Source organism: Paenibacillus sp. 7523-1, assembly GCF_002276415.1.
GTDB classification, from domain to species: domain Bacteria; phylum Bacillota; class Bacilli; order Paenibacillales; family Paenibacillaceae; genus Paenibacillus; species Paenibacillus illinoisensis_A.
Map to the genome: position 1 here is coordinate 461,372 of NZ_NPBR01000005.1, position 57,671 is coordinate 519,042.

At 45.9% G+C, this 57,671-nt stretch carries 46 protein-coding genes and 1 pseudogene (1 of these 47 cut by a window edge); 9 read left to right on the forward strand and 38 right to left on the reverse strand.

Features of this window, described 5'->3' with window-relative positions; all coding sequences use genetic code 11:
* Nucleotides 1–91: 91 nt before the first annotated feature.
* The 11 genes from CHH60_RS05510 to CHH60_RS05560 all read right to left on the reverse strand — a co-directional run bounded on the left by CHH60_RS05510 (nucleotide 92) and on the right by CHH60_RS05560 (nucleotide 16,251).
* Nucleotides 92–484 carry a hypothetical protein gene (locus CHH60_RS05510; RefSeq protein WP_095358289.1) on the reverse strand — a complete coding sequence of 131 codons (393 nt, stop codon included), beginning with the start codon at nucleotides 482–484 and terminating at the stop codon, nucleotides 92–94.
* 188 nt (nucleotides 485–672) lie between these two features.
* Nucleotides 673–1,386 carry a glycosyltransferase gene (locus CHH60_RS05515; RefSeq protein ID WP_095358290.1) on the reverse strand — a complete coding sequence of 238 codons (714 nt, stop codon included), beginning with the start codon at nucleotides 1,384–1,386 and terminating at the stop codon, nucleotides 673–675.
* A 122-nt stretch (nucleotides 1,387–1,508) separates the two neighbouring features.
* A complete protein-coding gene (locus tag CHH60_RS05520; RefSeq protein WP_176475991.1) occupies nucleotides 1,509–2,732 on the reverse strand; it encodes a sialidase family protein in 1,224 nt (407 codons plus the stop codon).
* A 28-nt stretch (nucleotides 2,733–2,760) separates the two neighbouring features.
* Nucleotides 2,761–3,129, reverse strand: coding sequence for a hypothetical protein (locus CHH60_RS05525; RefSeq protein WP_095358292.1), 369 nt, complete (start codon nucleotides 3,127–3,129; stop codon nucleotides 2,761–2,763).
* A gap of 219 nt (nucleotides 3,130–3,348) precedes the next feature.
* Entirely contained in the window at nucleotides 3,349–4,575 is a 1,227-nt protein-coding gene (locus CHH60_RS05530) for a M20 metallopeptidase family protein (protein ID WP_095358293.1), read from the reverse strand.
* Nucleotides 4,575–5,321 (reverse strand): FadR/GntR family transcriptional regulator, encoded by a 747-nt coding sequence (locus CHH60_RS05535; protein ID WP_095358294.1) that lies wholly within the window; start codon nucleotides 5,319–5,321, stop codon nucleotides 4,575–4,577. The genes CHH60_RS05530 and CHH60_RS05535 overlap by 1 nt, the downstream gene beginning before the upstream one ends.
* A gap of 211 nt (nucleotides 5,322–5,532) precedes the next feature.
* Nucleotides 5,533–6,624: a Gfo/Idh/MocA family protein gene (locus CHH60_RS05540; protein WP_095358295.1), complete on the reverse strand. Its 1,092-nt coding sequence runs from the start codon at nucleotides 6,622–6,624 to the stop codon at nucleotides 5,533–5,535.
* Entirely contained in the window at nucleotides 6,617–7,561 is a 945-nt protein-coding gene (locus tag CHH60_RS05545) for an AraC family transcriptional regulator (RefSeq protein ID WP_246058059.1), read from the reverse strand. The genes CHH60_RS05540 and CHH60_RS05545 overlap by 8 nt, the downstream gene beginning before the upstream one ends.
* A gap of 22 nt (nucleotides 7,562–7,583) precedes the next feature.
* Nucleotides 7,584–8,588, reverse strand: coding sequence for a Gfo/Idh/MocA family protein (locus CHH60_RS05550; protein ID WP_095358296.1), 1,005 nt, complete (start codon nucleotides 8,586–8,588; stop codon nucleotides 7,584–7,586).
* A 303-nt stretch (nucleotides 8,589–8,891) separates the two neighbouring features.
* Complete coding sequence (locus CHH60_RS05555; protein ID WP_095358297.1) at nucleotides 8,892–14,126, reverse strand: S8 family peptidase; 5,235 nt, start codon at nucleotides 14,124–14,126, stop codon at nucleotides 8,892–8,894.
* A gap of 664 nt (nucleotides 14,127–14,790) precedes the next feature.
* Nucleotides 14,791–16,251 carry an alpha-L-fucosidase gene (locus tag CHH60_RS05560; RefSeq protein ID WP_255247831.1) on the reverse strand — a complete coding sequence of 487 codons (1,461 nt, stop codon included), beginning with the start codon at nucleotides 16,249–16,251 and terminating at the stop codon, nucleotides 14,791–14,793.
* Nucleotides 16,252–16,370: 119 nt separating this feature from the next.
* On the opposite strand from CHH60_RS05560, the gene CHH60_RS05565 reads away from it, so the two are divergent.
* Complete coding sequence (locus CHH60_RS05565; protein ID WP_095358298.1) at nucleotides 16,371–17,204, forward strand: helix-turn-helix domain-containing protein; 834 nt, start codon at nucleotides 16,371–16,373, stop codon at nucleotides 17,202–17,204.
* A gap of 86 nt (nucleotides 17,205–17,290) precedes the next feature.
* Here the strand turns inward: CHH60_RS05565 and CHH60_RS05570 are convergent, their stop codons facing one another.
* Together CHH60_RS05570 and CHH60_RS05575 are read right to left on the reverse strand one after the other, a co-directional pair.
* Nucleotides 17,291–18,346: a glycosyltransferase WbsX family protein gene (locus tag CHH60_RS05570; protein WP_095358299.1), complete on the reverse strand. Its 1,056-nt coding sequence runs from the start codon at nucleotides 18,344–18,346 to the stop codon at nucleotides 17,291–17,293.
* Between the two features lie 28 nt (nucleotides 18,347–18,374).
* Complete coding sequence (locus tag CHH60_RS05575) at nucleotides 18,375–19,388, reverse strand: glycosyltransferase family protein (protein WP_176475992.1); 1,014 nt, start codon at nucleotides 19,386–19,388, stop codon at nucleotides 18,375–18,377.
* A gap of 296 nt (nucleotides 19,389–19,684) precedes the next feature.
* On the opposite strand from CHH60_RS05575, the gene CHH60_RS05580 reads away from it, so the two are divergent.
* On the forward strand, nucleotides 19,685–20,083 hold the full coding sequence (locus CHH60_RS05580; RefSeq protein ID WP_095358301.1) for a hypothetical protein: 399 nt from the start codon (nucleotides 19,685–19,687) through the stop codon (nucleotides 20,081–20,083).
* A 62-nt stretch (nucleotides 20,084–20,145) separates the two neighbouring features.
* Here the strand turns inward: CHH60_RS05580 and CHH60_RS05585 are convergent, their stop codons facing one another.
* From CHH60_RS05585 to CHH60_RS05610, 6 genes are all read right to left on the reverse strand, one after another.
* On the reverse strand, nucleotides 20,146–21,498 hold the full coding sequence (locus CHH60_RS05585) for a glycoside hydrolase family 30 protein (RefSeq protein ID WP_095358302.1): 1,353 nt from the start codon (nucleotides 21,496–21,498) through the stop codon (nucleotides 20,146–20,148).
* Nucleotides 21,499–21,519: 21 nt separating this feature from the next.
* Nucleotides 21,520–23,163 (reverse strand): extracellular solute-binding protein, encoded by a 1,644-nt coding sequence (locus tag CHH60_RS05590; RefSeq protein WP_176475993.1) that lies wholly within the window; start codon nucleotides 23,161–23,163, stop codon nucleotides 21,520–21,522.
* A gap of 77 nt (nucleotides 23,164–23,240) precedes the next feature.
* Nucleotides 23,241–24,128, reverse strand: a complete 888-nt coding sequence (locus tag CHH60_RS05595; protein WP_095287395.1) for a carbohydrate ABC transporter permease — start codon at nucleotides 24,126–24,128, stop codon at nucleotides 23,241–23,243.
* A 15-nt stretch (nucleotides 24,129–24,143) separates the two neighbouring features.
* Nucleotides 24,144–25,139: an ABC transporter permease gene (locus CHH60_RS05600; RefSeq protein WP_255247832.1), complete on the reverse strand. Its 996-nt coding sequence runs from the start codon at nucleotides 25,137–25,139 to the stop codon at nucleotides 24,144–24,146.
* Between the two features lie 116 nt (nucleotides 25,140–25,255).
* A complete protein-coding gene (locus CHH60_RS05605) occupies nucleotides 25,256–26,278 on the reverse strand; it encodes a LacI family DNA-binding transcriptional regulator (RefSeq protein WP_095358303.1) in 1,023 nt (340 codons plus the stop codon).
* A 106-nt stretch (nucleotides 26,279–26,384) separates the two neighbouring features.
* Nucleotides 26,385–26,717 (reverse strand): thioredoxin family protein, encoded by a 333-nt coding sequence (locus CHH60_RS05610; protein WP_095358304.1) that lies wholly within the window; start codon nucleotides 26,715–26,717, stop codon nucleotides 26,385–26,387.
* 202 nt (nucleotides 26,718–26,919) lie between these two features.
* Here CHH60_RS05610 and CHH60_RS30195 point away from each other — a divergent pair, with 202 nt between their 5' ends.
* Nucleotides 26,920–27,051, forward strand: coding sequence for a hypothetical protein (locus tag CHH60_RS30195; protein WP_255247833.1), 132 nt, complete (start codon nucleotides 26,920–26,922; stop codon nucleotides 27,049–27,051).
* Between the two features lie 133 nt (nucleotides 27,052–27,184).
* Here CHH60_RS30195 and CHH60_RS05615 read toward each other — a convergent pair whose 3' ends face one another.
* The 5 genes from CHH60_RS05615 to CHH60_RS05635 all read right to left on the reverse strand — a co-directional run bounded on the left by CHH60_RS05615 (nucleotide 27,185) and on the right by CHH60_RS05635 (nucleotide 31,664).
* Nucleotides 27,185–27,790: a pentapeptide repeat-containing protein gene (locus CHH60_RS05615; protein ID WP_095287398.1), complete on the reverse strand. Its 606-nt coding sequence runs from the start codon at nucleotides 27,788–27,790 to the stop codon at nucleotides 27,185–27,187.
* Between the two features lie 200 nt (nucleotides 27,791–27,990).
* The gene (locus CHH60_RS05620) at nucleotides 27,991–28,284 is read right to left on the reverse strand and encodes a DUF3817 domain-containing protein (RefSeq protein WP_095358305.1); all 294 of its coding nucleotides are present in this window, start codon (nucleotides 28,282–28,284) and stop codon (nucleotides 27,991–27,993) included.
* 172 nt (nucleotides 28,285–28,456) lie between these two features.
* Nucleotides 28,457–29,461: an ROK family protein gene (locus CHH60_RS05625; RefSeq protein ID WP_095358306.1), complete on the reverse strand. Its 1,005-nt coding sequence runs from the start codon at nucleotides 29,459–29,461 to the stop codon at nucleotides 28,457–28,459.
* Between the two features lie 193 nt (nucleotides 29,462–29,654).
* Nucleotides 29,655–30,818, reverse strand: a complete 1,164-nt coding sequence (locus CHH60_RS05630) for an MFS transporter (RefSeq protein ID WP_095358307.1) — start codon at nucleotides 30,816–30,818, stop codon at nucleotides 29,655–29,657.
* A 93-nt stretch (nucleotides 30,819–30,911) separates the two neighbouring features.
* Entirely contained in the window at nucleotides 30,912–31,664 is a 753-nt protein-coding gene (locus CHH60_RS05635; protein ID WP_095358308.1) for a TrmB family transcriptional regulator, read from the reverse strand.
* Between the two features lie 152 nt (nucleotides 31,665–31,816).
* On the opposite strand from CHH60_RS05635, the gene CHH60_RS05640 reads away from it, so the two are divergent.
* Nucleotides 31,817–31,945 carry a DUF4023 family protein gene (locus CHH60_RS05640; protein WP_095358309.1) on the forward strand — a complete coding sequence of 43 codons (129 nt, stop codon included), beginning with the start codon at nucleotides 31,817–31,819 and terminating at the stop codon, nucleotides 31,943–31,945.
* 637 nt (nucleotides 31,946–32,582) lie between these two features.
* Here CHH60_RS05640 and CHH60_RS05650 read toward each other — a convergent pair.
* The 6 genes from CHH60_RS05650 to CHH60_RS05675 all read right to left on the reverse strand — a co-directional run bounded on the left by CHH60_RS05650 (nucleotide 32,583) and on the right by CHH60_RS05675 (nucleotide 43,599).
* Entirely contained in the window at nucleotides 32,583–34,226 is a 1,644-nt protein-coding gene (locus CHH60_RS05650; RefSeq protein WP_095358310.1) for an extracellular solute-binding protein, read from the reverse strand.
* Between the two features lie 122 nt (nucleotides 34,227–34,348).
* Nucleotides 34,349–36,007 carry a response regulator gene (locus CHH60_RS05655; protein ID WP_095358311.1) on the reverse strand — a complete coding sequence of 553 codons (1,659 nt, stop codon included), beginning with the start codon at nucleotides 36,005–36,007 and terminating at the stop codon, nucleotides 34,349–34,351.
* A complete protein-coding gene (locus tag CHH60_RS05660; RefSeq protein ID WP_095358312.1) occupies nucleotides 35,985–37,760 on the reverse strand; it encodes a sensor histidine kinase in 1,776 nt (591 codons plus the stop codon). Before CHH60_RS05660 ends, CHH60_RS05655 begins: the two co-directional genes overlap by 23 nt.
* 80 nt (nucleotides 37,761–37,840) lie before the next feature.
* Entirely contained in the window at nucleotides 37,841–38,731 is an 891-nt protein-coding gene (locus CHH60_RS05665) for a carbohydrate ABC transporter permease (RefSeq protein WP_095358313.1), read from the reverse strand.
* Nucleotides 38,732–38,746: 15 nt separating this feature from the next.
* On the reverse strand, nucleotides 38,747–39,652 hold the full coding sequence (locus tag CHH60_RS05670; protein ID WP_095358314.1) for an ABC transporter permease: 906 nt from the start codon (nucleotides 39,650–39,652) through the stop codon (nucleotides 38,747–38,749).
* Between the two features lie 176 nt (nucleotides 39,653–39,828).
* Nucleotides 39,829–43,599, reverse strand: coding sequence for an alpha-L-arabinofuranosidase C-terminal domain-containing protein (locus tag CHH60_RS05675; protein ID WP_095358315.1), 3,771 nt, complete (start codon nucleotides 43,597–43,599; stop codon nucleotides 39,829–39,831).
* Between the two features lie 346 nt (nucleotides 43,600–43,945).
* Between CHH60_RS05675 and CHH60_RS05680 the strand changes: the two genes are divergently transcribed.
* Nucleotides 43,946–46,348, forward strand: coding sequence for a LamG-like jellyroll fold domain-containing protein (locus CHH60_RS05680; RefSeq protein ID WP_095358316.1), 2,403 nt, complete (start codon nucleotides 43,946–43,948; stop codon nucleotides 46,346–46,348).
* 97 nt (nucleotides 46,349–46,445) lie between these two features.
* Here the strand turns inward: CHH60_RS05680 and CHH60_RS30595 are convergent.
* Nucleotides 46,446–46,613: pseudogene (locus CHH60_RS30595) on the reverse strand (IS3 family transposase); the annotation flags it as partial.
* Nucleotides 46,614–46,883: 270 nt separating this feature from the next.
* Here CHH60_RS30595 and CHH60_RS05685 point away from each other — a divergent pair.
* Together CHH60_RS05685 and CHH60_RS05690 are read left to right on the forward strand one after the other, a co-directional pair.
* Nucleotides 46,884–47,393, forward strand: a complete 510-nt coding sequence (locus tag CHH60_RS05685; RefSeq protein ID WP_095358317.1) for an RNA polymerase sigma factor — start codon at nucleotides 46,884–46,886, stop codon at nucleotides 47,391–47,393.
* A gap of 2 nt (nucleotides 47,394–47,395) precedes the next feature.
* Complete coding sequence (locus tag CHH60_RS05690; protein ID WP_095358318.1) at nucleotides 47,396–48,448, forward strand: anti sigma factor C-terminal domain-containing protein; 1,053 nt, start codon at nucleotides 47,396–47,398, stop codon at nucleotides 48,446–48,448.
* Between the two features lie 212 nt (nucleotides 48,449–48,660).
* Here CHH60_RS05690 and CHH60_RS05695 read toward each other — a convergent pair whose 3' ends face one another.
* Nucleotides 48,661–49,215, reverse strand: coding sequence for a helix-turn-helix domain-containing protein (locus CHH60_RS05695; protein ID WP_095358319.1), 555 nt, complete (start codon nucleotides 49,213–49,215; stop codon nucleotides 48,661–48,663).
* Between the two features lie 130 nt (nucleotides 49,216–49,345).
* Here CHH60_RS05695 and CHH60_RS05700 point away from each other — a divergent pair, with 130 nt between their 5' ends.
* Entirely contained in the window at nucleotides 49,346–49,924 is a 579-nt protein-coding gene (locus tag CHH60_RS05700; protein WP_255247834.1) for a LysE family transporter, read from the forward strand.
* 40 nt (nucleotides 49,925–49,964) lie between these two features.
* Here CHH60_RS05700 and CHH60_RS05705 read toward each other — a convergent pair whose 3' ends face one another.
* The 5 genes from CHH60_RS05705 to CHH60_RS05725 form a co-directional block, all read right to left on the reverse strand.
* Complete coding sequence (locus CHH60_RS05705) at nucleotides 49,965–50,939, reverse strand: MBL fold metallo-hydrolase (RefSeq protein ID WP_095358320.1); 975 nt, start codon at nucleotides 50,937–50,939, stop codon at nucleotides 49,965–49,967.
* 35 nt (nucleotides 50,940–50,974) lie between these two features.
* Entirely contained in the window at nucleotides 50,975–51,619 is a 645-nt protein-coding gene (locus CHH60_RS05710; RefSeq protein WP_095358321.1) for a hypothetical protein, read from the reverse strand.
* A 286-nt stretch (nucleotides 51,620–51,905) separates the two neighbouring features.
* On the reverse strand, nucleotides 51,906–53,387 hold the full coding sequence (locus tag CHH60_RS05715) for a DHA2 family efflux MFS transporter permease subunit (protein ID WP_095358667.1): 1,482 nt from the start codon (nucleotides 53,385–53,387) through the stop codon (nucleotides 51,906–51,908).
* 59 nt (nucleotides 53,388–53,446) lie between these two features.
* Entirely contained in the window at nucleotides 53,447–54,034 is a 588-nt protein-coding gene (locus CHH60_RS05720; protein WP_095287417.1) for a TetR/AcrR family transcriptional regulator, read from the reverse strand.
* Nucleotides 54,035–54,335: 301 nt separating this feature from the next.
* Nucleotides 54,336–55,253 (reverse strand): NAD(P)/FAD-dependent oxidoreductase, encoded by a 918-nt coding sequence (locus tag CHH60_RS05725; protein WP_095358668.1) that lies wholly within the window; start codon nucleotides 55,251–55,253, stop codon nucleotides 54,336–54,338.
* A 404-nt stretch (nucleotides 55,254–55,657) separates the two neighbouring features.
* Between CHH60_RS05725 and cyoE the strand changes: the two genes are divergently transcribed.
* A complete protein-coding gene (gene cyoE, locus CHH60_RS05730; RefSeq protein WP_095358322.1) occupies nucleotides 55,658–56,587 on the forward strand; it encodes a heme o synthase in 930 nt (309 codons plus the stop codon).
* Nucleotides 56,588–56,682: 95 nt separating this feature from the next.
* Here cyoE and CHH60_RS05735 read toward each other — a convergent pair whose 3' ends face one another.
* Nucleotides 56,683–57,671: the 3' portion of an ABC transporter ATP-binding protein gene (locus CHH60_RS05735; protein WP_095358323.1), read on the reverse strand. 781 nt of this gene lie beyond the right edge of the window; the window shows 989 of its 1,770 coding nt (coding positions 782–1,770); the start codon falls outside the window, past its right edge; it ends in the stop codon at nucleotides 56,683–56,685.

Genomic DNA, 57,671 nt, shown 5'->3' on the forward strand with positions numbered 1-57,671 from the left:
ATTTCGACATGAGGAATAATGACAGTACATAGACATAAGAAAAAACCGCATTGCTGCGGTTTTAATACGTTCATCTGTTTGAAATGAATTGTTACGGGATGTAAGCATCCACAACCTCTACCTTTTTCACTGCTCCATCCTCTATGTATTTCACATCTATTACGCTTCCTCTCTGAAATTTTGGGACATGTATGATTGGAATATATGTCTTCACAATGGTTTGAAAGGTCTGACCATCTTCCTGGGTAACTAACAGATCAAGACGTACGCCAGGCCGTCCATCCATGCTGGATGAAGTCTCAGCGATATCCTGGATGATTGCTTCTGCAGGCATTCCGAAGCTCAAAATCTCCTTTTTGTTTTGCATCTTCTCTTGACCCGTTCGCAGCCTTTTAGTGACATTTAAGACGAGAATCAATCCTGTGGTCAACCCGAACACAACAATTACTATACCAATGATTACGATCGTTAACGTTGTCGTCATTTCATCCTCCTTAAATGAGACTTCATACAGATTACTTCAAGATTAGATGCGATATTCCTGCAACTGTTTGAATCCGTGTGACTTGATCTGCTGTGTACACCAGGTTTGATTTCAGCCTTATCTTCAATCACTCGATAGTTTAAGGAGGCGCTCACAGGAGCGCCGTTTTACTTCATGGATGCCGCCTTTTAAATTTCCTTGTCTGCGAATGGGCGAAACTGATCTGTAACGGTGAGTAGTTTACTACCCTGCAGATAAAATGTATCATCCGCTTTCCACGTATGGCTTTTCTTGTTCTGCCTCCGGTGATAGACATAGTTATAGGGTGAGGTCGCATATGTTTTGAACCCTTTCCTCCTACATTGCCTCAGAAAAGTAACATCTTCCCCCACGGAACGGTCGGTGAATCGAACCTTCTTGAGTACTTCCTTTTTGAACAGGATCGTGCCCCCCTGCACAAATTCTGAGAATTTACTGGCTTCCTTAGGGGATCTGATCAGTAGTTTTTTCGAAGCGCCGAGATATACCAGACAGGAATGTTTGCCCACGATATCACTTCGGGTCCGTTTTAATGCCCCTACTTGTTCTTTCAGATAATAGGCAGAATAATAATCGTCATCATCAAACTTAGCAATTAACGAATACCGGGCACGTTCAATCCCTGCATTTAAACATTGTCCCAACGAAATTCTCTCAGGAACCTGATATACATGAATATTGGCGTGGCCTCGAACACGGTTTCGATATGATTCCAGATTCATGCCATCGTGATTCAGAATGATAATCAACTCTTTGCTCCGGTACCGCTGTCTCTTAAAATTCGTCAGAATGTTATCAAAAAACTGTGATCGGTTCGTACATACTATAATGGAAACCCCATGTCCACCCTCTGTCTTGTTCAAGGCTTAACCTCTCTTCTATGAATGATCTTTCATCATATGTAGAAGAATAGATCAGGTGTAGGCTAATAGAAAAGAATTATAGATTGAGCCCTGGCTGACCTGCCAAGGCTCCCCAAGCATGGTTACGTACCAAAATACACGTCCAGTTTTCCTGTTGGTGGCGTGGTCGCCATCCACACGGCAGCCAGATTATCAGGAGCGGCGGTGGCAGCCGTAATATAATCCCCAATGAGCGGTGTGGGAACCGGATTATTTCCATTCGGATTAAAAGAAGTCGTCGTGAGTCTACGATTACTGAACGTCACCCCGCCGTCAAAAGATTCAGCAACGAATACGTCCAGAAGGAATCCGTCGATCCGGTTGGTCATATAAATGACCCGAATTGTTCCGGCAAACGGGGACACGGTAATAAATGGGAAGAAGTTCTGTGTACCTGCAGGGGCACCCGTTATACTTACAGGAGCTGACCAGAGCAGTCCATCGGGAGATTGGCTGAGGAACACATCCGTATAACCATTTCGGGCATCGTTCCAGACCCCGTATACGGTTCCACTTTTCGGTCCAATGGATATGTCGGCCCCCAGACACAGGTTGGTTTGAACTCGAAAAGCATAATTGGGCACTGGTAATGGCGAAGGAGCTGGTACAACTGAGGAGATAAACGTAGCCTGACGTTCAATGGGAGGCTGATAAATGATTCCTCCATCATAAGATATCCTCAGTAATGCAGAAGGACTGGCAGGTCCTGTAATAATATACCCGGCATAGACCTCACCAGAAAAACCAACGGCTAACGCTGCACGGTCATGAATCCCACGCGGGTTGGACTGTCGGTCCGGTGGTTCCCAGGTCAAACCCTGATTCACCGATCTCTGCGTAAAAATGGCAGAAGATGTCGTTGCGAGGGGTGTATACCCCACGTAGGCATGCCCACGATACGGACTGCCCGGAGAACGATCTACGGCAATGAAAGGCTCATCATTATGGACAATTGTCCCATATCCTGCTTGCACAATAACGGGAGGCTGCCATGTTTCACCATCATCAAACGAAGTATAACTGACGATTGTCCCATCGTTGATTCCATTGAACACATGAACAGTCACTATAAAGGTACTTGGAAAAGTATAGTCAATGGTAGGTGCCTCTGCCCCCGAATATCCGGCAGGCTGTGGAAGCACTGTCGTCGACCATGTGTTTCCACCATCGATTGAACGATAAAAACCTGTTAGCGTGGGCCCTGTACTGGTATCCACAGCAACAACACACATGATATTCGGATTTAGTGTATTTACAGCAATGGAAGGTTCAAACTGGCTGCCTGCCAAGGCACCGGTAATATTCACTACTGGCAATATACTCACCTCTATTCCTTTAAGGGATATTTGTAAATCGGTCTATTAACGTCATTTCCGACTGGAGAATTCGCTGGATAATTTGACCTGTAGAGTTAACCGAATACACATGGATAATAGTGCTTGTAGCACTGAAATAATCACTTTGCACTTCAAAAAAAGCAGCGTTAATCAGTGGATAGATAAATGTTCTCGTAGCTTGGGGAGCCAATTGAAACAGCTCATGGCCAACTGTAAAGCGCGTAGTTTGGGTTGTGTCCCACCTGAATACTTCAATCTCAATATTGACGGGAGCATTAAGTGAGTCGTTGATGCAGGTTACAATGACCTGAGTGGATTGCGTCTCTCCAGTTACGGGATTATAGACAAGACCTGTACTATTGGGCAAAACAATTCACTCCCTTCTTAGCAGGAAAAGGTACACTTCTTCCGTTTAGACTATACTATGTTTCTGTCTATCAGCCGTCACGGCTAATATAAGTGCCTCAGCGAATGATCCTGTTCCTTTTTCATGCACCGTATAATCGTGCGCATCTTGCCCTTCGCTCAATAAAACAAAAAAAGCCCTGGTAAAACTCCCCAGGACCTTTCACTATACGATTGCAATTTATCTAGGTTGAATTATTGATATTTTAGTTCTATCCCCACGAGAGTTTCTTGCCAAAAACTCAAGTGCAATGGATGACAGCATGCCTACACCATAAGGCATTGCCGTTTCATCCAGATCAAACATCGGATGATGCAGCGGATATCTTGTCCGCTCTTCCTCATTGCCCGAACCAAGACGGAAGAAAACGCCAGGAATCTGTTCGCAATAGAAGGCAAAATCCTCACCGCCAGTAGAAGGTGGAATGTTGCTCCATCCTTTTGCCCAATCCAATCCATCAACAGTTTCGGTAAGCAGGTCAACCATCGCATGATCGTTCACCACGACCGGATATCCATCGCCATAAACAACTTCATGCCCTGCGCCGAAGGAAGCGCACACCCCGCTAACGACTTGTTCAATCAATGCAGGCATGCGTTCACGAAGGGTGGGTGACAGTGTGCGGACCGTACCGATCATCTCCACCTCTGGCGCAATGGCTGTGCCCATATACCCGCCAGTGATTTTGCCAATGGTAACCACAACAGGCTCCAGCGGATCCACCAAACGACTGGCGATATTCTGCAGCGCTGTGATGACCTGAGCAGATACAGCAATCGCATCGATGCCTTCATGCGGCCGTGCAGCATGTCCACCTTTGCCGTATACACGAATCACCAGACGGTCTGCTGAAGCAAAAGCAACCCCTTTACTAACACCAACGGTGCCCGTATCCTGGCCAGGTGTCACATGCAGACCTGCGATCGCATCTACCTTCGGATTCTCCAGTACACCGTCCTGAATCATGGCCCGTGCGCCGGCCAGTCCCTCTTCTGCTGGCTGGAACACAAACTTGATGTTGCCCGACTTCGGTCTGCCGAGACCGGTAAGCAGTTCAGCCGTTCCCATCAAAATGGTGGTGTGGGCATCATGACCGCACAAGTGAGCCTTGCCTTCAACCTGGGAACTGTACTCCGCCGATTTCTGATCCTGGATCGGAAGGGCATCCATATCTGCCCGGAGTGCAATGGTTGGACCATCCGTTTCCCCCCGGAGCAAACCGACAACCCCGGTCCTGCCAACATGACGGGTCACTTCAAGCCCAAGGCTCTCCAGATGCTCGGCCACGATGCCTGAAGTCCGCACCTCTTCGTATCCGATTTCCGGATGGCGATGGAGGTCTCTCCGCCAGTTCGTGAGCTTCGGCTGCAGCTGCTGTGCGAGTTCAAATAGTGTTGTTTGTTCCATTAGTGCTCATTCCCTTCCTGTGGTTCTGATGAGACCAACCGTGAATAGATGGCATCAGCGGAAAATGCAATGTGACGTTTCATCGTATCTCGAGATTTCACCGGATCACGTGATTTCAGTGCTTCAAGTATCTCGGTATGTACTCCTTGGTTAAGGACCCGAATGTTCTCATCGTATGGCATTAGATCCAGCGCAGGATTGATCTTGGTACGAATCTGTCTGACTGCCGTTTCCAGGTAAGGATTCCCTGACGCCTTGGCAATTGACAGATGAAACTTGACGTCCAGTGCCCTGAACCATTCCCGGGTACAATCTGGCTCGGTACTCTGTTTGATGTAACCTTCCAGCAGCTCCAGTTCGCCTGCGGTGATCCGCTCAGCAGCCAGAAAAGCACCTTCCGGCTCCACGATTGTCCGATATTCAAACACATGTAACATCTGATCCCAGTCACGCATAATTTCTTCCTTGGTTCTTTTGTGTGCATTAGCCGTGATGGGGAGTACGAATGTTCCTCCCTTGGCACCAACACGTTTTTCAATCAATCCCTTACTCTCAAGAGCAGATAAGGCTTCACGAACCGTAATTCTGCTTGCATTGAATATTTCGGCAAGTTCACGTTCCGAAGGGAGCTGATCTTCACTCATGATTTCTTTAAGGATAATAGCTTCCTCTAACTGTTCTCTGATAAACTCACTGACCTTTATTGCAGAAACTTTCTCAAACTGGAAAGTCGCTTGGTTGAACATATCAACACTCCGATCGATATAATGTCTAAACCTTATACCATTAAACTCTTATTCATAATATAATTCCGAGTAAACATATATGCAATGATTTTTTTCAAAATGTTACAAATATTTTTTTAATCCGACGAAATGCATAGTCTAATAACGAAAAAGACGCTGCCGAATATCAGCAGCGTCTTCCCATCGTTTAATTGGTGTGGCATCAAAAGAATTAGTTTTGCTCGTTCAAGTACACCGCTTTTCCTGTGCGGGCAGATTCATAGAGAGCTTCGAGAATTTGTGATACAACCAGAGCTTGTTTAGGTGTAACTACAGGCTCTTGATCTTTATCGATAGCTTCAATCCATTTTCTCATCTCAACATCCGGCGCACTTTCCGACTTCCCGTCGTAGAACGCTACGCCGTCTGCACTAAGGGAGATCTCATTCGTATAGAGACGGCTGAATTTCTCGCCGTTAATGCGCAGGCCATTCTTCATGTCGGCTCCGGCTTCCGTTCCACTAAGACTGCATTTTGCTTCATCCACATCCAGCGAATTCAGCGCCCAGCTGGATTCCAGCATGATGGTCGCACCATTTTCCATCACGATCATGCCGAAGGCCGAATCCTCAACCGAGAATTTCTTCGGATCCCACGGTCCCCATGCATTTGCTGCATTTTCTTTTTGGGAGAGCTCATGATAGGTCGTGCCCAGAACCACTTTAGGTTTGTAATTGTCCATCATCCAGAGTGTCAGGTCCAGTGCATGTGTACCGATATCGATCAGTGGTCCGCCGCCTTGTTTTTCTTCATCGAGGAAAACACCCCATGTCGGTACGGCTCTTCTGCGAATCGCATGTGCCTTGGCGTAATAGATCGATCCCAGCTCGCCTGCTTCGCACATCTGCTTCAGGTACAAGCTGTCTTCTCTGAAGCGGTTATTGTATCCAATGGTCAGCTTTTTGCCTGTGCGTTCAGCTGCTTCAAGCATGCTCTGTGCTTCGGCGGATGTCTTCGCCATCGGTTTTTCACACATGACGTGTTTGCCGGCTTCAAGCGCAGCAATGGAGATTTCGGCATGCGAAATATTAGGTGTGAGTACGTGAACGATGTCAATCGTTTCATCTTTCAGCAGCTCCTGATAGTCCGTGTATACTTCGGCTTCTGCACTGCCATATTTCTCTTTGGCTTCCTCAGCCCGTTCAGGAACAATATCACAGAATGCAACCAGTTCAACATTATCGAGCTTGCTCAAACTTGGCAGATGCTTGCCATTCGCAATCCCGCCACATCCAACAATTCCAATTCGATACACTTTACTCATATCCATTCACCCTCACTTTTGATTTGGTTTGTTTCATCTTCCGAAAAGCGGACGGGGTCATCCCCAGGCGCTTGCGGAAGACGGCATGCAAATAGTTGGCATTGGTAAAACCGGAGACAAGTGCAATCTGTTCAATCGATCCGTTGCTCTCCTCCAGATTGCGGCACACCGCGCCAAGACGAATATCTTCCAGCACACGGCTGAACGGCATGCCTGGCTGCACCTGATAAAATATCCGCTGCAGTTGTCTGGTGCTGATATGTAGCTTCTCTGCCACATGTTCCAGTGTGACAACATTGGAATAGTTGGCCTCCATATACTGCACAGCATATTCATACCTGTACATGGACATATCCCGCTCCGGTGCTTCAACCCGGATTTCGCCGTTATCATGGGCACGAACGGTTCTCAGCAGAATGCTGATCACAAGCTGTTTAATGGATGTATAATACCCGATCAGTTTACGATCACATGCTTCATACGCTTCCAAAAAACAGTTCATGGCCCGGTGATAATCATGCACCGGAACGAGGGGCAACGCCTTGAGCTTGGCGATCGTTTCCTCGGATTCTGCGGCTTCCCACGGATCTACATCCTCTCTGGGCTGCTCGACAATATCCACATGTAGACATAGTTCATCCATGTCTTCTTCGGCATCGGCCTCCTGATAGTGAACGACGCCAGGCCCGGTCAAATAAAGCATGCCTTCGGACAAGGAATGCATCTGGTCTCCCAGAATAACTTTCCCCTTGCCCCGCGGTATAAAATGAAATTCAAATTCCGCATGGTTATGAAAATCAACGATTCGACCTGCCGGAAATGACGTCAAGTGAAATCGTAAAACCCGTATTTCGTAATGTCCCCAAGCAATGGTAATGTCCAAACGCTCGAGGAGATCCTGTCGTTCAAGCATTTTTTCAAAAGGATATCGGTTCAATTATCGTACCTCCCCAACCAGCCTAACCTTGCAAATCACTGAGGGAGATCCTGCGTCCTTCCTTGGCAGAGGTGTTTGCAGCTTCCATCAGGCGTGTCAGCTCGGCAGCAATCTGCAGATTCTCAGCAGCCAAGGAATCATTCTGAATATGGGAAACCCACTGACTGAATGCGCTTTCTCTTTTCTCCAGCAACGGAAGCTCAGTCCACTCTTTAACCGCCTCTGTACCCGCATTGGTCCGGATCAGCAGCCTGTCGTCAGGAGTACCATACAACAAGGTCCCTTCCGTTCCATGAACTTCAATGGTAAATGGAGAGTAACTGTTCACGAAACCGGCCTCAACCACACCGATCGCTCCAGAATCCGTAAACAGGGTTGCAACTGCATTATCTTCTACCTTTTTGCCTGTGACATAGCCGAAATTGGCACTCACACCTGTCACTTCCTGACCCAAAAAGAGTCTGGTTAAATACATTGGATGGCACCCCAGGTCAATCATAGCACCTCCCTGACATTCCTCCAAGTTATAAAAATGCTGTGGCAGCCAGTCGGCAATCGCTCCGTTATGAGACAGGCGAACCCGGACATAAGTCACTTTCCCCAATAAACCTTGCTGGAGCACATCCTGAATGGTTAGCGTATATCCGTCATTTAATCGAGGTAAGGATACGGTCATCTTGACGCCCTGCTCACGGACTTCATCCAGGATGGCATTCACTTCTTTTACCGTTGAAGCAATGACTTTTTCCGTAAAAATATGTTTACCTGCTCTTGCAGCGGCGGTGATAACGTCCTGGTGGTCACGAGTAGGTGCATCCACGATCACGGCGTCAATGTCCTTCTGTGCCAGCATCTCTTCAAGAGATGAAAAGTAGGGTACATTCAGTCGTTCGGCAGCTTCCTGCCCGCGCTGAGCATTGTCATCCCATACGGCTGCAATTTCAGTATCCCCATGTTCCTGGACTTGCTTGATATAATCCCATGCATGCACATGCCACAAGCTTATTTTACCAATTCGAATGGTCACGATGTCTTACCTCCTAGTATATAATATCCTGACATTTAAATATAAGTTATCACAGACTTCGTTTAATTTTAATAGAAACAGACGACAACAAATATATAAAATTACGACACCCCATTCAGAATCGACATTCTGAGTTTCAACAAGCCAAGAAGCTGTCTCCTCCATGATTTTTCGGTTAGAAGGCTTCACATTGAGGTTTAAAGGCTCATGTTGAACATCCAAAACAAGACCAGGGCTCATGCAATTGCATGGCCCTGGTCTTATTTCATTGAATGGATTCTATTTCTTGGATCCTTTCGCGATTTAAGGGAGCAAATTCTCTTCTACAGGTGACTCTGGTTCTGGTTCCGGATCTGGTTCCGGTTCAGGGGTGCTCTCTTCCCCTGCAGTTACGTATAACCGGCCTGGTGCTTCGGTCTCGATTTTGTTGCCCGCTGCATCCTGAACGCGAATCACAATGACTCCACCCTCAAGGACTAACGAGGAAGGTGTAGTATATGTGCCCGTATAATGACCGGGTTCTGTCTCCACCAGTGGAATCTCCGATCCGCCTTCCGCATTCAAATTCAGCGGCAGCTGGATTCGGAATGAAGCCTGCAGACCTGGAGCACTGTCGAAGGAGACCGTTACGGTTTCTCCGGACGCAATTCGCACATCTTCGGCAGGTGCAATATTAGTCAACTCAGGCAGCGTTGTTTCCACGTAGACTTTACGAGTTACCGTTGTTTTATTGCCCGCGACGTCCGTCGCAATGACTGTAATCGTGTTTTCGCCTTCATTGACGAGAATACGATGACTGAAGCTTCGGTCTTTCTCCAACTTGACTGTCTCGCCGTTTACCGTAACCTTGTTGAGGAATTGATCCACGGCGCTGCCTGTAACATGCACCACTTCAGCGTTGGTTCTACTTCCTTCCTCAGGCGTAAGAAGCGTTAATTGCGGAGGCGTCAGATCCTGAATAATAACGACAGGAAGTGAGCGATCCGTTACTTTACCATCAATCATTGCCTCTGCAGTAAAGGCATTGACTCCGGAACGGAGTTTGGCGTCAAACTTGAACGTTCCGTTGGTTACCGTTGTAGTCCCTGCTACATCTTTGCCATTGTAAATTTTGATCTGAGCTCCATTCGCCGGAGAAGTACCTGATACGGTGAATGTCGTTTTATTGGTATAGGTATTGCTTGGTGCCGTAAGTACGGGTGCGTTTACCGGATATCTCACCACTGCCCGAATCATATAGTTACCTTCTTCTGCCGGTGCTGTGTCCCATACGCCGCTTACGCGCTGCCAGCTTCGTCCGGCATTGGTTCCGTTCTCATCGGTAGCCAGTCCCGGAGCACTTGTTCCTGCAACAGATTGTACATACACGATATAGAAATCTCCGCTCGTGATGACCGGTTCTGGGAATTCAACGCTGGTCCACTGATCATTGCGAAGTGCTGTTCCCTCAAACGGTCCTGCCAGCAAACGCCCCGGTGCTCCATTCGCCCCGGAAGCATCATAGACAGCATATTGGAATGCGGTTCCACCAGGCACAGGCCACTCTGAGTTCCAGAACCGGAACGATGCGCCTGTTACTTGAGCGGTTGCTTGCTCAGGTGTCATCCGGACCGCCCAGGCATTATCTGCGGCTACAAAGGCTCTTGCATTTTCCGCTGTACCGTCATCATATGCGATTTCTCCAGGGAAACCAATAAACGGCTTCAATGCCACACTTGCATCCGCAGCACCATTCCCTGGTACCGTCACATTAACGGTTTTACTGTAATAGTCTGCAGCTCTGACGGAGACGGTATAACTTCCTTCCAGCACATCAAGTACGAAACTGCCGTCCGACCCGGTGCGAACCTCACCTATCTGGGCATCTTCCAGTACCAGAACAGAAGCATCAGCCAGAGGTTCTCCTGTCCGTTCATCAGTAACGATACCTTCAATCGTACCATGAGGTATAGCTTCCAGATTGAAATTGGCTTTTGCACCACTACCATCGGTAATGGTTACTGCTTGTGTACGCGGATAATAACCATAAGCCTCCGCTTTCAATGTATAATCACCCGCCACATGAGTGAAGCTGTATTTCCCTGTGGATGGATCTGTTTTCACCGAACGTCCGGTTTCAATGACCGTAACCGTTGCACTTGCAGGCAGGCTTTGTGGATTAACAGTGCCTGTTTCCGGTTTCTCAGCCTCAGGCTGCTGCTGCTTGGATTGATTGAATTCTGCCTTATCGGTTCGTGTAACCTTGTACCAGGAGTTGTCATATTCCGGTTTTGGCTTGTCACTGCTGAGCACTACCGAACTATCCTGTGTAACCGTCTCTGGAGCAATGCTCAAGATACGGAAATCGTCAATATACCAACCGGTCTTGACCACACTGCTATCTGAGGTCAGGCGGAATCGGAATTGAACTTCGTTTCCAGTCAGCGAACTCAGGTCATAAAAGACCGGTGTCCATTGCTTGTCATTAGAATTATGAGAGAACTTGCCCAGCTCTGACCATGTGCTTCCACCATCAGATGAAGCTTCCACATAGCCAAAATCATATCCGCCCTCAATTTCATACCAGTGGTTGAATGTCAGGGTAGCATCATTGGTATCCGTCAAATCCACAACGGGTGAAACCAGTGAATAGTTTGAACCATTCTCATACGTACTGTCCAGATCCGTTGCCCAGACATTTGGCGGAGAAACGGCACTTGCTGGTCCATTAACTGGAACCCCGCGTTCCCATTCATCCTTCGTTCCCGAATGAGTCCAGCCATTATCGTCACTACCGTCAAATTGGTCGACGTAAATGTCTTCCGGCACCTCAACCGAGATGGATACCTCATTCGACTTTTCACTCTCATTGCCGCTATAATCCAGAGCCGCAACGGTGTAATAGTACGTTGTATCCGTTACTGTAGCTGTATCCGTAAATGTTGTCGCTCTTGTATTTCCGATCGCCTCGTATTCGGAACCCGAAGTTGTCGAACGATACACGACATAAGACTCCAAATCCTCATCGTCAGGTCCATTCCAGGATAACGCCACATTACCCAAAACGTCAGCTGTAGCGCTCAGCTCTACAGGTGCTCTGGGAGCGATATCATCTGGTGATGATACAGAGAAGTCATCAATATACCAGCCTGCCTTCTGTACAGTGTTGTCACTTGTCAGATTAAACTGGATGAATACCTGTTGTCCTGCATATTCACGCAGGTCCACATACTGGGTTTTCCAATCACCGCCTGTGCCCGTAAAGCTTAACAGTTCTTCAAATACATAGTCACTGTCTTCCGTGGCGATGTATACCTTACCGAAGTCAATATTGCTCTCCAGATCAAACCAGTGTTTGAACGAGAGTAATGCCCCTTCAGGACTTTCGGTTAGATCAATAGGTGGAGCGAGCAGATAGGCGTTGCTGTTTGCTGCATACGTACCTTCCAGGTTGGTGGCAATGACCTTCTCACCGGAGGCTGCACTGCCAGGTCCGCTGATTGGCGCACCCCAAACCCATGTGCTTCCTGTACCGCCAGTTGTGAAGCCCAACTGATCTTCTTCAAAATCCTGAACATATCCAGGTTGGACCCCATTGGATACAGCCACTTTGTACACCTGGCTGTCAAATCCGTTGTTGCCGTAATCGTTAACCCGGATATAATATTCCACGCCTGCAGGTTCGATCAAGAATGCCGGAATGGAAGCGGAATAGGTTCCATCCTTGCTGTCCCCTGCTATGCGATTCATCGGCAGATAGACATACTGGCTTGTTCCCGTTGTTTTGGCAAAAGCCTCTACGGAGACCACTCCCACATTATCCGTTACATGAGCCGTCAGCGGAATGTCGAGTCCGGTAAAAGCTGAATTCACAGGTGTATGCTGGAATACCGGTTCTTCCAGATCATCTCCTGCCGTTACCACTCGTCCTGATACGGTTCCTATCCCTTCTAGGACGGAACCCACAGCGTCCAAGGCATTAATAATGCCATGCCCGTAACCGTTGTTGGGCGAAGTCGGATATTGACTGTCCGTTCGCGGTGTTGCCGTATCCATAATGATCTGTTCCAGCTGATCTACGCTCAGGGAATGATTGGCCTGGAGCAGTAATGCAGCAAGTGCTGTCGTATGGGGACCAGCCATGGATGTTCCATCCCAGCCTCCCTCGTATACCCCGCCAGGAACAGCAGATCGGATATTGACTCCTGGTGCCGAGACTTCCGGCTTAATTTCATCATATGGAGATGGACCCAGAAGTGAGAATGAGGCCAGGTTACCGTTAATATCTGTTGCTCCTGTAGCGAAGCTTTCCGGATAATTCGCTGGATTCGCAACTGAACCTGGGCCACCTGGATTCGTTAATCTCACATTACCTGCCGAAAACTCAGGGAAAATCTGTGCATCCCGCCAGGCTTGTACCATTGGCCGGAACCACTCGTCCAGTCCTGCACCACCACCCCAGGAATTGTTGACAACATCCGGGGCGAGCTCAGGATGAAGGTTGCCTTCGGCATCCACTGGAGCGATCAGCCATTGCCCGCCGTCCAGGATAATGGCATCGGTGGTTTCCGGATTGAATATCCGCACACCGATCCATTTGGCACCTGGAGCCACACCGATCTGATTGCTTCCATCTTCCTCCGAACCCACCATCGTACCCATCGTATGTGTACCATGCCCGTCTTCATCCGCAGGCAGGGAAGCGTTACTATGTGGATCATACCAGCTAAGCTCTGGATCAACGATATTACCAGATGCATCGAATCCTCTCCATTTGCTGCGAAGAGCTGGATGATTGTAATCAACCCCACTATCCAAGTTGGCAACGACGATGCCTGTTCCATCGATTCCTCTCTCCCAAACTGCGGGTGCATTGATATAATCGATATTCCATTCAACATTTTCTGTTGCCAGGTTATCCTTTGTTGCAGCTGCCGAGTCTTTGGAAGTTGCTGCATCTTCTTTGACCGGTGTTTTTGCAGGATCTGCAGCCGGAGCCGCACTTGCCTTTTCTTTGTTCACCTCAGCTTTTTGCAAATAACGCGTTTCGTTAGGGAGAACTTTCTCCACTTCAGGCAGCAGAGCAATCTGTTCCATGACTTCCTTGGTACTCGTTACGGCGAGTGAATTGACGATAAAATAGCTTTTATATTCTTTGACCTTGCCTTCGTCAATTTGTTTCTCGAGATAGCTTTCGAGCGTGTACTGCGTCCGCGAAGCCGTTTCCCGGAGAGAGCTGACAACCGAATTGCGTACGGACAGCTTGGTCGCTGAAGCCGTCTGTTTCTCGATTGTCGCCTTTTCCATGGCCTGTTTCGAGACTGCTGACGTGTCCACCTGCTCCTTCATTTTCACGAGATAGGTGACATAGTCGCTATCCTCAAACTGTTTGGTCAATTTCGCGTTGACTTTGGATGTCGAAACCTTGGCCAGGCTTGATTTCATGTCGATTTTTTGTGATGTGGAGTTTTCAGCTGAAACCGGATGTACAATCGAAAATGCAAGGAGAAGCGATAGGCCCATGGAGATGGGCTTGCGTAACCGATTACTCTTAATCAAACTTTTCCACTCCTTTTACCCGGTTTTTGGATTATTCTGGTGCTTAAGCCCTTCTCAATTAAAATCAAAATGGAATTACGGCCTTTTGCGGACACCAATAGACGCCCGAATCATTACATAGAGCCTCACCTCCTTTAAAGGTCTGGTTACACAGGCGATATGAAACGGTAGCAGCAGATTGTAAGTCTTGAAAGTTTAGAAATGGAAGATTGATAGGCCCAAACATGAGAGTGAATGTTGATAAGCATTCATATAGGAGGGTAATCACGTGCGTTAGCAGAAAGCTTGCCAGGGAGTGAATGAAACGTTCATTTGCGATTTGTGCGAGTGATGTAGGAATCTCTTTAAAATCACATGTAATAACCAAATTGCAATTTAACTGGATTTTTATGGAATAGTATATCGTCACCATTTGATATATACAAGCACTTTTCTAGAAAAATATAGAAAATAAGACTATTTAATGCTTTTTTATGTCTGATGTCTCTCTTAACTTGAAATCATTTTTTCATAATTGCGCACCATTGGTATTGTGCTAGATTCAAATCATGTCTTTATGACTAAGACTTGCTGTGTAAGAGACAACAGAAATACATAGCACACCCTCGACACAACCATTGGAATAACAAAAAGAACCGACAATGCTGTCGGCTCCATCCTTTTCTTAGTCCATTTCAATCTTGAATACAACAGGCGATTCGCTCTTCACATTTGTTGTTGTGATCGTCAGCGCATCTGCTGTTCTTACCCATTGAGGGCGTTCATCAAATCCCAAAATCTCAATGCTTTCGATTATTCCATGGAAGTGATGTGAATTCTCTTTCATGGATCGAATACGAACCTCTCCGTTGTCCGGATAGACAAGAACCGTGGCGTAGAGAAAGCTGTCTTTTACTGTAAAACGAATATCTTCACTGGTAAACATCTTGGTATCTCCGTCCGTGAATTGGCCTTCCTTCACTTCTGTCGGTCCTTCACCGTAAGTACGCCAGAAGGAAGTATCATAGATAGCCTCTCCGTTCACTTCGAGCCACTCCCCTATGGCTAACAGAATATCCCGGTCTTCCTCGGGTATGCTGCCATCCGCTTTGGGTCCCACGTTGAGAAGCAGATTGCCGTTTTTACTCACAATGTCGACCAGATCCCTGATGATTTCATTCGGTGTTTTGTAGTTGTTATTTTCCGTGTAACACCAGGAGTTTTTGGCGACGGCCGTATCGGTTTGCCAGTAATAAGGCTTGAGGTCGGCAAACTGCCCTCGTTCCACGTCGGGAACGGCACAGCCCAGCACAAACGCATCATGTTTGTAGTTAATGACTACAGGAATTCCCCACTCTTCTCCTTTGTTATAGTAATACGCGCTGAATTTTTTCAGGTAGGGCTTGAAGGCTGCAGTCTGAATCCACCAATCAAAATAAAAGACTCGCGGCTGATATTGATCCACCAGCTCACAGCAGCGAATCAGCCAGTCTTCCAGAAACTCCTCGGAAGGAGGCGAGCCATACAGATCATGGTGGTCGGGTTCTGGCATGGCAGGCCAGTAAAAATCTCCGCGACTAAGGGGTTCCTGGATATCCGATTCGAATTCCTTCCCGTGGGACATGAAGAACCAGTGCTCTGCCCGGTGCGAGGAGACGCACAATGTAAGGTCTTGCTTCTCATAAGCGGTCTTCATCTCCCCCAGAAGATCCCGTTTGGGTCCCATTTCAACTGTGTTATAGTGGGAAATGGAGCTTTTATACATTTGAAATCCGTCATGGTGCTCAGCGACAGGCATCACGTATCTGGCTCCAGCCTTTTTGAATAGTGTGGCCCATTCGTCTGCATCGAACTTTTCCGCACGGAACATGGGAATGAAATCCTTATATCCAAAATCCTTCGGGTGTCCATATACTTCAAGATGGTGTTCATGGGCTTTGGAACCCTGGATATACATATTACGTGAGTACCACTCACTATCATAAGCTGGAATGGAATACAGTCCCCAGTGAATGAAAATGCCGAACTTGGCATTCCTGTACCAATCCGGGACCTGATACGCACGGAGTGACTTCCAGTTATCCTTGAATCGGCCTTCAGCAATGGTGGCTTCAATCTTTTGCAAATATTCGGTATGCTCCATCATCTGTTCTCATCCCTTTCGTTATCCTGTTCCCTAGTTATTGTAGCGGTAGGTTGAAGGGATAGACATGCAGAACACTAACTTTTGGATGCACAATAATAACCTTGTAAGGAGATATGCTCATGAATCATCAGACGCTGCTTACGAACTACCTGTCCAACCTGCAGGTGGAATTGTACATGGTCAACTACAATCGGTGCGATGCCGACTGGCGTGATCTGGATTACACCCCCGACTACAGCAAATTTTATTGGATCAGCGAAGGGGAAGGATGGTTAAAGATTGGGGATCAGGAGTATTATCCTGTACCTGGACAGCTATATTTGATGCCTGAGGGGATTACTCAATCCTATTCAGTCATTAGCGAACAGCCTTTTCTGAAGTATTGGTGTCATTTCAGCGCTAAGGTGGGAGGAATTAATTTATTTCAAATTTTGAAGTTCCCTCACTTTTGCACCATAGAACGCCCTGAATTGGTCAATGAAATCTTCAATCATATTCTTCTGTATGCGAGATCGGGTGAAGTGTATGCTCACATGATGGCCAAAAGCAAACTGATGGAGCTTATATCCCACTTTCTGATGAATCTGGATCTGGAGAAGATCACGTATCTGAATATACCCGTCATGGAGAAAATGTCTGCCATACTCGCCTATATCGATGCCCATATTGAAGAAAATATTACCGTTCAGGATCTGGCGCAGATCGCTTATATGCATCCCAACTATTTCATTCGCTTCTTCAAGCAGCAAGTTGGCATACCGCCCATTCACTACATTACGGGCAAAAAAGTGGACAAAGCCAAGGAGCTGCTCAGCTGTACGCAGAACACCATTACCATCATTGCTGAACATCTCGGATTTCGGGATTTGTATTATTTTTCGAGGTTGTTCAAGAAGCATACAGGTTTAACCCCGACTGAATTCCGCAAACAAACGACGCTTTTGGTAACATAATACTGGTTATGTATCCCTGTTCCTGAACATCAAAAGGAGTTCCCTGAGTAAGGAACCCCGTGAGTCACAACAGCTGGTTATGAATTTCAATGACTCCTTGCCTGGATGAGTTTCTTGATTTCTTTCAAATAGGCATATCCGTACTCTTCATCCGGTTCAAGGTATGCCCCTTCCGCCCACTCATTCCAGGCATTGACGAACATGAACTCACTCTTGTACCCATGCCTGCTCCGTTCCAGCTGCCTTGACAGATATACCCCGAATTTCTCCGGAGTCGAGCCGATGGTACTCTGCCCGTCCATGCCCCGACGGGGTGTATTATCCCAATTTACAAAAGCACCAGGGTAGATGATCTCCCCGTTTCGATGCGGTGATCTTTCCAGAATGGCAGACCATACCTTGTCGTAGTTCACCACAGTATGCTTGCGACTGCCGATGTTCAGCTCGATCCAAATTTCGTTAGTGTGACCATGGGCAAAGGTATAATGCGGCTCAAATTCCATGCTTGCATCAAACACCTGACTGTCGTAAGTCGGGAAACCGCCTATCGTTTCAACAAAATGAATACCCTCAAGCCCGTGCTTCACTGCGAGCTTGCGCCAGTACCGAATCATATCCTCACAACGGGGGATGCTGGCAGGCCGATAAATAAGGAACATGGGCTTACCGTCCACCCGGATATACCGTTTGTCTTTAAATGCCCTCACCAAATATTCGAAATGGTCTTTCCAGTCATTCTCGTCTCCATAGTCCTGTGAAATGAGAACGTCCGATTCCTGACCATCCCATTTACGTGTCCAGGTTTCATTTGCCCACGACAGGCAAAATGGAAAATCAGGTTCTCCGGTTTGTATAATCTCATCAAACGGCTTTTCGAGCAGACGCTTGCCTTTAAACCAATAGTGATAGTAACAAAATCCGTAAATCCCGTGATTCCTTGCTGTATCTGCCTGCCATTTGCGCACTGCAGGGTCGGTCAGATCATAGTAATTCTCTTGTAACGGTTTCCTCGGCTGAACATGCCCTGAGTATAAGGAAACTGACTTTTTCACATTGGTCCATTCGGTGAAACCTTCTCCCCACCACCTGTCATTCTCGGCAATACGATGAAATTGAGGTAAATGCAACGCAATAAGTTTCAATCGGGATTCCTCCATACGTCAGCCGGATTTATCGGTAGATTCGGTCCAGAAGCTGCAGGCTGCTCTGAAGATAGGAATGATTGTATTTGACATAAGCCATTGCCCTGGAAGCCGCCAGTCTTCGCTGATCCACCCGGTTCCAGTAGAAGTCAAACTTCTCTATGAGCTCCTCCTGTGAGTTATAGCTTTGGAACACGTCCGTATCCAGATTCCTATTCGTCGATATCGAATTCAGCTGAAACGTGCCACAAGCGGCTACCTCCAACACGCTCCTAACCGAAGAGTTGTCCTGAATAACCATTTTGCTCCCGTTGTATAACGCAGCCCGATCCTCATGTGCATGCACGGATATAAACGATCCGAATCGCTTCCACCCTTTCCCCTCCACTCGAACCACTTTGCCGGATAACATCGCATGATTCGCCAACTCAACTAGGCTGCTGCCCGGCTGAGCATCTCCAATGATATAGACATCCGACTCGTCTTGTTTGAGTACGGACTGTGGGTAATATACGTTAGGATTTGGCGGAAAAGGAACCTCATAACATCGTGCATTACTCATGCGTCCATAGGTTGGAATGTTCTCCGCTTTCTGTGTAAACACATAGTCAAATATGGAAATGAATGATTCCGAATGCTTCACACCGGATAGGTCGGTTAACCAAATGGCCTTATTGATCGGTGAGGTCCTTAAGGCTTCCATGCTCTCCTCTGGCAAAATCTCTCCATCTTCCCCGCCCAGTACGAGAACCAGGTCCGTTTTGGAACGTTCCAAATAAGGTCCAACAGGCTGAATCGTCTTCATTTCATATATGCTTTTCACCAGATGCCTCAAACTCTGTTCCACGAGAATGGAAATGGAAGAGGATGCTCGATCATTACAAGGCGTAATGAAGAGAACATTCAATTGTTTGTAGACGATATCCGGAGGAACTTCCTTGGGTGGATGAATGACATCCTGTAGAGTTTCCATCAAATGCTGCTGCAGATCCGCCTGTTGGGCGGTCAGATGATGCTGAATTGACTTCAGTTTCCGATTCAAAGTGGCATTCACCTGTTTTATCAACATTCGGTTGGGTTGCTCTGCAGAAAGCTTGTTTTTTTGAGATTTAACTTGCATCCGTCTCTTTTTAGCGATGACCGATCCCTCCCGTCTCAAGCGGATTGACGCTCACTGCCTACAATATGCATGGAAGACTGGCTAGGTTTCTAGAGTTGTATTTTTAGGTGTTCAACCAGAAGTGATTGGGAAATCTCCTTATAAATGTGCAAGAACCCCGTGTCCATCCGGTTCTTGTCCTCATAGAATATATCAAGACCAGATGGGAGTTGATATGTTTGCCAACATTTAATAGCATTCTCGTTACGGGAAGCCAGACCATCAATCAGGATCTGCAAGTGAATGGCAATGAAACGATCGGAGTAGACCTGCAGGTCAACGGAAACCAGACCATTGCGAATAACCTGCAGATTAACGATAGTGCATCCATTACGAATAACCTTGGTGTCGGCGGAGTGATCGAGGCAGGGGACAGTGTAAAAGCAGCTACCCAGATCATGGCTCTGAATCAGCCGACGCTTCCCGCTGTCTTACCGGCTCTGCAGCAGTTGTTATATTATAATCCGGGCGTCTTGAACCAACCCGGACTAGTCTTGACAGGAACGAGTGGGAATCAATATGTATTATTCGTCGACGATAGCGGAGGAACACCGAATCTCGCTATTCAGATGATATAAAAGGTATGCAAAAAGCCGGTACGCAGAGTGGTTTCTCTCTGCATATCGGCTTTTCTCTGTTCTTATGATGGATTGGGAATCAATATAGACCAGGCGCTTTGTGGCTCCATTGTCAGATTAAGAAGCTCATCATTGCGTATCCTCAATCGGATATTTTCGGACACTTCTCCCTCATTGAAGAGCACTACGGCAATTGAACCATCCTTGTTACGGAAGGCAACGTTATATATGGATTCTTGACTGGAACTGGAGTCAATGCGAACGGCCTGCGGGCGAATGATTGCACTAAAATGAGCCAAGGCATAATAATCCAGCGTATACACAAGCTCACCTGTTTGCTTATTCACCTGCACGATTCCCCGGCAAGTACTGCGACCAAAGCCCGGAACCGTCGGCCCATTGTTTTCATCAAGCGCCATATTCCAAAGTACAAAAGACTTGCTGTAGTTGCGTAATATTTGAATTCCCGTACGCATGACGTTTGAGAACGCTTGTTGGAACGGAGGAATCCATTCCCCTCCTGATCCTTCTGTAAAATGTACTTCCTTTCCGGTGAATGCTTGATACACCCTCGTTTGTGCCGATGCTTCACCCCCGTACCAGTGCCAGGCAACGCCATCAACTTCCTCTCCCGCCTGCTCCAGCACCGTAAGTGGATAATCCGGTTCATCCCAGTTGTGATCATAACAGAGAATTTTGGTCTGAATACCTTGGCTGACAAAGGCAGGTTTCAGATGATTTTTAATAAAATCCGCCTGTGCTTCCGCAGGCATCAGCATGCCTGGATAATGACCCGGTTCATACAATGCCTCATTCTGCGGTGTCACTGCATGGACGGGCAGTGCGTGTTCAGCGTACGCTTTGATGGTTTTGGCAAAATATTCGGAATACACCGGATAATACTCAGGCTTCAGTTGTCCCGTAATCATGGACCCGCTTGTTTTCATCCAACCCGGAGCACTCCAGGGCGAAAGAAAGAGCTTCAGATCCGGATTTAATTCGAGCGCCTTCCGGGTTAAGGGAATTACATCCTCCTCATCATGGGCAATACTGAAACGGGCGAGATCCAGATCAGTTTCCCCTTCTGGCAGATCATTATAGCTGTATACCGTTCTGGCATAATCGGAAGCGCCCATTGGATTGCGAATGACCGACAAGCCGATGCCATTTTCTGGGTGGAACAACCTTATCATCAGATCCTCCCTTTGTTCTTCACTCAATATCTGATGAATCAGATACGATGACGAATCGGTAAATGAAGCTCCGAAACCATCCATCTCCTGAAAAGTATGCTGATCATCCAGCTTGACTTCAATTGGCTTCCGGTCCGATTGAAGCGATTTCAATTGTTCCTCTGATACCGGCTTAAATAGTTCATGTTCTCCTGTTGATCGATAGATCGTAAATTGACTCATCTGATCCCCTCCGGGTTTCTTTTATTGGATGCCTAATTTTTCCTTATTCTGTTTCATCTTCTCACTGCGGACCTTCACGATCTCGTCCCAACGATTTTCATCCAGGAATGACTTGTAAGCGGCAAGTGCACCATCAAATGAAGCATCATCCTTCGCTCGAACCATGCTTACCAGTGTCGAATTCCATTTGGTGTTGATGGCAGACAAGGCACGAGCTTCCTGTGTTCCTTGATCCGGATTGATATTCTCCAGAATAAAATGAGGTTTCAGCTTGCCTTTGCCCCATTCCTGCATTTGTTTAATCGACTCAGGAAAAGCATCCGCACTTAACGCTTTGTGACGATCATGACCGAAGAACATGAATTCTCCCATGCGATAATCCTTTTTGAACTTATCCGCATTATTGAGCTGCAGGTCCTTCACGGCTGGCAGTAATTCAACCGTACCGTCCGCTTGGGTCTGGTAAGTTTCACCTTCGATACCGTAGTTCATTAGCGTCTGCCCCTCCTCACTGAGCAGATACGTGAAGATCTGAATGGCTTTGGCCGGATCCTTGCTGTCCTTGGAAATAAAGTTGATCATCCAGCCCGTTATGCCGGATTGATTCAACGTTGGAGCATGGCCTTTGGTACTCTGTGGACCGTCAATTGCGATATATTCCTTGCCAGGGTTAGCACTCATATAAATTTGAAGATTGCCTCCTTGCTGTGGTGTGCCGTCCAGCAGCATCGTTGCATATTTTCCCGATTTCACTTTTTCCTCAAACGCCGTACCATCATCTGCAAAACTGTCATCACTGATATTGCCATCTCTGTATACGGTGTTCAGCGTTTTCAACCAAGCGAGATAGTCTTCATCCAGATTACGATCATAGAATTCGCCGTTCTCGTTCTCCAGAGGTACACCGATGAAATCCTGCAGCGTATCTCCAAGCGAACCTGTACCTTCTCCAATGGCGTTAAATCCGAATGGGATCAACGTTGGAAACTTTTCTTTGATCTGCTTCATTACACTCTGGAATTCTTCCGGTGTTCCAATAACTGGACTTCCCAGTGCCTCATAGACATCCTTACGGATGATAAATGCTGTTTTGGCTGGAATGTTACCGCTGTCATAATCGGCTTGTGTATTGGAATAGTTCGGATATCCGTAGGTCTTGCCATCAGACAGCTGAAACCAGTTAAGAGTATCTGCCGCAGCCACCTTGTTGAAATGCGGATCGTATTTCTCAGCCAGATCATTCAGCGGCAGTGCCCAGGTTGCAGCCTTTTGCACGACAGGAGAGTTCGAGTCGAATACGGTCAGCAGGTCGGGCATCTCCCCACCGGCAAAAAAGGTATTCAGTTTCGTGTCATCCCCTGTAATGAATTTAATGTTGATGTTCAGGTCCTCTTTGATTTTCTTCGTGACGATGTCTTTACCAAAATCGGTATTCCACCAGTCTGCGTTAACGTACCAGGTTAGATCCGTTACCTCTTCTTTTTTGTCCAGCTGCCATGCCGGCGTCTCTGGATCAACCGTGTATCGGTCTTCAATGGAAACCCAGTTCCCCTCACCGGAGCCACCTGCTCCTCCTCCGCATCCTGTAACCAATAATACTGCTGTCAGCAGGGCAGCACTTAGTTTAATTCCCGTCTGACCGATGGCCTTCTTCATGTTCAACATCGAGATTCCTCCTCAGAATGTGGTAAATACCTGCACAGGCATTCAAAAACCTTGATAGATCCAGCTTGAGCTTAGCTTTACTCTTTGACAGCCCCCAGCATCATTCCTGATATAAAATATCTCTGAAGGATGGGATAGATCAGCACGATTGGCAAAGTAGTAATGACGATCGTGGCGAGCTGCACACCTTTGGTCGTTGTTTCAATGACCGCAGAGCCTCCGATATTTTGCATGGATTGCGTCTGGGATTGCACAATAATCTCATATAACATCATCTGCAGTGGATATAATGACTGATCCGTAATGTACAACTTGGTTGTCATAAAGTCATTCCATTGCCCCACTCCATTGAACAGCGCAATGGTAGCCATTGCTGGCATGGAGAGCGGGATGAAGATTTTGAGGAAGATATGCCAGTCTCCGGCGCCATCGATTTTGGCTGACTCCTCCAGAGAATCCGGGACGTTCCGGAAGAAGTTCATCAGAATGACAACATCATAGAAGCTGAACAGCGCCGGAATGATATATACCCAGAAGCTGTTGAGCAGGCCGAGTGATTTGATCAACAGGTACGTTGGAATCATCCCGCCCGAGAAGAACATCGTGATAACACCCATGGCAACATATAGCTTCCTGCCCCGTATGTATTTTTTGCTCAGGCCGTAACCCACCATGGCACAGAAAAATACATGAGTAACCACTCCAATTGTCGTTTTGGAAACCGAAATGAAGAAGGCTTGCCAAATACTCGAATCATTAAATACAGCCCGGTAGTTCTCCAGTGAGAACTCCGGTGACCAGAAAATGAACCCGCCTTCCGCAAGCGCCCTGCCGGAACTAAAGGAAGAGATAACCACATTCCAGAGCGGGACCACAATAACAATGGTACATATGACCAGCAAAATAATATTCAGCGTATCAAAGATCCGGCTATCGAGATCTTCTTTTGCCACCTTTCCATTCACGCGTTACGCCTCCTTCTACAGCACAGATTGATTATCGTTCAGCTTGCTCGTGATCTTGTTTGCGGTAACAAGCAAAATGACGGACACAATCGAGACACCGAGTCCAACCGCTGTCGCATACGAAAAGTCACCCTGAGACATCCCCATACGATATACATAAGAGTTGATGACTTCTGCTTTTTCTCGGTTTTGCGAGTTCATCAGAACGAGTGTCTGGTCCAGGTTGGAGCCAAGTAAACCGCTTACCGTTAGAATCAGATTCAAGCTAATGATGGATCTCATATTCGGAAGCGTAATGTTCCAGATTTGTCTAAGTCTGCTTGCACCATCAATTTTGGCAGCTTCATAGTACGTAGGGTCAATCTTCGACATAATGGCCAGATACAAGATGGTCCCCCAGCCGGCCTCTTTCCATATATCCGATAACGTAGCAATCCACCAGTACTTTCCAACATCCAGCAGGATGTTTTGCGGCTGTTCAATCAAGCCCAGACTGAGCAGGATCTGATTGAACAGCCCCGTCGTTGAGAACCAGGTGATGAGCATGCCGCCAAGTACGATCCAGGACAAAAAGTGCGGCAAGTATGAAACCGTTTGCACAAATTTCTTGAACCGTCCACTGTTCAGCTCGTAGATCATGATTGCAAGAATAATAGGAATGACGAAGCCGATCCCCAATTTGAGAAAACTGATGCCCAGCGTATTCACAACCGCATCCCAGAAATATTTATCCGACAGGATAATTCTGAAATTCTCCAAGCCTACCCACGGTGCGGTAGCGAGTGTATCAATGACCGTGTAATTCTTGAAAGCAATCGTTAGACCATAAATCGGAATGTAACAAAAAATGATCATAAAGATAATGCCCGGTATAATCATGGACTGAATCTCCCATTGTCTGCGATAGTCGATGAAGAACTCTTTAACCCGCTGTCCTAGCGGCTTTTTGTGTTTATGACCTGACCCAATCGGCGTATTCCTGGCTGCCTTCTCAACAGCTAATTTACTCACGTTCCATAGCTCCCCTCTGACTTTCCATACTCATAAAAACGTTTTTATTTTTTTGCATAAAACCCCCCTTATTCAGCTTCCTTCATTTAAAAAAAGACCGAAATGATCCTACACAACTATGCTTCGATATCATTCCGGCCGATCTTTACGTGGCTTGAACCTCTGACGATGAGTTCACCCGATAATTTTTGAGCTGCACCTTGCTCTTTCTTCTTGATCATGCCAACCAATTGGTTAATAGCGAGTATTCCTTGCCTTGCAATCTGATTCCTTACCGTTGTGAGCGGCGGTGAAAAATACGGAGCAATATCAATATCGTCAAACCCCACCACACTAACATCTTGAGGAACTTCATACCCTTCGGATTTTAATGCATGAATGCAGCCAACCGCACTCAGGTCATTACCCGCGAGAAATGCATCGGGACGCTTGCCTGGATGCAGGTGCAAAAAGGACTTAATGGCACTGTACGTGCTCTCTTCCTCAAAATAACCCTGAATGATATAGTCATCATCCATCGGAAGCTGGTATTCACGCAAAGCTTCCAGATACCCGTCTCTACGCTGCACGCTGTCAAACATCGTATCCACACCGGAGATGTAAGCAATCTTCTTGTGTCCAAGTGAGATCAGGTACTTCGTTGCTTCGTATGCTGCCACATACGAGTCAAAAATGACGCTTCCCATCGTTTCACTCTGATAGACACGGTCCAGGAAGACTGCCTTGATCTTGTCTTTTTGCATGGACAGAATATCCTGCTCATCAATTCGCAGCTCTTCATAAATAATGACACCATCCACGCGGCGCCCCATGATATTGCTCATGATGACCTGCTTATCCTTGGTGACAAATACATTTAGCCCATATCCGAGGCGATCACACTCGCGGGACATCGACTCAACCAGCTTGTAAAAATACGGGCCTGATACACTGGTCGTGAAGAAGCCCAGCATTTTGGTTTGTCCGGATTTTAACAACTTGCCATTCAGATTGGGAACGTAATTTAACCGCTCAGCCACCTTCAGCACATGAGACTTCGTCTCCGGATTCAGCACGTCCACACCATTCAGAGCATTGGAAACGGTGGATATGGAAACGCCTGCTTCTCTTGCAACATCTTTGATCGTAATCTTAGCCATAATGATTAGTCCTTTGCTATAAAAACGTTTTTATATTGTTAAATTAGCATAAAACCGCTTTCAGCACAACACTTAAATTTTTTAATGCTGATGCTCTATGCTTTTTTTATGCGTATGAGCTGTAAATCTGCTCCAATTGCTCTGCCAAACGATCCAGACGAACGAACCGGTCCGCCCGCACCACTTCTTTCTGCTCCACGAGAACAAGCATGATCGGAACGGTGAAAATGAGGAACTTCGATGCCACCTCTTCCACCTGATTCGCATCAATGTGTCCCAGAGCAATTGAAGGATAAGGCTGGAGCAATTCTCTGATCTTGGGCAGCAAGGCATGACATACACTACATTCCTGCCTGGAGACATACAGAAAAGTCAGATTATGCTGCTGGATAAACGAATCAACCATGTCCATGGATGTTAACTCATGTATTTCTTTCATTGGTGCCTCCATCTCAATTCAAAATGATATAGCAAGTATGAGTGTACCATGATTACATGCACTTATAAAATGCACAACGAAGTGGATTACCTATTCATTACCAGGCGAAGTTCGATGAATTATAAAGTACCACTTTCCAAAATACCCTAATCTGGATTACACTGGATAAGTATAACCATCTTATATGAAATGAGGTTTATCTATGAAAAGAAAAAGCATGTTATTCCTCGCTGCCCTCTGTCTGTTTGCTTCATTCGCTGCTTCTGCCTCCGCGGCTTCGGTTGACAACGGATTCAGTCTACTGTCAGATCGACAAACAGGTACAGTTAAATAAGCGCTTCATACCTTTTTAACAAATTCTCAAAAGCTAACTTCTTAGTGATTACATATAACGTCGGCTTCTAGATGGCATGAAAATGGACACAAACCTGTGGATTCATACGGGTTTGTGTCCATTTCATTTGGTGTTAATCAACCTTTGCGCCATAAGAACGCATAAACAATACAGCCTGTTCCGTGTCTATACGTGCACCCTTGACGTCCAGGGATTTCAGATCAATGCCTTCCAGATTAGCTCCGCGCAGATCCGCTCCCATAAGCTTGGCCCTGCTCAGTGTTGCTCGGGTCATGTCACAATCTCTGAGATCTGCCTTTCCAAGGTCCGTATCCGAGAAATCCGTTTCGTAGAAGCGGATGCCCCGCAAATCTTGTTTGCCCAGCTTCGTGTGTCTCAGATTCGTATACGACCAGTCCCCCTGAATAAGGGTAACACCATCCATCTGTGCTCCAGAGAAATCAGAACCGGTCATTTTACAGGACGTAAATTTGGAAACAAAAAGGTTAGCTCCGCTAAATGTACAGTTCTCAAAAGCAGATTCCGTATGAAACGATCCGTTCATGCTCGCTCCTCTGAAGTCGCATTCGATAAACCGGCAATTGCTCGTCTCGATCTCCTCCATGGAGGCATTCATAAAGGTACATTGCTTGAAAACACAGCGCATCAGCTCCCCGTATCTCAAGTCATGCCCGTCAAAATGCACCGCTTCATATTCCTGATCCTTATATTGGTACACGATTAAACCTCCTGCTTACATCTTCATTCTATTCATCCAAACTTTTTATACTATACCATACCCCTGTCAAGTACCTGCCTAAGTGACCGTAAAAGTCAAGGCATTTAATTTGCCACGATCACAGCTAACAAAAAAAGGCGTCTCTTCTGCTACTGTGCTTTACAGTAGGCTGATCGCCTTTTTCATCATGAGTATGAGGTTTATTTCCAGTCTCTCTTTTTCAAATAAGATTCAAAAACAAAGGTTCCAAAGGGCAGCAAACCGGCCGCGACACCCATGAACCAGCGTGCCGCCTTCCACCTGTTTACAACAGCCAAATGTACCAGTGCAATAAGATACAGCGGAAACAATATCCCGTGAATCATGCCCATAATGGCCACCGGGGAAGATATATCCGCGAAATATTTCAAAGGCATGGCAATAAGAACAAGCAGGAGCAAGGAAACTCCTTCGCATATTCCTGCAATTTTGAATCGGCCGATCACTGTCTTCATCAGATTCCATCTCACCTTTCCAATCCTGGTTTGTGAATTATGTAACGTTCTCCACATTCAGTATAACGCATGGCTTGGAAGCAAAAATGGTTCAAATTTGAATAATTATTGAATCTGCATCGCTGCGTAGTCATTTGAACATAATGCGGCTTGTGGAAGCTCCATATAGGATTCACGAAATTTGAATGATGTTAGGCTCAAGTTCTTTTAAGGTTAACCACCGCATGCCCGCTTCAAAATCCTCCTGAAAGGATTCATTTAAAATCACTTCCGGGAAAACAGGCATGAGCTGCCCTGCTTGATACAATTCCCAGCCCTGAATAAACGCCTCTGCTTCAACCTGACTTTGATAAATAACAACCCTGTCCGGTGCGAGGATCGCATTTACGGTATGAATGATTTGATATACCGTTTCAGCAAACACCTCCGGCTCCATTGCACTGTACCAGTCCATCTCCAAGGGGAGAAATTTAATTTCCCCAGCCATGCCGTTCTTGCCTTTAACGACTTTGCCATTAAGGTAAATGCCCATGCCTGGAGGATAATTAGTCGGGAAGTAAATTCCGATCACACTGTTTCCCTCATCCAGTTCCTGCTGAGAACAATAACCGCTAACAGCAGCATTCACGTCATTTTCCACCATGACCGGTAGTCCAAATCTTGCTTCAATCTCTTCAGCCATACGGAAACCCTTCAGCTGCTGATGACTGCTTACCGTGATCTCTCCGTTCACCGTTTGCCCGGGAATCCCGATTCCAATGCCTTTAATAGAAGGATACTGAGCGAGAATAGGTTCAATGAGTCCGAGAAATTGTGTTTGGTCAAATTCAGGCAATGTATGTTCTTCTTTCAGCAAGATGCTATTCTCCAAATTGATGACGGTTGCCGTAATAAGATCCTGTCCCTGCTTGTCATTCATATAGATCACCAGGGCCAGGCTGAAATCATAATTGTAACGATAGGTTAAAGCGGGCCTGCCTCCGTTGGAAGGTATTGTCTCATCCTCGTACAGCTCACCGAGCTCGCACAATTCCTTGACCAGTGAATTCACCGTAACCACACTCAATTTGGTCAAGGACGCAAGTTGGGGCTTGGTTGCTGTCTCCACCTGTTTCATGACTTGGCGTACGTTGTTTATATTAATCTCTTTCATCAAATTAGCGTTTGCTATTTTCATAAGCGTTCCAGCCTCCAAATTTCGAACGTCAATGTAATCACTATACAATATCTTGAAAGTGATTAAAAACGGCTGCTATAAAAACGAATCATTGGCATGACACTCATTCTGCGTTGTTCAGGTTTACGAATTTTAAAAAGAGCACACCCTCTACCCAAGTTCGATAGACTGATGCACTCTTTTCGTATCATTCTTATGCAGTGGCTTGTACCGATTGTTCCTTGCGACTAATCGCATATATGGCCGAGACCAAGCCCAGAAGAATCAGAATTGAACCAACCCAGCCGTTATACAGAATGGTGGAATGATCAATCACCATCCCGCCAACATACGTGCCAAGGGCAATCCCTGCGTGGGCAATTCCCGAATTGGTGCTGATCAGTGATTCCGCTGCTTCTGGAGATATTTTGATAATCAGACTATTCTGCACTGGCGTAACCGTCCAGCTCAAGGCACTCCAGATGCTCAGCAGAATAAGGAACGCGATTAGAGGCAGTCCTACACTGAATGGGATAACCGCCATACTCATAATGAAAGGAATTAACACAATGACGATGGCTTTTGCCGGATGCAGACGGTCCGATAATACGCCCCCAAGTCCCCCACCGGCAACAGCCGCGATGCCAAACATCATGTAGATAAAGGTAACCATAGTCGAACTTGCACCGATCGTTTCCTGGAGAAATGGTGTGAAATACGCATATAACGTCAAATGACCCGCCAGCACCAATAAGGTGGTCGCATGAATCGCGAGCATCCTCGGATTCCACAGTGCAGCAAACTGACGCTTCAGAGAGACGACAGGCACCGGCTGAACCCGCTGCATGACAAGACCAATGGCTACCATGACAATGGCAGTCATTATGGCAATGAAAACAAACACTTCACGCCATCCTGCCAGATTACCCACGAATATTCCGAGCGGCACACCGAGAATGAGTGATGCACTGCCACCCATCGTAATGATCCCCACCGCACGTCCTTTGTACTGCGGCTCCACAATGCGAGCAGCAAGTGTCAGGGACAATACAAAAATGAGCGAGCCTGTCGCAGCCCCGAGTGCCCTGCCTGCCATCAGCATATAAAAGTTGGCACTGAAAGCGGAAATAAGATTGCTGACCAGGAAGATCAGCAGGGTGTACATGTATACCTTTTTACGTTCAAATCTGGCAGTTACGTTTAACAGAATCGGCGCAGATATGGCATATACCAACGAAAAGATGGATATTAAATAACCGGCCTTCGCCAGAGTCAAATGAAGATCTGCAGCAATCAGATCGAGAATACCACCCAAAATGAGTTCCACGGTTCCAACCACAAATGCCGCAATCGCAAGCAAATATACTTTTTTATTCATTTCATGAACCCCCCCCTAAAGTTACAACTACGATAGTAACCTAATGAGAGTAAAAATTCAATAAAAAAAACTATTCCATAAAAGAATAGCTTTCTAATAAATCAACCGGGCCAGCAGCTTGGATATTTCTTCGTCCTGCAGCAGTTGATCTCCATATTTTTTGGTGATCTGAGTGAGGGCAATGTCATGATAAAAATAATCCTTCATCGCTTTGACAATCGGCTTGGACATGGTCTTAATCGCTTTCCAGGAGTCATTTTCAATTCCTGCGAACAGCAGATAGGCATGGTCTACAATCAGCAGCTGCAATGGTTCCAGCTTGTCCAGCATGGGAATTAAAGCGTACTTGTTCGTTAAGGATGTCTCTAATCCTCCTACCGACAATACCTCAACATGCACACCTTGCTTTTCCTTTTGTTCCAAGAGCGTACGGTAGTTCTCCATCTTCTCATTCCAAGCTAGAAACAGAATGGATGAATCGGCCTCTGCCATAAGCTGCTCAATATTGGAACCAATTGATGTTTCATCCTTCAGTGTCCAAATATGCTCATCCGTAAACGTTCGTTTGATTTTATAGGTGTTCAATTCCTCGATATCCTTCTCAAAATCCGCTTTGATCTTCAAAATAACGGACTGGAGATCCACGGCTGTATACAATTTTTTCTTGCCATGCATGGTGGTTAATACAATTCCTTTATCGATAAGCCGGTTTAATACTTCGTAAATTTTGGCTTTGGGCACATTGGAGTGATTGACGATGGATGATGCATCGAGTGGTTCCTGTTGAGCGAAGATCGCCTCGTACACCTGACTTTCGTACTGCGTAAAACCGAATTTCTGCAACATGTTTGGACCCGCGCTCCTTCTTGTTATGTATCCTGCTGTATGTTTTTAGTTTAGACATCGGCCCTGCCCTTGTCCAGTTTCATATTACGGACTTCGGATGGTTATATTAAGATCCGGGTACACATTTTGATTATAAAGGAGCTGTATCGTCCATGGAAAGCACCCATGAATTTGTACAAAAGGTAAATGAGAATGCCGAAAAGGCCCGTCATAACAAGAACAACGGTAAAGGAACACCCAGCGACAAGCTGCCAACCAAACAGCACGGAACCAAAAAGTAAGTTGACTGACTGAATTATAGTCATTCCGACGAAGCTTTCTTCGTAATCATTATTCCCGCAAGAGAAAGGATCTCGCGATAGAGGTCCTTTCCTCTTCTTTCCTCTCTATCAAACTGACTTCACTTTCAAGCTTTCTTACATGGCATACGCCTGTTTATATCGCATGGAGTAGTTCGTCCAGCACATCCTATCACTACTTTTCATTTAATATAGAGAACCTATTATTAATAGAAAAGAGATGATACGATGGCTTGTCGGACTTGTACAAAGGCACCACGTCAACCTGATCTCGTGTTAATCTATTGGTCCAGAAACCCGCTTGTACCGGGATCTGCTCGAAGAATCAGAAGTGTTCGTGTGATCGGAAACACATCACCATGCACATTCTCCCTGGTACCTGGTGCTTTGTTAATCAATGCTCTAAACTGTTTGCTGGATCATGATATCGGCTTTAAAGTCGTATATCGTAAAAACACATCTGCGATCTCCGGGGTTATACTGTTGAAGCGCAAATAAGAAATGAAGCCATCCCGTTTTTTAACCACATGAAGCACACGATAGTCCCAATATATTGAAAGTATATTCAAGCAGCAAAAGTGCCACAATACAAATTCAATTGTATTGTGGCACATCTTGTTTATTTATTGGCATTAATGGCTTCATTGACTTCCTGTGTAATCTGATCTCCGCCAAGTTTTTTCCAGTTGGCTACAAAGTTATCGAATTCATCAATCGACAGGTTGCCATAGATAATTTTCAAAAATGTCTCCGCTCTAAGCTTATCCAGTGTAGCCTGCTTCGTATTCATGGTTCTCGTTGGTGCATATATAAATTCATTCATCACGATCAGGTCATTGTCACGGTAGTACTTGATAACGCCTTGTGAGCTCTCCGGTCCAAAGATGCGTTCCATATGCCATTTATCCAGATTGCCGTTACGGTAATCCATAATATCATCATAGAACAGCTTCGCTTCAAGCCCAAGTCCAGATACGTCTCCCGTTTTCAGGGCCTGTTCCACTTCGTCCTGGGCCTTTACGTTTTTGTTGGCAGGCAGATTGGACACCGTTGCGTTATGAAAACCAAGCCCGGTTAAACCATTCAAATAATCTGCGCGTTCCTTCTCTGCAGATTCTCCGAACATCTTCTCTGCCTGGAAATTCAGCAATTTAACGAGTGCTTCCGGATGCTCATACCCTTTGCGGACTGCGAATATGCCGCCCAGACTGAGGTGGTTCTGTGTTTTGGCTGGCTGATCATCGATGGATTGTACCGGATAAGGCAACCAATCGACGTTCTGGTCTTTCTTGATCATGCTGCTGACTTGAAATGGAGCCCACTGCGGCAAAAAGAACATGCCAGACTTCCCAGCGTTCACGTCCTCCATCATCTTCGCAAAATCCTTCACCCCAAATTCGGGATCCAGCACGCCCTTTTGATACAAATTCTGCAGTTCTCTCAAGCCTTCCTTCACCTCAGGTTGAATGGTACCATTCACAACCTGTCCGGATGCATCCTTGATCCAGGTTTCGAGATATCCATGATACCCAAGCAGGAACGCATTGATGGGCAAATCCTTGTTCAGCGCGATCCCGTATGTATCATCTTTGCCATTGCCATCCGGATCTTCGAACGTGAACGCTTCTGCAATCTGGATGACATCCTGCATCGATTTTGGCGCTTCAAGCCCTACCTTTTTCAGCCAGTCCTGTCTGATCCAGATCATGTCTGATGAATCAAGTGAACCCGGAAAACTAACCATGGCGTAAATCTTGCCATCTTTGGTCACGGGTTTTAAACCTGCTCCATCTTCTGCTGACATAAATTCCTTGACCAGATCCGATGCGTACTTATCATATACTTCCGTTAAGTCTTCAAGCATGCCCGCTTCATGCAATTGCTCGAACTGCACCGCACTAACTTTCAACACGTCTGGCAAATCTCCGCTTGCGAGGGTTACATTCATTTTATCGTTGTAATTGGCATCCGGCACAATCCAGTCATACGTTACTTCAATGCCAAGTTCGTCCTTGTAACCACGGGTCCATATATTGTTCGCATGTGTATCCCCTTGTGCAAGCGATTCCTTACCCGTTTCGTTCATCGTCGAGGTTAATTTAATTGGCGGGTCATACTTGGTGAGTGGTCCTCCAGCATCCTGCTGTGTACTGGGCTTGGTTTCGCTCTCTGCATTACCTGCACCTGATGAACAGGCTGCAAGAGTCCCTGCCAGGATCATGCTAAGCGATAACAATGAAAGCCTTTTGAATGACATATTCATACGACGAATCCCCCTTTTTGTTCCTCCCGTGAGGTATGTTTTCATTGTATAAAGAAAGCGCTATCAGTTCGAGTGGATCTCGTTTACATCTGGTATCTTTGATTTACCATTTAAAACGTATTTTAACTTTTCTGATCCCGGTACTCCTGGGGCGTGCAGCCGATTGCTTTTTTGAAAAAACGATAAAAGTAATGCTGGTCACTGAACCCGACCTTGGCGGAAATTTCATGCATTTTACATGAAGAACCGAGCAGCAGTTCCTTGCTTCGTTCAATGCGGCGATCATGAATATATTCCGAGATGCCTTTGCCCGTGACTCGTTTATACCAACGAGACAGGTACGAAGGATTGAGAGAGACTTCCTGCGCAATACGGGTAAGAGAGAGATCGTCCTCCAGATGTTGCTTGATGTATTGATGGATCGAGATCAAGATTTGAGACTGGTCATTCAGGCGGGTATCGCTCCGCTTCGATATCATCCATTCAAAGGCAGACTGATAGAAGATAACGAGTTCGGGCCACGGTGTATGGATATCAAAATGCAGCATCCGGGAGAGACCCACCTCTTCCTTCGCAGGTTCGTATAAGCCCAATTCATGAAGCAGTTCAATCAAGATACTCCCTGCTTCGGTGTATACTTTCATTCGAAAGAACGGATCTTGAAGCCCCTCCTTCGAACTCTCAGTCCATTTCTGAAATGAAGTCATCCATTCGCTGTCCCCCGCTGCGACATGCTGCTTGACCTGATCCAGATGCAGCGACGCAACCGCCTGCTGGCTCAGTGGGTTTGGTGCCACGTTCATTACCGGCTGCACGTTGACACGAATCAGCTTTTCCATCCCGAGTCCTGGTCCTTGATGAATGGATAATCGCAACTGCGCGATTGCCTGATTCAGTTCCATCCAAGCTACAGCCTGTTCACTGACCATGATCGACACCGAGAGATTAAGGCAATCTGCACACGATTGCTGCACAGACTCCAGCGTTCCATAGACAAAGCGAAGGGTTTGCTCCCACTGTTCCTGTGCATTTCCACGATACGCTGTACTTTCCGCAACTGGCTGGATCAAACAAGCAATCACCTGATAATCCAGATCAACAGCTTTGACTGTCGACTTATCCTGAAGCAGCTCCTCTGCCACATTAGCCACAGCATACCTGATTAAACTTCGATCAGCCTGCGTCTGATAGTTGTTCCATTCCTCCACTCGAATAATGACTGGAATAACACACTCCCCTGAGCGAAAAGGAAGCTGTACAGCATCCAATTCCTCCTGAAGCGAGGAAACATCATGCCTTTCCGTTCGTTTCATAAGATCAAGCATTAACTGACGCTGCAGCTGGGGCAGGGCTCTTGGCAGCTTGCTGCGGAACCAGGCATTCTGGTACCTGAAATCATTCTCTTCCGAGATTTGTGCCAAAGCACGTTCTACGGCCGTACGAATCTGACTCATGCCCTCCGTCTTGAGAAGGTAGTCCACCACACAGGGATTGCGAATAGCCTGATGTGCATAATCGAATTCGTTATGGCCTGTCAGCAGCAATACTTTGCATCTGGGCCATCGGTCCATGATTTTCTCAATGAGCTCCATGCCATCCATTCCAGGCATACAGATATCGCTAAGCACAATATCCACCTTCACGGAATTTAACCACTCAATCGCTTCAAAGGCAGAATGAGCCTTGATAATCTCCATATCCTGAAAATTCGCCTTCTGGAAGAAGGCATATAGTCCGTCCAAAATCACCGGTTCGTCATCAACGATCAGCATCCGCTGCATGAGGCAGCTCCCCTTTCCATGGAACATTCACGATAATACATAAACCACCCAGGTCACTGCGCCTAGCAGCGAGACCGTAATGTGAACCAAACTTGATTCTCAGTCTTTGGTTCACATTGATAAGCCCCGTGATTTCTTCATCTTCCTGTCTCTGCGCAGGCTCCCCAAAAGACTGATCCAGCCCAGCTAACATCTCGTCCGTTAACTGATCACCATCATCATCAATCAGAATGGAAAGCCTGTCCTCCGTCGTCTGATAAGATAGTTTAAGAATACCTCCCTGACTTCGTTTGGCAAGTGCATGTTCGAAGACATTCTCCACAATTGGCTGAACAATGACTCTCGGGATCGCAATCGATCTGTACATAGGGTCCATATCCTCGATGAGCAATTGTACTCTTGATCCGAATCGGATCTTCTGTATCGCAGCATAGACCATTGCATGGTCTACTTCTTCACCGAGCGAGACTTCTGTGCGGGAGTCACGTGACATATACCTGAAATACTGACCCAGATAGTCGGTAAACTCCTGGATTAATTCAACGTTCTCCACCTCCGCCATCTGCTTAATACTGAAGAGACTGTTGTATAGAAAGTGAGGCTGAATCTGGGATTGAAGATGTTTGAGCTCTGCTTCACTCGTTCGTATTCGGGCAACATAATTATCTTCAATCAAAAGATGTAAGCGCTCTATCATATGGTTGAAACGAGAGTATAAATATCCGAATTCATCCCGTCTTGAATGGGGAATACGAATGTCTGGCTGCCCTTGCTCCGCCATTCTGAATCCTTTGACAAGTGCAGATAACGGCTTGTGGATCGATTTGTACACGGATAATGAAAAGATGACAATGATGACCATCGACATCACGGTTAACATCCATAACCATAACTTATATCGTTCCAGTGGTGCCTGAAGCACTTCTTCTGCAATACTGGAGGTTAATGTGAAAGAATGATCCGAATCATAGAGAGAGTAATACAAATGATGATCGGAGTGGTATCTCGTTACGTGCAGTGCATCCTGCGATTCCGTTGGGAGCATCTGTAATAGTCCAGTAGAGACCGCCTGCTCTGAGGAGGAAATGACAACTTCGTGCTTGTCACCAAAGCTCAGCGTGATATCACTACCGCCCGTTTCCGACAGCTGCTGCAGCCTTTTCTTCAGCTCATCCGCAGATAAGCGTATTCCCAATATAAAATTGGGCGGCTCCTCGTGATTCATATTGTACGGATTACTCTTCAGGAAATAGAGATCATCTGCCGAAGTGGATAACTCCCCATTCAGATTCCCCATCGTCGCAAGCAGAGCTTTCCACTCGTCGTCCTCAACGCTGCGGATGCCATCCACAGCACTTACCCGCTTATGAAGCGCAGGAACATAGTATACAACATCACTGATGTAAGGACTGGTCACCATGATCTGACTGAGTTTCTTATGTATGTCATTCAGACTGGATGTAATCTCATACCGACTCATAATGGGTGCTCTGGTACTTAGTGTGGACATCGGTTCATCGAACGAAAATTCATTGACGAGACTGCTCATTCGCTCCAATTCGAATTGCAGATGATTGTGGTAGAAGTGCAGTTTGGAATCATGCGCATTTTCCACTTCGGTCTGCATTTGCTTGGAGCTATTATGTGTAATTACAATGCTGCTTCCATACAACGGGAGAATAACCAATACAAAAGCAATCATCAGTTTGACCACAATGGAGTTGGTTTTCCAGCTCCCCCCCAATAATCTCATTGCCCCTTCCACTCCTCTCCTCAAGCAGCAAAAAAGGAGCCGGAAATCGGCTCCTCTACTCGCTTTTCCTCCTACCGATCTTATCCCTTTACACTCCCGACAACAAGCCCATGGACGAAATACCGCTGCAGAAATGGATAGACGAGCAGAATGGGAATCACGGATAAAAAAATCTGGGACGCCTGGGTCGTTCGATCGGACACCTGGCTTAACAGCGTTGCATCCTCCAGCGTCATCATTTCACTCTGGATCATCGTCACTTGCTGCAGCATGGATTGCAGATACGTAGCGAGCGGATAATGTTCCGGGCTTTTCATATAGATCATGCCATCAAACCAGGCATTCCAGTGTCCGACCATGGCAAACAACGTGATGGTTGCAATGCTTGGCAGGGAAATGGGCAGATAGATGCTCCACAGTGTACGGAAATGCCCTGCACCATCCATCCATGAGGCTTCTTCCAATTCTTTTGGCAATCCTCTGAAGAAGTTCAGCATCAGCAGTACATTGAAGATGGGAACCGCCCCCGGTAAAATCAGTGCCCAGATCGAATCCAGCAGACCTGCTTCCTTAACGACCAGATAACCTGGAACCAACCCTCCACTGAACAGCATGGTGAATACAAATATCCAGGCATAGAACGTTCTGGAACGAAACCTGGAAGCTTCTTTGGAGAGAGGAAAAGCCACGAGAATTGTAAAGATCAGATTCGTGGCAACTCCCAATACCACCCGAAGCAGACTCGTGCCAAACGAGTTAAGGAACTGTTGATTTTCCAAAATGTACTTATAGGACGATAACGTGAAATCCACGGGCCAGAATGTAACATTCCCGGCTTTGACAGCATCACTCGAACTGAACGATATCGCCAATATATTCACGATCGGAAACAGGCAGAGCAAGGCAAGAATCGTCAGGATGACGTAGTTAAACCCTAAAAACCAGCGATAGGCTCTCGATGCATGGTGCATGATTCTGCCTCCTTTCTAAAATATGCGATAATTGGCGAACCGATAGGCCAGAAAATAACCAAGTCCGATAAAGATGAATGAAACTACCGACTTAATGAGGCCAAGCGCCGTAGAAACTGAATATTGGGCATCCTGCAAACCGATTCGATAGATCATCGTATCCAGAATATCACCGGATTCATAGACGAGCGGGTTGTACAAATTGAACACCTGATCGAACCCGCCATTAAGTACGTTTCCAAGACTAAGGGTAACCATTAGAATGACAATCGGACGAATTCCGGGCAGCGTAATATGCCAGGTCTGCTTCCATCGTCCTGCCCCGTCCATGACGGCGGCTTCATAGAGAGACTTATCAATGCTGGTCAGTGCTGCCAAATAGATGATGGTGCCAAAACCGAACTCTTTCCATTGATCAGTAATGACCAGTATGTACGGAAACCAATCGTTGCTGGCAAGAAATTGAATCGGATCCATCCCGAGTGCCTTAAGCAGCATATTCACGATCCCACTGCTCGGGGACAACACATCCACGATAATGCCGGCCAGGATTACCCAAGAAAAAAAGTGGGGCATATAAATGACCGTTTGAATCGTTCGTTTAAATCCGGTTTTGCGTACTTCGTTGAGCAGCAGGGCGACGAGAACCGGAATCACAAGGCCGGAACTAATTTTCATGACGGAGATGAACACCGTATTCCACACGACCTGGCTAAACCCTGGAAGATCAAACAGGTACCTGAAGTTATCCAAGCCTACCCAGTTCATATTCTTGAATCCGGCAATCGGAGAGAAATTCTGAAAGGCAATCGAGAGACCTGCCATTGGAATGTAACCGAATACAATAATGATGATCAAACCTGGCAAAATCATAAGATGAAGCGGAATGTTTCTGATAAATTGTTTGTAGTTGGAACGCATGAGCTGTCTCCTCCTTCAAAATTTATTATAGGAGCAGGTATGCTGAGGAAATAGTGTAGGTTATTTACTTTGGGTATCTTCTGTTGACTCTCCATCTGAAAACACAAAAAAACCGCGATTACTCGCGGTTTTTTTGTGAATAATGTTCTCTTCCGAGGGGAGAAGCATAAGTGAAATTACAAATCCAAAATCAATACATTAACTGAATGAGCGGGTAACTGAAGAACTACAGATTCACCGTCCAGTACAATCTCCCGTTCCAGTGGAACCACCTTCTCATCATTCTTCTGGTTCACATTCGGAACATGAACCAAGGATTGATCTCCGCTGAGTGTGATCAACCGTGCTGCAGATTTCACATTCAGATCCTCAAGATGGACGTGTGTGGCTTTGTCCACGCTATCGGCATTCACCATTTTTACATATACGTGCTGCTGATCTCTCGTAACGGAATGGAACACCTCACGGTTATATGCTTCGAGCTTGTAATCCAGCACTTTGCTGGTTGTATGTCCGTCTGTGTAGGAGCAGATTAAGCTCTTTCCTGTATCGCCGCCATAATTGACAGTGATCGTATAATCGGTACCGCTCTCCAGCGGTTCATAATTCGCAGCTCTTAGGTTACCCGCTGCGGAACTTGAAGAATAATCACCGAGAGTATATCCTTCGATACCTTGTTTGTAAACTTTCACTCCCGTTGCATCACCACCGTAACCAATTGCATATTCAATGACATCCTTCTTGTCAGAAGAAATATCCGTAAGTCCCACGCCAACATAGAAACCGTCATCACCCGACAAGCGCTTGGTTTCCACCTGCACCTTGTAATTGGTCCATTTATCATTCAAAAGATATATCCCGTTCAGGCCGCTGGTTTGCGCTTTCAGCACAAGTCCGTTACCGGCTTCAAGTGTAAATCCGTTCGAACCAGGAATCAGACCCCACGCCTTACTCAGTTCCGTCTGCTCCCTGAAATCTTCACTCAACAGCACGCTGCCATCCTGATTGGAAGTAACCGTAACTCGTTTCACGACGATGTCTGCATGACCGGTTGCAATCTCAATTCCTCCATGAGGGATGAGTTCCACTTGTTTTCCTTTGCTGTACGTCTTAAACGAAGTGTCGATCACTTGATCTCCAACGTATTTCGCAAAAAGGTGCTGTACGTAGTAGTTCGGTGTATACCATACCGTTTCATCGTCAAACCAGATGCAATCCGGCGTCCAGCGATAGGTTCCATCCGTCAGCACCTTATTGAACAATGGCGCGTAGGCAGCCAAACGAACGACATCTGCATTGTTTTCGAAGCCGGTCATGATTGCTGCTTCTGCAACGGCACCGGCCAGTGTATTTTTGTCCGTGGATGCGTACTCTCCGACAAATACCTTGGAAGTCTCGTTCCAGTTGATTTGCCCATCTTCATGATATGCCCGATGGTAGTAATTGTAACGGTCCACGTTATTCAGCAAGTAATCATTGGACCGATAATAGTGTTCGTCTGCAATGGTATCCATGTAATCATCCTGCTTCTCATACCAGGTTACCGTTTCTTCAATGACCTTCTGTCCATCGGCAAACGCAATTTGGGCCGAACCCGTAAGGTTACCGCTCAGGAACTTCCAGCCTTGTTGGTATGCATCATCGTCCGCTTGTGCACCAACGGTTGAAATGATATGCAGTTCATGATCCGGATAGTTTAGCTTCATATATTCATCAATGGATGCTTTGAACACTTCGAAGTTGGCGAAAAATTCGGTTCCCCAGTTCTCGTTGCCTACACCAAGGTAGCGCAGATCGAACGGATCAGGGTGCCCCATTTGGCTGCGTATTGTCGCCCATTCGTTATGTTCAACATCTGTACTCAGGGCAAAATCAATCAGATCGGTGAAGTTTTTGATGTAATAATCTCTTAATGCGCCACCAGCCGGATGTGCGTAATCCGAACGTGCCTGACACAGAACTCCACAGGCCATTACAGGAACCGGAGCGGCATTCAAGTCTTCCGCAAGCTGGAAGTACTCCATGTACCCAAGACCCATCGTCATCATATAACCCCAGACATTGTAGTTCTCTTTGCGCAGCTCAACCGGCCCAATAGAATCCTTCCAGTCGTACACATTATCCCAGATAAAGGACCCCTCAGAGATACATCCTCCCGGAAAGCGCAGAAACTTGGGATGCATATCAACGAGAGCCTGAACCAGATCCTTCCTCAGTCGATAGTTCGGGTTCCCCTTGTAGTTGGCATGCGCTGATGCGGAAATGCCTGCTTCATCCGGAATTGCGCCCCATACATCGCGCGGGATCAGAGACACCATATCGATGGAAATATCTCCTTCAAACGTAAGCGCGAGCTGTCCAAGTGCTGTCTCAGTTCCGGTAAGAACAAGAGCCTGATTACTCGTATCTGAATCCACGCGGACAGAACCATACTTTTTCCAGGTACCTCCTCCATCTACATGAATCTTGACGGAATCACTGATTGCGGTTTCCGAGCCATCCTGCAGTTGTATGGTGATCGTACCGGCCGATTCTGCCTTTGCCCAGATGGTGAAGTCGTATTGTTCACCTTTTTTGATGGACATGGCACAATGCTGATTGGTATCGGAGAAACCACGATTTCGTATGGTTGCTCCATCCTGAACCGTCACATAGTAAGCATTTACATCTGGGTCTTCGAGTTTGAAGCGTTCATTCAATCCACCTTCGTGATGAACATTCATTTTGCTGGTATCACCAGACCAGGCGAATAACGGATCCCGGTTCCGCCCCGTTGAACATCCGCATTCACCGGAGGTATGTGAATATGTATCAAATGCAAAAGATTCAAATGAACGGTTCTGAACCAGCTCGGCATAGATTCCGCCATCCGCCGCATTGTTAATGTCCTCGTAGAACAGACCGTACATGACCTCGCTAATATCAGCGACTTGCTGATCGCCGTGGATTGTTATGGTATAGGGCGGCAGATCCTGCGGCAATACGGACACGTCAAAACTTTTACTCAGCGTGCTTTCGCCTTTACTCAAGATCGCATTCAATCTTGCTTCCTGTGGCGAGGTAATGGACTGCACTTCCCCATCATGCGACAGCACGTCAGGACGATTGGACTGCCAGTCGACATTCACTTTCCCACCTAGCAAGTCAACAGGCAGCGAAATATTCTTCGTAATAATTCGGGTCGGAAATGATAAATATTTATCTCCTGCCAACGTAACAATCTCTTCATCGGTTAATGATTCACACATGACTTCGATGACTTCATCCATGGTTAATCCGGCCTGATATATCCGAAAGTCGGACAGTGATCCGGCAAAATCAACGTCGGCTGCATACTGAGAGCGACCAATGTAATTCTGGCTATAATTGGCCGAATCCGTGAAGGAATCGAACCATCTGCGGAGCTTCGCATAATTACCACTGGACGTCTGACTGATGGACCCATCCGCTATTTTCTCTCCATTTACATAAACGATCGGGCCAGCACTGCTAAGCGTACCTCCCTGAGTACCAGCTACCGATAAAGCTATATGCATCCATTCCCCCGTTGCAAATCCTCGGCCCGGATCCACAACCAGATCCCCTTCGGCAGACATCGTTCCTCTCAGCTGTCTCGTCAAAAACAGATAGGGGCACTGTTCTCCTTTTCCAAAGTCAAAAATCCGTTCCCACACATTGGAGCCCTTGTTCAGATGTACCCAGGCTGCCACAGTGATGCCTGTTTTATCGCTTACATGTTGAAATAGATCTGAAGGTAACTGAAGATACGATGTTCCATTGTCTCCCCCTGCAAAAGTAGCCGCATTCCTTCCATTCACTTTCGCCACCGACGGTACGGAAAGACCTGCAGCAATGCCATCTTTGCCCTGGCCGGAGTAATCCTTACCGATGTTGTCCGCATCCTCAAACTTGTAGTGTGCAATGATATGATCCTGAAAACTGCTCATCGTTATGCCTCCTATGTAAGATCATCAATTAATTCATAAAAACGTGAATCATTAATAAAAGTATAAATATATCATATACTCGTTATAGTACTCATTTCGAATTGGATTTTCAACTAAAAACTTCTAATCGGTGCTAAATCAAAATAAATTTAAGCTTTAGCTGTTCATTTTTCTTTTTTTTAACTTGTTTCAACAACATGGTTTACAAAAATATAAATTAATTGATATTATAGCAAATGTAAGCGCTTGATTATAGAAATAACTGAAAGGAGGACTGCACTACCACGTTCATCCGTTGTATTTTTAACTTGTTTTATATTTTTGTGAATGAAGAAAGGGGACACGTATGAAGCGTTATTTGGTCATTGCACTTAGTACGGCATTGCTCTCTGCACCAGCTCTTTCGCCAGTCTCCGCTTTGGCGGACAATACAACCTCAACTGCTTTTAATTCGCAAAGTTCCACTATATTAAACGAAAATCAGTTACCTGCGTTTAAAAACGTCTCCGTTCATGACCCTTCTGTCATCAAGGTAGATGATACGTATTATGTCTTCGGCTCCCATCTGCAGGTAGCTAAGTCCAAAGATTTAATCAGCTGGGATTCCGTCGCTTCAGGCGTCACGGATGACAATCCTGTCGTTCCCAATGTAACCAAGGAATTCGCAGAAGCTCTGCAATGGGCTCAGACGGATACGCTCTGGGCAGCTGATGTCATTCAACTGGCAGATGGCAAATTCTATATGTATTACAATGCCTGCAAAGGGGATTCTCCCCGGTCGGCCCTTGGAGTCGCCGTAGCTGACAACATTGAAGGCCCATACAAGGATCAGGGACTTTTGCTGAAATCAGGCATGTGGGATGAAATTAGTGAAGATGGCACCATCTATGATGCGACCAAGCATCCCAACGTGGTCGATCCGGATGTGTTTTATGATAAAGACGGCAAGCTATGGATGGTATACGGTTCTTACTCCGGGGGGATTTTCATTCTCGAAATGGATGAGACTACCGGCAAACCACTGCCGAATCAAGGTTATGGCAAGAAGCTGACCGGAGGCAACCACAGCCGAATTGAGGCCCCTTATATGCTCTACAGTCCCGAAACCGATTATTATTATCTGTACTTGTCTTATGGAGGACTCGCGGCTGACGGTGGATATAACATTCGTGTTGCCCGCTCCAAAACACCGGACGGTCCCTTCTACGATGCTGAAGGCAACGATATGATCAAGGTTATGGCAGACAAGGATAAACCTTTGTTTGATGATGAATCCATTGAGCCATTTGGCGTAAAATTACTCGGGAACTACCTGTTCGAGAGACAGATCGGCGACCCTGGTACGGGTCAGGGGACAGGATATGTATCTCCAGGACACAACTCTGCTTATTATGATGAAGAGACCGGCAAGCACTTCCTCATCTTCCACTCCCGCTTTCCGAATCGAGGAGAAGAACATGAGGTGCGGGTTCATGAGATGCATATGAACTCCGAAGGATGGCCTGTCGTATCTCCTTACCGTTATGCAGGCATGAAGAGCGATTCAGTTCAAGTGACCGAACATAGTGCAGCTGGTTCATATAAGTGGGTTAATCATGGGAAGGATATCACAGCTGAGATCAAGTCATCCCAGATCGTTCAGTTTGCGGCAAACGGCCAGGTTACTGGTGCTGTAACAGGGACATGGAGCCTCCTGGAGGACAACAAGGTACAAATAACGACCAATAATGTGGTATACGAAGGTGTCTTCACCCAGGAATGGGATGCCGAATCCCAGCAGAACGTGCTAACTTTCAGTGCTCTCTCTTCATCCGGTGTAGCGGTCTGGGGAAGCCAGATGAATGCCATGAAAGATCAGGATGTGGTGCAGGCTGTGAAGAAGGATCTGACGCTTGGAAATACGGAGAATATTTTCTATGATCTCTCCCTCCCCACCACAGGTACACGTGATAGTCAGATCACATGGAAATCTTCTCTTCCCTCTGTCCTATCGGCTGATGGAGCAGTAAATCGGCCTCGCAGCGGCAAAGGGGATGCCAAAGTAAAATTGACCGCAACCATTCGAAAAGGGACGGCCACAGCCAGCAAAACATTCAGCGTGACCGTACCTGAACAGGCAGCTGGCCCACTGCTGGGCGAGTATACGTTTGACAACAAAAAACTCGCTAAAATCGCACAGGATTTTAGTAAAAACGGTTATCATGGCCAGTCTTTTAATGTAGTAAGCTCAGCGGTTAGCAACAAGAATCAGGCTGCTGCCTTTAACGGAAAAGACAGCTACATTCAACTGCCTGGACTCCTCACAGACACAACGGACTTCACGTTCAGTGCTTGGGTAAACTGGGATGGGGGCGGAGCTTGGCAGCGTATATTCGACTTCGGTAATGGCTTGACCAGACATATGTTCCTTACACCATCCCAACATAACGGTGCTCTGCAATTCACCATTCATGATCAGGGTCGTGATCAGAGTCTGATCGCGACTGAAGCGCTGCCAAGCAATCAATGGGTTCATGTCGCCGTTACATTGCAAGGAGACACGGGCACCTTATATGTAAACGGCAAATCAGTGGCAAGCAGCTCTGAGATCACGTTCAATCCGAAGGATCTACAAGCTTCGGAAGCCTATCTGGGCAAAAGTCGATATGCTGCCGATCCGTTCTATCAAGGCAAAATGGATCAGGTTAGAGTGTATGACAAAGCTCTAAGCGCCAAAGAGATCCAGCGTCAAGCAGCAGTCCAGCCTTGAACGATTGAGTTTCTGCATCAACTTCAGAATTAATTCAAAATGATACCTCCTAAAGCAGCCACCTTAGAACTCCCCTCTTAAAGTTAGACAAATACTTTTATGCAACTTGTTTGGCATGTTCTCGGTATTGTACCGGGCTCATGCCTTTTATTTTGACTTAATACGTTTGTGATTGTAGCAAACCATGTATCGTGCTAGTTCTTTTTTGAAATGTTCAACACTTCAGACTCATGAAGATAAGAAACTCTGACTTCATAATGCCATATATCTACGTTGATATGTTCAGTAATCTCTTTAATTTTAATCTACCGTTGAACTCAGCTGTGCTTGTCTTCCGTATAATATTAGCAATCATTTTTATGAATGAATTACAACAAACCCCCGCTGCATCGTTTAATGGACAGAAAGCTTCTATTCCACGAATAGTAATCCCCTAAATGATATGTATTCTAATAATTCTCCTAAAAATTTCAATTCCACTGTAACATTAGTCTCTCTGCCCCGTTGTCTAAATAGAAGGAGGAGGAAACTTGAAATGAGGAGTGATCTATATACAGAACTATTCAAGCAGTACCAGTCCTCCCTGTATCTCTATCTATACCGAATGTGTGGATCTCCGGAGACTGCTGAAGAGTTAGTTCAAGAAACCTTTTACAGAGCTATGGTTTCCATGAAAGCCGAGCATGCAAAGTATGCTAGAGCTTGGTTGTATAAAGTGGCTCGGCATTTGTTTATCGATTGGTACCGTAAATATCGTGGAGAAAAGCAAATGAATCAAGAGTTGGAGAAGCAAGGCGCAGAAAATACATATCGGACTCCTGAGGAAGTACTGACAGCTCGTGAACATACCATTCGTATTCAACAAGTGATGAAGAAGCTGCCCGAACAATATCGAACCATTTTGTTACTACGAGAAATGAACGAGTTATCCTATAAGGAACTTTGCGAGATTCTGGATATGAATATGAACCAGGTTAAGGTCACTCTTTTTCGTGCCAGAGAACGATTCAAAGCAGAAATGCTACAAATGAAAGGAGACGTTTGAGTATGTCTAAAATACCACATGATGAGGAACGATTATTTCAGGAAGATGATTTTGAACAACAGCGTCCTGAATGGGGTCACAAGCAATTTAAACGAATGGTATGGAAAACAAGATGGAAATTTTTTCTTAATGCAGGAGGAGCGCTTTTTCTAGTTTTTTTGGTCTATCACATTTACGTCTCAGCTCTCCATATTTATTTTGATCAATCAGAGGTACGTAACAATTTCTTGCGTTCTATTATATCTGTCGTTGAAATGCACGGTGATGGACTTCGTGTAGAAAAAAGAATATCTGCTCAACCTTTTGAAGTAACTCCGTTTTTAACTCAGAAAGCTAATCTGAAAATATATCGACACGTGGGTTCATGGGAGGTAATCACAGGTGAGATTCAAGCTACGCTCAGTATAACCGGTAAATTTACCTATTCTATTACCAATACAGGAGCGTATTTGAATGGCAATAACCCTGGGCCTTTCTATCTCCCTTACTCACTAGTTGATGGTAAATCTGGTCATAAAGATTCTGAGGAAAATAGTAGCCTCAAACGGCTAGCTGAAATTGATGATGGGCATGTCGCAGAAATGTCACTATCCTTGAAAAACCTAGCATCTCCCGATCAACTGATGAAGCTTCTTTCAGATTACGATGTTGCGGTGACTGCTATGCCGATTTATTCAGGCGAATTCACCCAGCCTGGTGCTTCCTATTCACTGGCAGGTATGTTCGATTATAATATTCCACATCTTACCCTTAAACCTCTTTATGAATTTAATGAGAACGGTGCAAGATGGTTTAACTACTTCGTTCCCGAAGAAGCTGGACAGATGCAGGAACAGATTGACGCCATGATGACTGAACTAAAATGGATGACCAACCATATTGAATATAATGAAGCAGCACAAGATAAACAGCGCCTTGCTTATTTAGAGAAGAATGGAGTTCAAGTATATGGTGCGGTCGTTACAGGTCCTGTTCGAGAGTTGGAGAAACTCACAAAGTTAGCTGAATTCCATCATTTCCAATTGAGCCGTGTAGAGGTATGGAACTGGGATTGAGTTAGCAAACCGGTAGTTGACTAATCGTATAGTGCGGTTATGTTCCATATAAGTAAGAGATGATTCCTGTTATTCCAAGTTAACATCTCTTACTTATTAATTAGTAATGTTTCAAAAAAACGCGAGCATTTTACAGATTAATTGCAAATGTCGGCCTGCCTCCGAAGCGTCCACAAAGACAGTCCTTTTAACTCAAAAAAATCGAAAACAATTTAACCGGGATAATGAATAACCATGCTAAGTCGGTTCTCCGAAACTCCAGAGTTTATATAACGATGCGGCTTGTCTGCTCGAAAGCGAATGGACTCCCCCCGCTTCACCTTAAAATCTTCTCCCCCGACATGAATCGTAATTTCCCCTTCAAAGACGGTAATAAACTCCTCTGTTCCATCAATGTGCGGCTCTGCATTCCATGAAGCTGCCTCATCCATCTCCAGAACATACATTTCGAACCGACGCCCCTCTTCAAAGAGAAAATGAGGATAAATCCGTACTCTTCCGTTTTCCTCCGTTAACACGTGAATATCATCACCCTTCACGATCGACGCATCCGATTTCGGCTCATGAATTAATGCGGTGAACGAAACTTTGAGGCCGTTCGCAATTTTCCAGACGGTAGCGATGGAAGGGTTCGATTCTCCCCGTTCAATCTGACCTAACATGGTCTTGCTGATCCCTGACATTTCGGCAACCTTATCCAAACTAAGCTTTCTTTGCTCTCGGATCTGCTTCAGATTTTGAGCAAGTACAACATTGATATTTTCCAACCTGTAACCACCTCTTTAAAAATGGTGTTGTGTAATATATAGTCCATATCGTACAATAATAACGCACAAACGTTATAGTGTACATTTTATGCAATTATAGCACACAACGAACTTTTTGAGGAGGACAATCATGATTATTCCTTTATTGACGTATGCCATTGTCGCATCATTTACACCGGGTCCCAATAACATTATCGCCATGACTCAAGCTAGACTTCGGGGATTTGCCAAGACATTGCCTTTTGTTGGTGGTGTAGCCGCGGGCTGCCTGCTGATTATGTTTCTATCCAGTTATTTCAATCTTGTTCTGCATCAGTCTATTCCGAGAATCAGACCCGTTTTGAATGTGTTGGGATGTGTCTATCTCATCTATCTGGCGTTCAAAATTATGCGTAGTACGTCTTCACAACAGGTAGACAATCGCACCAACCCCTATTCATTTTGGTTTGGCTTCACTCTACAGTTCATGAATCCCAAAGTCATTTTGTATGGTTTAACCGCAATCTCAGTGTTTGTCTTGCCGCTTGCCCAGTCACATGCTCACATGATGGTATTCTCTGTATTGTTAACGATTGTAGGGATCAGTGCCAATATGACATGGGCCTTATGCGGAGTGATATTTCAGAGTGTACTCGTGAGATATGAGCGTCCATTCAATATGGCTATGGGCATCCTCTTAATTTATAGTGCATTATCAATGTTAAAATAAAAAACGTCCACTCATGTGCTGAGTAGACGCTGTAATATTACTAGAAGCCGGATTTCCACCAACGTTCCATTGGATAAATTCCGTTGTGGATTTGCACCTTTTCTCCAATTTTCGGAGTCGCGATGTCGACATTCGCGCGTTGTGCTGCCTGGGTAATTCGTTCAACCGGATCGGTCCAAGCATGGTAGGCAAGAGTGAATGCTCCCCAATGAATAGGAATGAGAAGCTTTCCTTTTACATCCAGATGGGCTTGTACGGTTTCTTCCGGCATCATATGTATGTTGGCCCACCGTTCGTCATATTGTCCACATTCCATCATCGTCAAGTCGAATGGCCCATACTTGTCACCGATCTCCTTGAAGTGAGGTCCGTACCCGCTGTCTCCACTAAAAAACACCTTTGTCTCATGTCCCGAGATCACCCATGAGCACCATAGCGTGGAGTTACGATCGAATAATCCTCTCCCCGAAAAGTGCCTTGCAGGCGTGCATGCCAGTGTCAGGCTCTTGAATTGAAGCTCGTCCCACCAGCCATGCTCGGTAATTTTATCCGAAGGCACACCGATTTGAATCAAACGCCGGCGTACGCCAAGAGGTACGATAAACCGTTCGGTTTTATTCATCAGCCTCCGAATGGAGGAATAATCCAGATGATCATAATGATCATGAGATAAGATGATGGCATCCAGCGGCGGAAGATCTTCTGGCTGAACTGGCAAATTGACGTTGTAGCGCTTCGTCCCCACCCATGATACCGGAGATGGACGGTTCCCCAACATGGGATCAAAAAGCATTCTGGTTCCTTCCATTTCAAGCAGAAAAGCTGAATGTCCGAACCATGTTACTTGTGGATGATCATCAGCGTTCAACCTTTCGCTAAACTCACTTTTCACTATCGGTATATGACTTAAAGGTCTTCGGTCCTGACCACTTCTAAGGGAATCCCGAAGCATGCTCAGCATGGCCTTCAAGCTCATATTCATCGATGTTGGAATCTGATTTTCGTATTTGGTCATCTTATTACCTTCTGTTCTTCATAATGGCTGGTTCACTATGAAATAATGGATTCATTAACCTGAGATTGGAACTGCTCCATTGCGTGCTGAACTTCTGAAGCTGTAAGACCATGCCGAAAAAGATATTCCTGTATTCTCCTTACTTCTGCTTCATCACCAGCCTGAACTCCATTGATTTTACGGATCACCGCTTCTTCCATACCTTCTCGCTCGGGTCCTGCTGGCTCACATAGCCAAAAATCAGTTCTTTTCACATTTCCCTCATGGGTCCAGAGCAAATTTTCATAACGTATCACATCCCAATCCCGATAGCCAGACTGAATCTGCTCAAGTTCGGAATATAACATATCGTAGATCAGGTTGCACGGAATATGCCCAAAGTACTCTCGATACTGTCTCAGATTATATCCATCAATCCATTCGGTCAAGATAAAATATCCTGGAGAGTAGGCATACAGTTTGGGGACATGGCAGTTGCTTTGCATGGACATGATGGCTTCGCCCTCGAGTTCTCCACCGATCTTCCCACGCTTGGTGTACACTTTGAGGCAGTATTCCTGTACTTTATAGACAACAGACTGTTTTCCCAGCAGCGAAGCCTGCATGTTCAGGTGCCCATTCCGTTCATAACGCAATAGCATATCTTCCAGATGTGGTGGTAATGGTTGAATGATTTTCATAAAAGAGTTCTCCTTGATAGATTATCAAAACTAAAACGTTTTCCACTTTGTGATGAATCTTACTTCACTATTATTGTCGCTAAACTAGAAGTTGAACATATCCAATTTCGCCAGAACATGAACTATTTGATTTCATGTTCATATATGTGACTTTTGACGTACTGCAGCTGACTTTTTTCCACTTTAATGGATGAAACCCGTTCCATGTCAAGGTGACAAAATATAAAAAAACGATGTCCCCCAGCCGCAGCTGGAAGAACATCGTTTAATGTTGAGTGATATTGAATTAATGCATAGGGCCTTGTTGACCTTGTTGTGATCCAACCTTCACCCGTTTAACAAAGAAAGAGATCACCAGACCAATCACGGCAAGAACCAGTGCAAATACAAATGCATTCTGTACCCCTGACGTGAAACCAGCGAGCTGGTTTTCCGGGCTCTCCGGGTTAGTTACATTGCTCAAGAAGCGAGTCTGACCCGCGCTCAGAATACTTACGGCAACCGCAGTACCGATCGCACCGGATACTTGCTGTAATGTATTCATGATCGCTGTGCCGTGAGGATAATACTCTGGCGGCAGCTGGTTCAAACCGTTCGTTTGAGCAGGCATCATGATCATGGAAATCCCGATCATCATGAACACATGCATGGTAATGATTGTTCCCAAAGCCGTTGTCGGCGTAATGCCAGTGTACATGAACAGAACAACAGCCACGATCGCCAGGCCAATGATAACGAGCCATTTTGGACCAAATTTATCAAACAAACGTCCCATAACTGGAGACAAGAATCCGTTCAGCAAGCTGCCCGGCAGCAATACCAGTCCTGCAGTCAGTGCTGTAACAGCCATACCTTGCTGCAGATACATTGGAAGGATCAACATTGAAGACAACATCATCATCATACAGATGAAGATCAGGATCAAGCCGATCGTAAACATCGGATATTTGAATGCGCGCAGATCCATCATTGGCTGTTTCATTCGTAACTGACGGATGCTGAATAGCAGCAAGGACACTACTCCGACAACCAGGGTAATTACCACGACCGGACTGGTCCAGCCTCCGCCTGTATCCCCATGTCCACCCGCGCTGCTGAATCCATATACAATTCCGCCAAAACCGAGGGTAGACAATATAATAGAAATAACATCAATTTTCGGCTTGGTCAGTTTCGAAATATTCGGTAAGAACAACAAGCCGCACACCAGTGAGATAATGAAGAACGGCAATGAAATCCAGAAAATCCAGTGCCAGCTCAGATTAGCCAAAATCAATCCGGAAATACTCGGACCGCTCGCTGGAGCAAACATGATTACGAGACCGATTAGTCCCATGGCAGCACCACGCTTTTCAATCGGGAAAATAACCAAAATCGTGTTAAACATCAAAGGTAGCAATAGAGCTGTTCCTACAGCCTGCAGTACCCTTGCAACCAAAAGCAGTTCAAAACTTGGTGCGAGTGCAGCAACAATGGTTCCCGCAATCGAAAATATCAGAGAGGTTGTAAACAACTGTCTCGTTGTAAACCATTGTAATAACATACCGGAAACCGGCACCAAAATACCCAGTACGAGCAGGTAACCTGTCGTCAACCATTGAATCGTTGTGGGTCCAACTTCAAGCAGGGTCATCAGCGGCGTCAGTGCCACATTAAGCGCTGTTTCACCGAACAGGCCAATGAATCCGCTCAACAGCATCGCGAATAATATGGGCAGTACCTTATATTGCTTTGTTTCTTCTTGGTCCTGTACAGAACCAGCCTTCATGGAAACCTCCACGATCCATCCTCCTCAAACATTATAACTGTTTCTCTCTTTGTGCAGACTTAATGAATCCCTCTGGCATTCTTAGCCACACTTGACAAATAATCAGCAGCCGTCAGCAGAGGCTGTTTATCCTGATTGGTCAGACTGATAATCAGTGCTCCCTCCATTAAAGAGATGACCAAAAGACCCGTTTCTCGTGCTTTCTCCTCACCAACGCCCTCCATCATCAGATGTTTCGTAATGATGTTCTGCCAATTGGCGAATACACCCTGGCATGCCACACGCAGTTGATGACTGATACAGGAAGTCTCCACGGCTGCCCAAAAGCTGAATGGCAGAAACCCCGTGAAACCAGCCGCTTCCGTTTCATCAGCCATGTCATGAATAAATCGCTGGATGGCGTCCCCTGTGCTCTCATGGGCTGCAAAGGTATCCTCGAATTTCTGCATGATGTGTTCATTGGCTTTCTGGATGCACTCGTGTGCGAGCTCTTCCTTGCCGTGCGGAAAATAATGATATAACGATCCTTTCGGCGTACTGCTCTCCTTAATAATCTGATTAAGACCGGTCGCATGATATCCTTGTGAAAAAAACAGTCTGGCTGCTGTGCTGACAATTTGTTCTTTAGCATTAGACTTTTCACTCAATGGAGCCACTTCCTTAATCTGAATTATAACAATCGGTCTACATAATTAAACCCGTTTCCAGAAGTACTGTCAACAACTTTATCAAAGAAATGTTATGGAAACGCTAACAGTTTGTTATCTTCATATAAAAAGCAGCGAAGAGATTGTATTATCGGCTAAGAATATAAAAAGACGGCTTTTCGCCGCCTTGATCCTAGTACGTCTGCTCGTACTCGATCTCTGAAAAAATCAACATTCCGTTTACCTGCCCACAAGTTTTCATTAAAAACCAATCTGACCTACTCTACTAAACTATCGACATTTATAACTTTCCTGAATTATCCCAGGCCTCGGCGTTCAGCTCACTATTCATGCTAACGGCCGCGAGCGCGCCCAACGAAGCTGCAGTTATCGCCTGATATATTTCCGATGCTGCATCTCCCGAACTGAAGACGCCCGGTACGGACGTTTTGGCCAACTCATCAACCTTAATTGTCCCTGACTCCGTTACTTCACACCCCAGTGTTTGAGCCAGGTGCGAACCGATGACAAGCTTGGGTGCGAAGAAAATGCCTGTACACTCCAGGGTATTTCCGTCCTCCAGCACAATCTGCCTAACCATTCCTTCCTCCGATTCAATGGATTGGATCGGTGCGTCTAATACAGGCACCCGATGCTGCTTCAATTCCTCCCGCTGTTGCTCCGTCATTTCAGTTCCGTTCGTTAGTATGGTGAATCGGTTCGTCCAACCCGATATTACTTTGGCCATGTGTACGGCTTTATCCCCGCTCACAATGATGCCAAGTGGTTGGTCCCTTAACTCCCAGCCATCACAGTATGGGCATACAAAGGCACTCTTGCCATATACCGCGGACAGTCCGGGAATGTCGAGAGGCTGGTCTTTTTTACCGACTGCAAAAAGAAGCTTCCGGCCTCTTACGATCTTTCCTTCTACCGTTGTTACTTCAAATGAACCTTCCCTTCCTGAGACGGCAGCGGCTGTGTCCTCCATGATATGTACAGAAGGATAGGCGCGGATCTGCTCTTTGGCAATTTGGCGGAATTCACTAGGCGTTGCCCCGTCTCTTGTCAAGAAACCATGAGTTTCACGAGTCACCATATTACGGGGGCGCCCTTCGTCGATCACTACAACCTCTTTTCTGGCTCTTCCTAAGACCAATGCGGCATTCAGACCGGATGGTCCCCCGCCTATGATAATCACATCTACTGTTTTCTTCATTTTAAACACCCTTTCCAGATACTTAAAGTCTCTAATTAACCCCAAAAAAAGATTCTCTCCTTCATCACCTATGGATTAAAACAGCTTCCCCTGACAATAACAACCAGATAGGCTATAATAAAGAGAATGAATTTAAAATCAATTAAAGATCCTTTATATCTACAATAGAGCCTTACTTTCAAAAACGCAAGTATATTTTTCTCAATTATTAATATATCTTCGTTTTTTTCATGACTTCTGTAGCACAGAAATTCATTTTTAACAATTAAAAAAAACCTTGTTTTTAAATTGTTCACAATCAATTGACAGTATTTTTAAACAAAAACGTGTTTTAATTCACATAGTAAACTAAATGCTATAATAAGGGCACGAGATATATAAGTATAGATATAGGAAGTGAGCATTTGAAAACATTGAATAAGGGGTCTCAACCCAAAATTGAACTAGAGTATAGCTCCATTCCGAAAGTATTCTTTGATACGATCAAAGTCGGAATCATCAAGTCCAATCTGATCGCCATGCTTGCCGGTTTGTGTCTGGCATTGTATGTATTTGATGCCTCATTCATAGCCAACATTGTGCCGATCATACTGTCTGTCATCGGCTCCTCTCTGATCATCGGGGCTGCTGGTGTGTTCAACAACTTGTACGACCGGGATATTGACGCGATTATGGAACGTACAAGAACACGTCCGACCGTTACCGGTCAAGTTGATACCAAGTCCGGACTGATTCTGGGGATCACCATTACGGTGATTGGGGGCATTCTACTGTATATTGCTTCGCCTTCCGCAGCAGTATTTGGTATCCTGGGATTGTTGCTTTATGTCTTCCCATATACCATGTGGACCAAACGCACAACAATTTACAATACGGAAGTAGGCAGCTTGTCCGGTGCCGTTCCACCACTGATTGGTTGGGCTGCAATCTCACCGGAACTCGGACATTTCGAAATCTGGGCTTTGGTGGTTACCATGCTCTTGTGGCAGATGCCACACTTTTACGGTATTGCCATCCGCCGATTTGACGAATATAAGGCAGCTGGTGTCCCAATGCTTCCTGTTGTCAAAGGAATCAGACGCACGTATATTCAAACGAATGTGTATCTGGTATTGTTATTGCTCTCCAGCTTTTTATTCTGGCCGCTTAGCCCGTTAGTGGCAATTGTTGCTTTCTTGGTCAGCTTGGCATGGCTCATTCTTAGCGTGGCAACATTTGATCGTAACCAAACCAAGAAATGGTCACATAAAATGTTCATTTTCTCCATTAATCACATTACGATTGTATTCCTGGTGATCATCGCTTATTCCCTGATTGCACAGCTGCTCAGATAAAGAATTGCAGCAAAGTTGAATACAAACAAGCCGTACAGACAAACTCTTGCAAAGAGTTAACTGTACGGCTTTTTATGTGGTTGTTGAATCTGATCTTATCCCACTTTCACAGGCGCTTGCTCTCCCTGCCAGAGCAATTGCATTTCTTCACTGGTCGCAAGCAGCTCGCTCAAGCTTCCTTCTGCTTCAATACGGCCATCTTTTAATACAATAATATGATCTGCCTTGGAGAGTGCTGCCCGCCGGTGTGAAACGGCAATACATGTTACATGCTGCTCGTTGGATAAACCCTCCCAAACCTGCTTTTCCGTCTCCACATCCAGTGCACTCGATAGATCATCGAAGATATACAGATCCGCTTCAGTCATTAGCATCCGTGCCGTGGCTGCACGCTGAATCTGTCCACCTGATAGCATGACACCCCTTGGACCAACGGAGGTTTCCAATCCCTGATCGAGGTGTTCAATATCCTTTTTCATAACAGCCAGGCGAATGGCACGTGCGAGCGATTCGCCTACTCTGCCCTTTTTGCCTTGCACAATGTTCTCCTTCAATGTATCACTGAACAATCGAGGGACCTGGGGCGTGTAAGCCGCACGAGGCGGCATCAAGAATGTTGCTGGATCTACCTCTTCCCCGTTCCACCGAATACGCCCCTCCTGTTTCGGCAATAATCCAAGAAGTGTCCTCACCAGTGTAGATTTTCCCGATCCGATTCGTCCGGTAATCACAATAAATTGTCCACGTTTCAGTCGGAGGTTAATATTCTGAATTCCTTTTGAAGAATTAGGATAATGGTATGACAGATTGCTGACTTCCAGCTCCCTAAGTTTATCGTCCTTTTCTCTCTGTAGTTCAACTGGTTCCGGCGGATCCTCATACAGATAGATCTCTCTTGATTCGATGATGCAATCCTCTTCACCAGGACGAAACAGCTTGCGCATGCGGTCAAATGAGACCTTCAGTCGTTTATGCTGGAATACCATGTACCCGAATAAGGAAATGCTAAAGCCTATATTAGCAAGATACGATGTAAACAAGGCAAAGTCACCTACAGTGAATTGTCCGGTTCTCATTTCGGCTG

Excerpts from the sequence above, each read along its gene's own strand:
- CHH60_RS05510 (WP_095358289.1), bottom strand. The coding sequence starts at position 484 with ATGACGACAACGTTAACGATCGTAATCATTGGTATAGTAATTGTTGTG.
- CHH60_RS05530 (WP_095358293.1), bottom strand. The coding sequence starts at position 4,575 with ATGGAACAAACAACACTATTTGAACTCGCACAGCAGCTGCAGCCGAAG.
- CHH60_RS05535 (WP_095358294.1), bottom strand. The coding sequence starts at position 5,321 with ATGTTCAACCAAGCGACTTTCCAGTTTGAGAAAGTTTCTGCAATAAAG.
- CHH60_RS05540 (WP_095358295.1), bottom strand. The coding sequence starts at position 6,624 with ATGAGTAAAGTGTATCGAATTGGAATTGTTGGATGTGGCGGGATTGCG.
- CHH60_RS05560 (WP_255247831.1), bottom strand. The coding sequence starts at position 16,251 with ATGATGGAGCATACCGAATATTTGCAAAAGATTGAAGCCACCATTGCT.
- CHH60_RS05565 (WP_095358298.1), top strand. The coding sequence starts at position 16,371 with ATGAATCATCAGACGCTGCTTACGAACTACCTGTCCAACCTGCAGGTG.
- CHH60_RS05585 (WP_095358302.1), bottom strand. The coding sequence starts at position 21,498 with ATGAGTCAATTTACGATCTATCGATCAACAGGAGAACATGAACTATTT.
- CHH60_RS05590 (WP_176475993.1), bottom strand. The coding sequence starts at position 23,163 with ATGTTGAACATGAAGAAGGCCATCGGTCAGACGGGAATTAAACTAAGT.
- CHH60_RS05605 (WP_095358303.1), bottom strand. The coding sequence starts at position 26,278 with ATGGCTAAGATTACGATCAAAGATGTTGCAAGAGAAGCAGGCGTTTCC.
- CHH60_RS05610 (WP_095358304.1), bottom strand. The coding sequence starts at position 26,717 with ATGAAAGAAATACATGAGTTAACATCCATGGACATGGTTGATTCGTTT.
- CHH60_RS30195 (WP_255247833.1), top strand. The coding sequence starts at position 26,920 with ATGAAAAGAAAAAGCATGTTATTCCTCGCTGCCCTCTGTCTGTTTGCT.
- CHH60_RS05620 (WP_095358305.1), bottom strand. The coding sequence starts at position 28,284 with ATGAAGACAGTGATCGGCCGATTCAAAATTGCAGGAATATGCGAAGGA.
- CHH60_RS05625 (WP_095358306.1), bottom strand. The coding sequence starts at position 29,461 with ATGAAAATAGCAAACGCTAATTTGATGAAAGAGATTAATATAAACAAC.
- CHH60_RS05630 (WP_095358307.1), bottom strand. The coding sequence starts at position 30,818 with ATGAATAAAAAAGTATATTTGCTTGCGATTGCGGCATTTGTGGTTGGA.
- CHH60_RS05635 (WP_095358308.1), bottom strand. The coding sequence starts at position 31,664 with ATGTTGCAGAAATTCGGTTTTACGCAGTACGAAAGTCAGGTGTACGAG.
- CHH60_RS05640 (WP_095358309.1), top strand. The coding sequence starts at position 31,817 with ATGGAAAGCACCCATGAATTTGTACAAAAGGTAAATGAGAATGCCGAA.
- CHH60_RS05650 (WP_095358310.1), bottom strand. The coding sequence starts at position 34,226 with ATGAATATGTCATTCAAAAGGCTTTCATTGTTATCGCTTAGCATGATC.
- CHH60_RS05655 (WP_095358311.1), bottom strand. The coding sequence starts at position 36,007 with ATGCAGCGGATGCTGATCGTTGATGACGAACCGGTGATTTTGGACGGA.
- CHH60_RS05660 (WP_095358312.1), bottom strand. The coding sequence starts at position 37,760 with ATGAGATTATTGGGGGGGAGCTGGAAAACCAACTCCATTGTGGTCAAA.
- CHH60_RS05665 (WP_095358313.1), bottom strand. The coding sequence starts at position 38,731 with ATGCACCATGCATCGAGAGCCTATCGCTGGTTTTTAGGGTTTAACTAC.
- CHH60_RS05670 (WP_095358314.1), bottom strand. The coding sequence starts at position 39,652 with ATGCGTTCCAACTACAAACAATTTATCAGAAACATTCCGCTTCATCTT.
- CHH60_RS05675 (WP_095358315.1), bottom strand. The coding sequence starts at position 43,599 with ATGAGCAGTTTTCAGGATCATATCATTGCACACTACAAGTTTGAGGAT.
- CHH60_RS05680 (WP_095358316.1), top strand. The coding sequence starts at position 43,946 with ATGAAGCGTTATTTGGTCATTGCACTTAGTACGGCATTGCTCTCTGCA.
- CHH60_RS05685 (WP_095358317.1), top strand. The coding sequence starts at position 46,884 with ATGAGGAGTGATCTATATACAGAACTATTCAAGCAGTACCAGTCCTCC.
- CHH60_RS05690 (WP_095358318.1), top strand. The coding sequence starts at position 47,396 with ATGTCTAAAATACCACATGATGAGGAACGATTATTTCAGGAAGATGAT.
- CHH60_RS05700 (WP_255247834.1), top strand. The coding sequence starts at position 49,346 with ATGATTATTCCTTTATTGACGTATGCCATTGTCGCATCATTTACACCG.
- CHH60_RS05705 (WP_095358320.1), bottom strand. The coding sequence starts at position 50,939 with ATGACCAAATACGAAAATCAGATTCCAACATCGATGAATATGAGCTTG.
- CHH60_RS05710 (WP_095358321.1), bottom strand. The coding sequence starts at position 51,619 with ATGAAAATCATTCAACCATTACCACCACATCTGGAAGATATGCTATTG.
- CHH60_RS05715 (WP_095358667.1), bottom strand. The coding sequence starts at position 53,387 with ATGAAGGCTGGTTCTGTACAGGACCAAGAAGAAACAAAGCAATATAAG.
- CHH60_RS05725 (WP_095358668.1), bottom strand. The coding sequence starts at position 55,253 with ATGAAGAAAACAGTAGATGTGATTATCATAGGCGGGGGACCATCCGGT.